We start from the raw sequence: 53,868 nt of genomic DNA, 5'->3' as shown, positions 1-53,868 counted from the left end.
GCGAAGACGCCGAGGCGCTGCGGCGCCTGCTGCAGGAGCATGACGATGCCGAATGAGGCCGTCATCGACGCCCTGTGGCGGGCCCACCTGGGCCTGAGCCTGGGCCTCGCGGCCGTGCTGCTGCTGCGCCGGCCCTGGCGCCGGTTTGCGGGCGCGCAATCGGCCTATGCGCTGTGGCTGCTGCCCTTGTGGCTGGCCGCGGTGGCGCTGCTGCCCCGCGCCAGCCTGCCGGGCTGGGCGCTGCCGCCCGTTCTCGTCCATGCAGGACAGGCACCGGCGCTGGCCACCGCCACGACGGGCTACACCCTCTCGATCGCCGGCCTCTGGGCGGCGGGCGTGCTGGGCGTCACCGTGCTGCATGTCGTGTCGCACCAGCGCTACCGGCGGCGGCTGACGTGGTCGACCGGCAACCGCCTGCTGGCCCCGGCTGGCGACTCGCCAGGCCTGCTCGGGCTGTGGCACGCCCGCCTGGTCCTGCCCGCCGATTTCCGCCAGCGTTTCGATGCGTCGGAGCGGCGCTGGATCCTGGCCCACGAATCCGCCCATGCCCGCCGGCTCGACAACCCGGTCCGAATGCTGGCCACGGTGCTGGCCGGCCTGGCCTGGTTCAACCCGCTGGCGTGGTGGGCCCTGGATGCGCTGCGCCACGACCAGGAACTCGCCTGCGATGCCGCCGTGATGCGGCGTTATCCCGGCAGCTGGCGCCGCTATGGCCTCGCAATGCTGAAGCTCGATGGCGCCTTGCCCGTCCCGCCCACTGCCTCGGCCTGGCAGTCCCACCACCACCCTTTGAAGGAGAGGATCATGTTGCTCAAGCAAATCGCCCCAAGCGCCGGCAGGCGCGCGACGGCCCGCAGTTCCCTGGTTGTTGCGGCTCTGCTGGGCCTGGGCGCCATGCAGACCCTCAGCAGCGCTGCCGCCGGCCCCGCCGATGCCGGCAAGACGCCCGGCGCGGCCATGAAGGTGCGTGAAGCCTGCCCGCAGATGCCCAAGCCGGAGGTGGCGCCCGAGGCCAAGGTTCCGAAGGGTGCGTACAAGATGGATGTCAGGTTCAGGATCGGCCCGGATGGCCGCCCGGACTGGATCAAGATCGAGGGCACCGATCGGACGCTGGCAGCGTCCATAGAGAAGACCGTGCGCGCCTACGGCTGCAAGAAGGAGCTGGCCGGCACCGAGTTGCAACAGGAGTTCGAGTTCCTGTTTGATTGAAGCCAACCGGGCCGTGCGGACGCAGAATGTCCGCATGGCCCAGCTCTTCGAAGTCCACCCCGACAACCCCCAGCCGCGCTTCCTGCGCCAATGCGCCCAGATGCTGCAGGCCGGCGGCATCGGCGCCGTGCCGACGGACTCCAGCTATGCCTTCGTCTGCCACCTGAACGACAAGGGCGCCGCCGAGGCCCTGCGCCGCGTGCGCGGCGTCGACGACAAGCACCATCTGACCCTGCTCTGCCGCGACCTGTCCGAGCTGGCCACCTACGCCATGGTGGACAACCGCCAGTACCGCCTGCTCAAGCTGGCCACGCCCGGCGCCTACACCTTCATCCTGCCGGCCACCAAGGAGGTGCCGCGCCGCCTCTCCCACCCGAGCCGGCGCACCATCGGCCTGCGCGTGCCGGAGCACAAGGTCATCCAGGAACTGCTGGCCCTGTTCGGCGAGCCCCTGCTGTCGACGACGCTGATCCCGCCCGGCGACACCGAGCCCATGAACGACGCCTCAGCCGTCTGCGACCGGCTGGACCGCCAGCTGCAGTTCGTGCTGGACGCCGGCGCCTGCCCGGCCCAGCCGACCACCGTGCTGGACCTCAGCCAGGGCGACGAGCCCATCCTGGTGCGCCAGGGGCGGGGCGAGTTGGCCCGGCTGGGCCTGCAGCTCGACTGAGCCCGCAATTCATCCGCTGCGCCTGCAGTTCATCCGGCCCGGCTCGCGCTTGATCGCAGGCGCCTGGAAGCGCCCCGGCTCATTGCCGAAACTGACTCCATCGAACAAGCAATCACGCGGTTCGAAACCAAGCAAACGGAGTCCATCATGAGCCTGCAAACCACCCTCTTCGCCGCCGCCGCCCTGGCTTTCTCTGTCGCCGCCCAGGCCGCCCCGCAAGCCACCGTCAAGCTGGAACGTGTCGTCGTCACCGGCAAGGCCGTGCGCGAAGTTGCTCAACTGCCGCGCGTCGTCATTACCGGCTACGCCCAGCGTGAAGTGGCCCAGCTGCCCCGCGTCGTCGTCACCGGCTACAGCGAAGCCACGCTGCTGCGCCAGACCACGCTGGCCGCCGCCAAGACCACGGCCAAGCGCGGCTGAACCGGGCGTCGACCAACTATGCAGATGACGCCCATTTCCACCACCGCCGAGCCGAATCGCCAGCGCTGCTGAGTCAGCGTTGCCGATTCGGCTCGGCCCGTTTCAGGATTTGACGATGTCGATGATGCGCTGGCGATCGAAGCCCAGCACCTGCTGGCCGCGCACGATCAGCGTCGGCGTGCCCATGCCGCCCTGGGCCCGGTAGTCGGCCAGGCATTGATCGTCGCGCTCGATGAAGCACTCGCTGAAGGCCACGCCTTCGGCCTGCATCCACTGCCGCGCCGCGGTGCACCAGCCGCAGGTCTCCGAAGAAATCATGCGGATGTCGCCGGGCTTGACCCGCTCGGCCAGCAGTTCGCCGTCCTCGGCGGCCACATGGCTGCGCCAGGCCCAGGAGGCCGCGGCGGAAATCGCGATGACGACGAGCAGGGAGCGGGGCGGCAGGTTCATGCCCCGATTCTCGGTGCGTCTCAGTACACCTCGGGCACGATGAGGCTCTGCGGCACCGGATTGCGGATGTAGTCCTCGCGGCGCTCGCGCTGCGGCAGCTCGATGTCGGCATGCGGCACCTCCCGGTAGGGCATCTGGCCCAGCAGGTGCTGGATGCAGTTCAGCCGCGCGCGCTTCTTGTCGTCGGCCAGCACCACCCACCACGGCGACTCGGGGATGTGGGTGCGCTCCAGCATCACCTCCTTGGCCTTGGTGTACTCCTCCCAGCGGCGCCGCGACTCCAGGTCCATGGGGCTGAGCTTCCACTGCTTCAGCGGATCGTGGATGCGCCCCAGGAAGCGCACGCGCTGCTCGTCGTCGCTGATCGAGAACCAGTACTTGATGAGCTGGATGCCCGAGCGCTGCAGCATGCGCTCGAACTCGGGGGCGGAGCGGAAGAACTCCTCGTACTGCTCGTCCGTGCAGAAGCCCATCACCCGCTCGACGCCGGCGCGGTTGTACCAGCTGCGGTCGAACAGCACGATCTCGCCGGCCGCCGGCAGATGCGACACATAGCGCTGGAAATACCACTGCGTGCGCTCGCGGTCGTTGGGCGCCGGCAGCGCGGCCACGCGGCAGACGCGCGGGTTGAGCCGCTGCGTGATGCGCTTGATGACGCCGCCCTTGCCCGCCGCGTCGCGGCCCTCGAACAGGATGACGACCTTGTGGCCGGTGTGCTGCACCCAGTCCTGCAGCTTGACGAGCTCGCTCTGCAGCCGGAACAGCTCGCGGAAATAGCGCTTGCGCTCGCCGGCGGCGTCGGCCGTGGCGTCGCTGGGCATGGCGCCGTGGTCGCGGTCCTCGAGTTCGAGCTCCAGCTCCTCGTCGAAATCGTCCTGCAGGTCGCGGTGAATGCGCTTCACCAGTTCGTCTTCGATATGGCTCACGGGGGCTCCTGGGCCGCGACGCGGCAAAGCCGCCACCCTAGGTCGCCGACATGGCCGGGTGATGACAAACCCGTACTTGACGACATCGTTTACAGGCGTAATCATTCGCCATCGTTTACAAACGTAATCATGAACAAGACGCCCCCACCCATCAGCGACGCCGAAGCCCAGGTGATGCGCCAGCTCTGGCAACGCGCGCCCCAGGCCGCTGACGAGATCGCCGCGGCCATCGGTGCGCAGCAGGGCTGGGCCCTGGCCACCGTCAAGACCTTGCTGAACCGCCTGCTGAAGAAAGGGGCCGTGACCGCGGAGCGCGACGGCCGCCGGTTCCTGTACGCACCGGCCATTCCGGAAGACGCTTGGGTCGCCGACACCGGCATGTCCCTGATCGACCGCCTGTTCGGCGGGCGCCTCGCGCCGCTGGTGGCCCAGTTCGCGTCGGAGCGCAAGCTCAGCGCCGATGATCTCGCCGCCCTGAAGGCGCTGCTGAAGGAGCAGGAACGTGGCTGAGGGCGCCTGGCTTGACCTGCTGTGCCAGCAAGCCCTGTGGCTGAGCCTGGGCTGCAGCTTGCTGTGGGCGCTGCGCCGGCCGCTGCTGCGCCTGGGCGCGGGGGCCGTCTATGCCTCCTGGCTGCTGCTGCCCCTGCTGCTGCTGACGCCGCTGCTGCCGCGGCCGGCGCAGGAGCCGCTGCAGCTGGTGCTGGAGGCCACGGCCGCACCGAACCTGCCCGGCCTGCCGGCCATGCCGGTGCCGGCATCCAGCCAGGCGGCCCTGTGGCTGGCGCTGTGGCTGGCCGGCAGCGTCGCGGTCGCCGCCGTGCAGGTGGGCCGGCAATGGCGGCTGGCACGTTTCGGCGCGCAACTGCCGGCCGGCAGCAGCCCGGCCCTGGTGGGCCTGCTGCGCCCGCGCGTCGCACTGCCGGCGGACTTCGAGCAGCGCTTCTCGCCCGCCGAGCGCGAGCTCATCCTGGCCCATGAGCAGGTGCACCTCGAGCGCCTGGACAACTTCTGGAACCTGCTGGCCAGCGCTCTGCTGGCCCTGCATTGGTGGAACCCGCTGGCCTGGTGGGCAGCGCGGCGCATGCAGGCCGACCAGGAGCTGGCCTGTGACGCCGCCGTGCTGCGCGCGCACCCTGCCTGCCAACCGACCTACACCCAGGCGCTGCTTGCGGCGCATGACCTGACCCCCCCGCGCGCGCCGCTGGCCAGCCGCTGGGGCAGCACCCACCCCCTTGTCGAAAGGATCGCCATGCTGAATTCCTCCTCCCGCCTCCCGCGACACCGGGCAGCGGTCCTGGCCCTCTCCCTGCTGGGCGTCGCTGGCCTGGCCTACGCGGTGCAATCAGCCCCCAAGGCCGCAAGCGCCGCCGAGGCCGCGCAGCGTGAGAAGGTCGAGATCCGCCTGAACGTGAGCTCAGGCGAGTTCAAGGCCAGCCCGCGGCTGATCACGACGCTGGGCGACCGCAGCAGCCTGCAGTGGGGCGGCACGGGCACGCAGAGCTGGCGCCTGGACTTCACCGTGACGCGCGCCGAGGACGGCAAGCTCAAGGTGCTGACCGAGCCCAGTTACGGCGGCAAGGCCGTGGGCCAGCACACGGGCTATCTCGCCTCCGGCGAGTCCTTCAACCTCCAGTTCGGCGGCAAGGGCGTTCCGGTGCTGAAGATGACGCGCGTCGTCACGCTGCTGCCCGCCGACTTCAAGATGCCCAACCAAGAATCCAAGCCGCGCAGCTGACGCGGAACGCTCGGGGAGAACCGTCATGAACCGAATGCTGGAAGTCCTGATCTACCAGACCCTGCTGTTCAGCGCCGGGGTGGCGTTGCTGGCCCTGCTGCGCCCCCTGCTGTTGCGCACACTCGGCGCCAGTGCCACCTATCTGGCCTGGCTGCTGGTGCCGCTGCTGATGCTCAGCCCCCTGCTGCCCGTCCCCACGACGGCGCTACCGGCGCCCAGCGCCGCGCCGGTCAGGCTGATCGCTCTCATCGACCAGGCCCTGCCCGCCGCACAGGCCGCACAGGCCGCGCCCGGCTCGGCCACGCTGGCCTGGCTGCTGGCCTGGGGCGTCGGGGCTGTCGCGCTTGCCCTCAGTCTGATCGCCCTGCAACGCCGCTATGTGGCCGGCCTGCGCCGCGATGCCGACGGCCGCTGGCTGGCGCCCGCCGGTGCCAGCCCTGCCGTGGTGGGCCTCTGGCCACAGCGCCTGGTGTTGCCGCGAGATTTCGAGCAGCGCTTCGATGCGGCAGCGCAGCGCCTGGTGCTGGCCCACGAAGCCGTGCATGCCCGCCGGCATGACAACGCCTGGAACCTGTTCGGCGCCGGGCTGCTGTGCCTGCAGTGGTTCAACCCGCTGGCCTGGTGGGCCTGGGGCCGTCTGCGCGGCGACCAGGAACTGGCTTGCGACGCTGCCGTGCTGGCGGCCGAGGCCGGCCCGGCACCGCTGGCGGCCTATGCCGAAGCCATGCTGGCCGCCCATCCGGCCGGGCGCCATCCCGCCCTGGCCAGCGGCTGGGCCGCCCGCCATCCGCTGGTGGAGCGCGTGCGCATGCTGGCCCGCCACCGCCGTGCGCCGCGCGGGCAGCACGCGGGCGCCCTGCTGCTGGTGCTGAGCCTGGGCGGCGGCGCCGCATTGCTGGCTCGTGCCGCCCAGCAACCCGCGCCGACGCCGACGGCCAAGGGCCCGCTCGGCCAGGGGCTGATCTTCGACGTGTCTTCTCAGCTGGGCCGCAACGACTGGACGCGCCGCACCGTGACCCTGCCCGGCAAGGGCTCGTCGATGGCCGGTGGTCCCTGGGGCGTTTTCATGGACGTGCCCCAGCCCGCCTCCTGCATGCGGCTGACCCTGCATGGCTTCGAAGACGGCAGCTTCCGCCTCACCGGCCAGGTGTTGGATGAAACCTGCAAGCAGGTCCTCGGCGACTGGCAGGAGCTGAAGGTCGACGGCAGCGTGGTGCAGTTCGTCGCGACCACGCCGCAAGGCCCGCTGCAGGCCCAGCTGTCGGCACGCCTGTTCGACCCCCAGGATCCGCGCCTGCCGGCCCAGATGAAGGCCGAGCTCGAGGCCTCGTCGCAGCTGTCGGCGGCGCAGAAGCAGCGGCAGGCCCAGCAACGCGAGCGCATGGCCGAGCTGCACCGCGAGCAGGAGGCCCAGGACCGCGCCTGGCGGCTGGCGCGCGAGGCCCAGTAAAGTCCCGCCCTCCCGAGACCGCCTCTGCCTTTTCCGATGAGCCTTGCCGACGTGCGTTCGGCGCTGAGCGCCGAGCTGTCGGCCACGCCCGAGTATTACGACTTCAAGGTGCTGAGGAGCGAGCGCGAGGGCTCGTTGTGGCGCGTGACGCTGGAGCCCGGCTATGTCTTCGCCGAGGGCCAGCGCCCCGGCGCGGCCTCGGCCCAGGCCTTGCTGGACGACAGCCTGGACGGTGCCAGCGCCTGGTGGGGGGCGCCGGCCAAGGGCGGCGCCAGCGTGCTGGCCGTCGTTGCCGAGGACGACCAGCTCGTGCTGCAGAACGCCAGCAGCCCGCCGCCGCCCTCGGGCGCGCTGATCCGCCTCTACCCGACGCGCTTCCTGAACGCCGTCGCCGATGCCTGGTGGGACACGCCCTGGGCCGAACGCGCCCTGGCCTGCCTGCCCGACCTGGGCCACCCGCAAGCCGTCGACGCCGGTCCGGCACTGACCGGCTCGCCCTTTCGCTGGCTGCGCCCGGCCCAGCGCCAGGCTCTGGCCCTGGTCGGCCACAGCAGCGCCTTTCTGTGGGGACCGCCCGGCACCGGCAAGACGACGACGCTGGGCGTGCTGCTGGCTGAGTACCTGGACAGCCGGCCTGGCGCGCGGGTGCTGCTGCTGTCGACGACCAACCACGCCGTCGACCTCGCCACGCTGGCCGTCGACAAGGCCCTGCAGAAAGGCCGCCGCGAGCACTGCCGACCTCTCGTGCAGCGCCTGGGCACGCGCTTCAGCGCCGCGGCCTATGCGGGCCGCGAGCACCTGATCCCGACCGAGGATGCCGAGCTGATCGCGCGCCTGGCGCGGGCCGAAGCCGCCCGCCCGTCGGCCCGCGATGCGGTCGCGCTCAAGACCTGGGCCGATCGCGTCGCGGCGCTGCGCGACGAGCTGCGCGCCGCCTCGCTGAAGGTGCTGCGGCGCTGCCGCCTGGCGGCCATGACGACGACCAGGGCGGCCTTCACGCTGAAGTCCTTGCGCGAGCTGCGGCCCGACGACGAGCCGCCCTTCGACCTCATCGTCTTCGACGAGGCGAGCCAGGTCAGCCTGGCCCATGCGCTGGCCCTGATGCCGCTGGGCCGTGCGCGGCTGTTCGCGGGCGACCCGCAGCAGCTGTCGCCCGTGCTGCGCAGCGAGGACCGCCTGGCGCGCCGCTGGTTGGGCCGCTCGGCCTTTGCGGAGATGCCTCGCTCGGGCGCGTCGGTCGCGCTGCTGGACGAGCAGTCGCGCATGGCGGCGCCGATTGGCGACCTCGTCAGCCAGCTCTTCTACGACGGTGCCCTGCGCGTGGCAGCCGATGCTTCGGCTGAATGGCGGGTGGCCAGGCGACGCACACTGGGGGACCTCGGCCCCGACGACCATGTGCATCTGCACCGCATCCAGCGTGATGGCGGCTGGTCCGCGGCCCAGCGCGGGCCGGTGCGGCGGGAGTCGGCCGAGGCCATCGCCGGGCTGGTCGAGCAGGCCCTGGAGAGCGGCGAGTGGCGGTCCGACGAGCTCATCGTGCTGACGCCCTTCCGGGCCCAGCGGGCATTGATCCGCCAAGCCTTGAACGCCCGCGGCCTGCCCGAGTCGCTGCGCGTGAGCACGGTGCACCGCGCCCAGGGCAGCGAGGCGCCCGTCGTGCTGTTCGATCCGGCCGATGGCGCCCAGCCCTTCCTGCAGGGCGAGGAGGCGCAGCGCCTGCTCAACGTCGCGTTGAGCCGGGCCCAGGCCAAGCTGGTGGTCTTCGTGTCAGCCGCCGACGCGGCCGGCGCCTTCCTGGCACCGCTGGTTCAGAAGCTGCGGCTGGCGGCCGACGATCGCGTGGCCCTGCCCTTGATCGAACTGGCGCGTCAGCCGGGCTTCCCGGCCAATGCCGTCGGCTGCCGCGTCAAGGCGGGCCGGCATGTCGGCGAAGTGACGCGGATCAGCGCCGACGGGCGCCAGTTCTGGCTCATCAACGCCGGCACCGGCCTGCAGCAGGTGTTCGACGTCGAGTTCTGGCAGAAGAAGGCGCTTACACAGCCGCTGTGACGACGATCTCCACCTTCCACTCCGGCCTGGCCAGGCCGGCGATGACGGTGGCGCGCGGCGGCGTGTGGCCGGCGGCGACCCAGGCGTCCCAGGCGGCGTTCATGCCGGGGAAGTCGGCGCGGTCGGCCAGGAAGATCTGGGCCATCAGGATGCGCGACTTGTCGGTGCCGGCGCGCGCCAGCAGCTTGTCGATGGCGGCCAGCACCTGGGCCGTCTGGCCGGTGATGTCGGCGCTGGCGTCCTCGGGCACCTGGCCGGCCAGGTGGGCGACGCCGTTGTAGACGGCCATCTCGGACAGGCGGGCGCCGATGTCGAAGCGTTCAACGGGGGTGGAGGCGGTCATGCTTTCTTCCGGTTCTTCTGGGGTTTGACGGGTGCCGCTGCGGCGGCGGCCTTCTGGCCGAGCTTGCTCTCGGTGCCGGCCAGCAGCTTCTGGATGTTGGCCGAATGGCGCCACACCAGCAGCAGGCCCATGATGATCAGGGCCAGCGCGGTCGGCCCGGCTTCCCAAATGAGCAACTGATACATCGGCGCGAAGGCAGCCGACACGATGGCGGCCAGGGACGAATAGCGGCTGAACCAGGCAATGATGAGCCAGGTCGCCAGCGTCGCAAGCCCCAGCAGGGGATTGAGGCCGAAGATGACGCCGGCCGCCGTGGCCACGCCCTTGCCGCCCTGGAAGCGGAAGAACACCGGCCACAGATGGCCGAGGAAGGCGCCCAGGCCGACCAGCGCGGCCGTGCCCTCGCCGAGGCCGAACTTCGGGCCCCAGATGAACACGGCCAGCACCGGCAGATAGCCCTTCAGCGCATCGAAGACCAGGGTCAGGATGGCCGCGGCCTTGTTGCCCGAGCGCAGCACATTGGTGGCGCCGGGATTGCCCGAGCCATAGGAGCGCGGGTCCGACAGGCCCATGGCGCGGCTGACGATGACGGCAAACGACAGCGAGCCGATCAGATAGCCGACAAGCGCGGCAAGCAGAGGGAGGACGGTTTGCATGGGGCGGCATTGTCATCCAGCCGAGCCGAGCAAGTTTTTGCGGGCCGAGCGCCGGGCCGCTCCCTAGCCGGCCCGTCGGGCGATGTGTTCGCGGCTCGACGCCGCGAGCATCGACGTCCCCTCGGGGGACCGGCCAAGGTACTCCTTGGACGAGGGGCTAACTCCTCTTCCACCAGACCTGCAGGCGCCGCCCCTGCTCCAGCAGGAAAAGGATGGCCAGGCCCACCGGCTTGCGCAGCCAAGGCAGGTCCTCGGCCAGCAGCAGCAGGCCGATGGGCAGGAATTCGATGCCGACGATGGGCATGAACCAGAAGAACGAGGCCACGATGCAGAGCACGCCGGCCGGCACGCGCAGCCAGACGGCGCGCGGGCTGCGCAGCCAGGCCAGCGCCCGCGCCGCCCGGGCGGGCAGCAAGGCTTGCAACTGCGAGAACGCCAGGTCCAGCGTCTCGCGGCCGTTCATGCCCTGGCTGGAGGTCGACATGCCCGGCAGTGTCGCGAGGGCCTGCCGCGCCGCCCGTAGGACGACGCCGCGCGCGCTCAGCGCTTGTCGCGGCCCACCAACCGCGGCAGCACCGCCAGCACCGTCAGGGCCAGCAGCGTGCTCAGCAAGGCCGTCGTCTCGCGGCCCAGGCCGCAGGCCACGCCGATGGCCGCCGTCATCCAGATGCCGGCCGCCGTCGTCAGGCCCTGGGTGTCTTCCTCGGTGCGGTGCTTGATGATGGCGCCGGCACCGAGAAAGCCGACGCCGGTGACGATGCCCTGGATGACGCGGCTCATGTCGGCCACGGCCATGCCGTCCAGCTCAGGCACCAGCACGAACAGGGCCGCGCCCATGGCCACCAGCATGTGGGTGCGGATGCCGGCCGCCTTGCCCTGGCTTTCACGCTCATAGCCCAGCATGCCCCCCAGGATGGCGGCCAGCAGCAGCCGCACCAGGATGCGCGTGGCCTGCTCCGCATCGGGGGCGTCGGAGAACTCGGCCTTCAGCGTGTCGAGGATGGTGGTCCACATCGGCCACCCCTGGCAATCGGCGCGCCCGGCCCGGCCTCAAGCCGCGTTGGCGCAATGCACGGGGCGGGCCTGCAGCAGCTCGGTCAGCACCTGGGGCGCGATGCCGACGAGATAGCCGCGCCGGCCGCCGTTGATGCAGATCTTCGGCAGTTCGAGGATGGAGGCCTCGACGAACACGGGCATGGCCTTGCGCACGCCGAAGGGCGAGGTGCCGCCGACCTGGTAGCCGCTGTGGCGCTGAGCCACCTCGGGCTTGCAGGGCTCGACCTTCTTGCAGGGGATCTGCCGCGCCAGTTCCTTCAGGCTGACCGTGCGGTCGCCATGCATCAGCACGATCAGCGGATCGGCCTTCTCGTCCTGCATGACCAGGGTCTTCACGACGGCGTGCTCCTCGACGCCCAGCTGCTTGGACGACTCGGCCGTGCCGCCGTGCTCCACATAGTCGTAGACGTGTTCCGTGAAGGTGATGCCAGCTCTCTTCAGGGCCTGGGTGGCGGGGGTCTCGCTGACGTGATTGCCTTTCTTGCTCATCCCCTCATTCTCAGGGAGGTGAGGAATTCCGCCTCACAACAATGATTTATTGTTTTACAGTAAGTTTTTCTTGTTTTACGAAGACCACCATGCCCGACTCCTTCTCCGCCGACGGCCTGCGACGCATCCGCCGCCTGGCCTGGGTCGTGCGGCTGCTGTGTCTGTTCGGCGTCGTGGTCATCGGCACCCTGCCCTTCATCTTCTGGGCCGACCCGATGTGGGTGGCCGAGGTGGCCGCCAAGACCTGGAACCTCTCGACGCTGCAGCTGGACCTCGGCTCGCGGCTGTGGGGCCTGGCCGCCATGCTGGTGCCCACCTCGGTCAGCCTGTTCGCGCTGTGGCAGATGTGGTCGCTGTTCGGCTGCTTTGCCGAAGGCGAGCTGCTCGCCCGGCGCCCGGCCCAGCACCTGCGCCGCCTGGGCCTTGGTGTCAGCGGCCTGGCCGCCGCCCAGCCCCTGGGCCACACGCTGGCCATCCTCGCGCTGACCTGGGGCAATCCCAAGGGTCAGCGCCAGTTCTGGTTCGGGCTGTCGTCCGACCACTATCTCGCCCTGCTTTTCGGCCTGCTGCTGCTGGCCCTCGCGCAAGTGCTGCACGAGGCCGCCCGCGTCGCCGACGAGAACGCCGAGTTCATCTGATGCCCATCGTTGTCACCCTCGACGTCATGCTCGCGCGCCGCAAGATGCGTTCGCGCGAGCTGGCGGAGCGCGTGGGCATCACCGAGGCCAACCTCTCGCTGCTCAAGAGCGGCAAGGTGCGCGGCGTGCGCTTCGACACGCTGGCCCGCATCTGCGAAGTCCTGCAATGCCAGCCCGGCGACCTGCTCGCCTGGGAGCCTGGCCCCGAACCCTCCGACGACTCCCTCTGATCCCATGCGAATCCTGCTTGCCAGCCTGCTGGCCGCGGCCACGGCCGCCCACGCCCAGACCGAAGTGCTGCCGACCGTGAAGACCGAACTGAAGCGCGACGGCAGCGTCATGGCCTATGGCCAGATCAACAGCCTGCTGAGCAAGCTGCGCCAGCATGGCGAGGGCCTGTTCCGCATGGACTTCAGGGTCGACACCGCCAAGACCAAGACGCCGCTGGCCGACATCCGCATGGCCGTGCGCAGCGACGACGCCGACTACCCGCTCAAGCTCGACGCCGCCGGCGGCTTCGACCTGCCCATCCTGCCCGAGGCTGAAGCCAAGACGGCCGACCTCGCCACCAACACGGGCAAGGGCCAGATGGGTGTGCGTGGCAGTCTCGAACTGACCTATGGGCCCGAGCAGCTCACCATGGCCAAGGTGCGCCAGACCCTGCGCGTGGCCCGCACGCTGCGCGAGGAGCTGCTGCCCTTCTATCTGCGCTGGCTGTTCCCGCGTATCGAGGCCGTGCGAGTCTGCTCCGCCACGCCGACCTGGGAGCTGGAATGGCGCGAGAACGGCCAGCTGCTCGGCCTGCCGCTGCCGCAGGCGACCGGCGAGCGCGACCCCGACGCCAAGAAGGGCGAGAAGGGCCGCCCCTGCATGCTGCTGAACGGCCAGGAGAACTGGCCCGACAGCGCCCGCCTGCTCCCGCCGCCCGACAGCAAGCTCAGCGTCAAGCTCTAGGCCCATGGACCATCGCTGGATCGCGCGCATCGCCGTCGCGGCCCTGCACATCGGGCTGCTGGCGGCGCTGTGGCTGCACAGGTCGCCCCCACTCGACCAACACCGTGAGCGGCGGCTGACCACCGTGCGCCTCATCGCCCCGCCAGCGCCGCGCCTGCCGCCCGCCACCGTGCCCAGGGTGCAGGCGCCCCGGGACGTCGCGCGGCGCCCCATCTCGCCGCCCGTCGCCGCCGCCGAGCGCCAGGCGCCCGCCGAGACGGCTCCGACCCCCATCGCTGCGCCACCCGCCACGCCTGCGCCCGAGCCGCCCCGCACGGCGCTGCGCCTGACGCTGCCGCCGGGCTATGCCGCCTCCAGCGCCGCGGCACGCAACCCGGCGCTGAGCGACCCGCGCAGCAACACGCCGCGGCCGACGTTTGAAGAACGCATCGCCGACGCGACCGGAGGCGCCGGCGCCTGGGTCGAGGAGAGCACCAGCGAGAACCGCTCCCAGGCCGTCGGCGCCATGGGCGACCGCCGCACCGTCATGCGGCGCGGCAATACCTGCGTCGAGATCTTCCGCTCGCGCATCGCCGACATGGATCAGTTCAACGGCAATGTCGCCCCCCGCGCCGTCAGCATGGTGGGCAAGCCCTACAAGTGCAAGTGAGCGGCGGCCGCCGCTCGCATAGACTGCGCGCACAACAGATCAGGGGGAGATGGCCAGCATGCTGCTGACCACGGAGGCCGTACTCGCGCTCGCACCGGATGCCGCCTCGGCCAAGGCCGCGCATGGCCTCGTCAGGCCCGCGCAATGGCCGCTGCTCGGCGCCGACGATGCGGCCGTCTGGGGCGAATGCCAGGGCAGCGGTTCCAAGCCCTACCAGACCCAGGTCGACCTCAGCGGCCCGGCCTTCCGCTGCTCCTGCCCGAGCCGCAAGTTCCCCTGCAAGCACGGCCTGGCGCTGCTGCTGATGCGCGCCCAGCAGGCCAGCGCCTTCACGGCCACCGAGGCGCCGGCCTGGGTCAGCGAATGGCTGGGCAACCGCGCCGAGAAAGCCGAGAAACAGGCGGAAAAGCAGGCAGCCAAGTCCACGGCGGCGCCCGCCGATCCCGAAGCCGCCGACAAGCGCGAGGCCCAGCGCTGGCAGCGCATCACCGCCGCGGCGCAAGACCTGCAGCGCTGGATGGCCGACCAGCTCGCCCGCGGCCTCGGCGCCCTCGACGACGAGGCCCTTGCCAATTGGCAAACCCAGGCCCGCCGCCTCGTCGATGCCCAGGCACCCGGCCTCGGCCAGCGCGTGCTGGCGGCGGCCCAAGGCGTGCGGCGCGGCGCCGACTGGCCTGAGCAGACGCTGCGGCGCCTGGGCCTACTGCAACTCGCCTGTGAGGGCCTGTCCCGCCGCGAGCAACTGCCCGTCGCGCTGCACGCCGACCTCCGCACCGTCGCTGGCTGGCCGCTGGAGCGCGCCGAGGTGCTGGAGCAGGGCGAACGCGTGCTGGACCGCTGGACCGTGCTGGGCAGCATCAGCGAAGAGCGCGACGACAAGCTGACCGAGAGGCGCGTGTGGCTGCAGGGCGAGCGCAGCGGCCGGCGTGCCTGGCTGCTGGACCATGCCTTTGGCGGACGCGGCTTCGAGCAGTCCTGGCTGGTCGGCACGTCCACCGAGACCGCCCTCGCCTTCTTCCCGGGCGCGGCGGCGCTGCGTGCCCTGCCCGCCGAGCCTCTGTCGGACGCTGGCCCCGCGCGTTGGCCCGAGGCCGTCGCCGCCACTGAATGGCAGGCCATCGCCGAGCGCTTGGCCGCCAACCCCTGGGTCAGCCTGCATCCCCTGGTGCTGGCCGACGCGGTACCGCTGCGCCAGGGCGATGCCATGGCCGTGGCGGGCGCCGGCCGCCTGCTGCCCATGGCCTTGCCGGATACCGAGGCCTGGACGCTGCTGGCCATTGCCGGCGGCCGGCCTTTGCGGCTGATGGGGGAATGGGACGGCCGCAGCTTTGCGCCGCTGTCGGCCTGGGCCCCTGACGGCACCATCAGCTGGCTGCGGAGGTCGACATGAGCGCCGCGCCGGGCCGCCCCAAGCAAGCTCGCTCCCGCCTGGCGGGAGTGAGCCCGGACATGGGATGCCCAGTGGGCATCCTGTGCCTGGCGAACGCCTGGCCGCGCCGTCGGCCAGGCAAGGCCGCAGGCCGAAGGGTGCACCAATGACTTCGGCCTGGACCGCGCTGCTGCCTGCCGCCACCGTCGGCACGGATCGCCATGCGGCGGCGCTGCCGACCTGGCCCGCAGACATCGGCGACACCATCCGACAGGCGGTTGACGCCGCCCCCGATCCCGCCACCGCGCTGCTGCGCACCGCGGCCATCCTCGCCGCCTGCAACCTGGCCGGCGCGCAGGGCATGGCGGCTCCCGCCGAACTGCCCACGCCGGCCGCTGACGAGACCCTGGCCGCCCCCGGCCCCGGCCCGGTCTCCGATGCATTGCGCCAGGTCCTCTTCGACAGCCCCGCCCGCCTGCCGCACGAGGCTTTCCTGATCCTGGCCCAGGCCGGGCTGCGCCTGCCCGAGCTGCTGCTGCCGCAGGCGCTGGAGCTGGGCCGCCGCTCGATCGCGCTGCGCGCGGCCCTGCTGCCGGCCTTGGGCCAGCGTGGCCTGTGGCTGGCGGCGCAGCGCGAGGACTGGGCCTTTGCGGCTGGCGTCATCGAAGACGAAGGTGGCGACGCGCCCTGGCTGGAGGGCACGCTGGAGCAACGCCGCGCCTGGCTGGCCCGACTGCGTGCCGCCGACCCCGCCGCCGGCCGCGAGCGCCTGCAGTCCGCCCTCGCCGAGCTGCCGGCCCGCGAACGCGCCGACCTGGCCGGCGCCCTCGCCACTGGCCTGAGCCTGGCCGACGAGCCGCTGCTCGAGACCCTGCGTGGCGACCGCAGCAAGGAAGTGCGCCAGACCGCCCTGCAACTGCTGCTGCGCCTGCCCGATGCCGCCCACCCGCGCCGCGCCGCCGAACGGATCACGCCCTTGCTGACGCAGGATCGCGACCTGCTGCTGCGCAAACGCTGGCTGATCGAGGCGCCCGCCGCCGCCGGCAGCGACTGGAAGGCCGACCAGATCGACGCGACGCGGCCGACCCACGAGTCCCTGGGCGAACGCGCCTGGTGGCTCTACCAGCTGGTGCGCCAGACACCGCTGGCCTGGTGGAGCCGCCACACTGGCATGACGCCGGCCGAGCTGCTGGCCTGGGCTGCCGGTACCGACTGGAGCGAGGCCCTGGTGCGCGGCTGGGCCGACGTGCTGTTTGCCGCCCCCGACGCCGCCTGGTGCGACGCACTGCAGGACCGCTGGCCACCCGCGCTGCGCATGGACCCGGCCACCGTGCTGGGCCTGCTGCCGCCGGCCGCACGCGACCGCCACCTGATGGCCGCGGCACGCAACGGCTCGCAGCCCCTGGCCGGCGTGCTCATGCAGGCGCTGAATGCCTGCCCACCGGGGCAATCGCTGTCGGCCGAGCTGTCCGGCCTGCTGGTGCGCACCCTGCACGAGCAGGCACGCAACGGCGCCCTGAACACCGACTACGGCCTGCGCGGCCTGCTGGCCGACTTCGCCTGCGTCGCCCATCAGTCCAGCTTCAACGCGCTGGCCGACCTGCCGCGCCGCGCCGATGAAACCCCGGGCTGCGTCGAGACGCTGGCCGGGGTCGACCGGACCATCGCCGCGCGACGCACCCTGCACACCCTGATCCCGACGAGGACGCCATGAGCTCTGTACTTCGCCAACACGCCGAGACCCAGTTCGCCGAGGAGCTGGCCGAGTTGAAGCGCGCCGACAACCGCCAGCGCCCGACCAACTGGGAGCTCTCGCCCTGGGCCGTGGTGCGCTATCTGATGGGCGGGCGGCTGGACAACGGCTTCGAGCTCAGCGCCAAATACATCGGCGACGCGCGCCTGATGGAGATCGCCGTCGCCACGCTGGCCACCGACCGCGCCCTGCTGCTGTACGGCGTGCCGGGCACGGCCAAGTCCTGGGTGTCGGAGCACCTGGCCGCGGCCATCAGCGGCGACTCGACGCGCCTCATCCAGGGCACCGCCGGCACCAGCGAGGAGCAGCTGCGCTATGGCTGGAACTACGCCCAGCTGCTGGCCCACGGCCCCTCGGAAGCGGCCCTTGTGCCCAGCCCGCTGATGCAGGCCATGCGCCACGGCAAGATCGCCCGCGTCGAGGAGCTGACGCGCATCCCCGCCGACGTGCAGGACAGCCTCATCACCGTGCTGTCCGAGAAGACCCTGCCCATCCCCGAGCTGTCCAGCGAGGTGCAGGCCGTGCGCGGCTTCAGCGTCATCGCCACGGCCAACAACCGCGACAAGGGCGTCAACGAGCTGTCGGCCGCGCTGAAGCGCCGCTTCAACACCGTCGTGCTGCCGGTGCCGGCCAGCGCCGAGGATGAGATCGCCATCGTCACCAAGCGCGTCGGCGAGATGGGCCGCGCGCTGGAGCTGCCGGCCGAGCCGCCAGCGCTGAAGGAGGTGCAGCGCGTCGTGCAGATCTTCCGCGAGCTGCGCAGCGGCCAGACCGAGGACGGCAAGACGCGCATCAAGTCGCCCACGTCCACCTTGTCCACGGCCGAAGCCATCTCCGTCATCAACAGCGGCATGGCCCTGGCCGGCCACTTCGGCGACGGCGTGCTGCGCCCGGCCGACATGGCCGCCGGGCTGATCGGCGCCGTGGTCAAGGATCCGGTGCAGGACAAGGCGGTGTGGACGGAATACCTGGAAACCGTCGTCAAGGAACGCGCCGACTGGAAAGACCTCTACCGCGCCTTCAGGGAACTGAGCTGACATGGCTCATCTCTTCGGCATCCGCCACCACGGCCCGGGCTGCGCGCGCAGCCTGGTGCGTGCGCTGGAAGCGCTGAAGCCCGATTGCCTGCTGGTCGAAGGGCCGCCTGAGGCAGATGGACTGGTGAGCGCCGTGCTGCAGGCCGGCATGCAGCCGCCCGTGGCCCTGCTGAGCTACTGCCCCGACGAGCCGGGCCTGGCCGTCTACCACCCCTTCGCCGAGTTCTCGCCCGAATGGCAGGCCCTGCGCTGGGCGGCAGCCAACAACGTGCCGGTGCGCTTCATCGATCTGGCGGTCGCGCATTCGCTGGCGATGACGAAAGCGCAGCGCGAATCTGAGGACGAAGCCAAGGACAGCCCGCGCGAGGACCCGCTGGGCGAACTCGCCAAGGCCGCCGGCTATGCCGACGGCGAGGCCTGGTGGAACCATCAAGTGGAGGAGCGCGGCGACGGCGAGGAGCTGTTCTCGGCCATCGCCGAAGCAATGGCGGCCCTGCGCGCCGAGGTCGGCGAGACCGACACCCGCGACCTGCTGCGCGAGGCCCAGATGCGCCAGGGCCTGCGGGCCGCGCAGAAGGAAGGCTTCGAGCGCATTGCCGTCGTCTGCGGCGCCTGGCATCTGCCGGCGCTGCAGGCCAACGTGACCGCCAAGGCCGACACCACGCTGCTGAAGGAGGGCCTGGCCGGCCTGCCCAAACTCAAGGTCGCCGCCACCTGGGTGCCGTGGACCCACCGGCTGCTGACGCGCGCCAGCGGCTATGGCGCGGGCATCGCGTCGCCGGGCTGGTATGAGCATCTGTGGACCCAATCCGCTAGCAGCGGCTCCCGCCGCAGCATCGGCTGGCTGGCCCGCGTCGCCGCGCTGATGCGGGCGCGTGACCTGGACTGCTCGTCCGCCCACCTCATCGAGGCGGCCCGCCTGGCCGACACCCTGGCGGCCCTGCGCGGCCGGCCCGCGCCCGGCCTGGAGGAACTGCACGAGGCCACGCGCACCGTGCTGACCCTGGGCGACGAGGCCATGCTGGCCTTCGTGGCCGACGCCCTCGTCATTGGCGACCGCCTCGGCGCGGTGCCGCCCGACCTGCCCACCGTGCCACTGCAGCGCGACCTGGAGCAGACCCAGAAGAGCCTGCGCCTCAAGGCCGAGGCCTTGCAGAAGACGCTGGACCTGGACCTGCGCCAGCCCAATGACCTGGCGCGCAGCCATCTGCTGCATCGCCTGAAGCTGCTGGACCTGCCCTGGGGCGAGATCGCCCAGGTCGGCCGCTCATCGCGCGGCAGCTTCCACGAGGTTTGGGCCCTGCAATGGCAGCCCGAGTTCGCGCTGCGCCTCATCGAGGCCAGCCGCTTCGGCCAGACCGTGGCCCAGGCCGCCGCCAACCGTGCCATCGAGCGCAGTGCCCGGACCGAAGCCTTGAGCGAGCTGGCTGCGCTGATCGACGCCGTGCTGCTGGCCGACCTGCCCGCCGCCGTGCCCGCCGCGACCCAGGCGCTGCAGGACCGCGCGGCATTGACCGGCGATGCCGGCCAGCTGCTGGCCGCCCTGCCGCCGCTGGCCCAGGTGTTCCGCTACGGCAATGTGCGCCAGACCGACGTGGCCCTGGTGTCGCAGCTGCTGGACAGCCTCATCGTGCGCGGCGCCATCGCCCTGCCGCTGGCCGCGACGGCACTGGACGACGAGGCCGCGGCGGCACTGCGCACCCAGCTGCTGGCCGCCCACTCGGCCGTGGGCTTGCGTGATGCCGAAGCGCAGACCGCCGCCTGGCGCAAGGCCCTGGAGCAACTGGCCGGCCTGCCCACCGCCCACGAGCTGCTGCAGGGCCTGGCCACGCGGCTGCTGCTGGACGGCGGCGACTGGAGCAGCGAGCGTGCCGCCCAGCAGCTGTCGCTGCATCTGTCGGCCGGCGCGGATGCGCCCAAGGCCGCCGCCTGGCTGGACGGCTTCCTGAACCGCAATGCCGTCGTGCTGCTGCATGACGCAACGGTCTGGGGCCTGGTGGACGCCTGGCTGGCCGGCCTGGGCGAAGCCCATTTCATCCAGGTGCTGCCGCTGGTGAGGCGCAGCTTCTCGCAGTTCACGGCTGGCGAGCGCCGCGACCTCGGCCAGCGCGCCGTGCAGGGCGCCGTCGCGGCCAACCCGCAGGCCGGCGCCGACTGGGACGAAGCCCGTGCCGTGTTGCCGCTGCCGACGCTGCGGCTGTTGATGGGGTTGAGCGCATGAGCGACGCGCCGGGCCGTCCCAAGCAAGCTCGCTCCCGCCTGGCGGGACAGGCCGAAGGCCGAAGGGTGCATCCATGAGCGACAGCGAAAGACTGCGCCGCTGGCGCCTGGTGCTGGGTGGTGAAGCCGAGGCGGCTCTCGGCGGCTTGTCCGGCCCGGCCCAGGAGATGGACCAGGCCCTGGCAGCCCTGTACGAAGCCCCCGGCCCCGGTGGCGGCAAACCACGCGACCGCGTCGGTGGCCGCGGAGGCTCGTCGCCCAGCGTGGCACGCTGGCTGGGCGACATCCGCAAATACTTCCCCAGCTCCGTCGTGCAGGTCATGCAGCGGGACGCGTTGGAGCGGCTGAACCTGCGCGACATGCTGCTGCAGCCCGAGATGCTGAACGCCGTGCAGCCCGATGTGCATCTCGTCGCCCAGCTGATCTCGCTGTCGCGCGTGATCCCGGCCAACACCAAGGAGACGGCCCGCCTGGTCGTGCGCCGCGTCGTCGACGAGCTGCTGCGCAAGCTCGAGGAGCCCATGCGCTCGGCCATCACCGGCGCCCTGGACCGCAGCCAGCGCAACCGCCGGCCGCGCCATGCCGAGATCGACTGGCACCGCACCATCCGCGCCAATCTGCGCCACTGGCAGCCCGAGCACCGCACCATCGTGCCCCAGCAGCTCATCGGCTACGGCCGCAAGGCGCGCCGCCCGCAGCGCGAGGTGGTGCTGTGCATAGACCAGAGCGGCTCCATGGCCAACTCCGTCGTCTACTCCAGCATCTTTGGCGCCGTGATGGCTTCGCTGCCGGCGGTGTCGACCAAGCTGGTCGTCTTCGACACGGCCGTGGTCGACATGACCGAGCAGCTCGACGACCCGGTGGAGCTGCTGTTCGGCGTGCAACTGGGCGGCGGCACCGACATCAACGGCGCCGTGGGCTATTGCCAGTCCATCATCCGCGAGCCGCGCAACACCATCCTCGTGCTGATCTCCGATCTCTACGAAGGCGGCGTCGAGGCCGGCCTGCTGAGCCGCGCCGCCGCGCTGGTGGAAAGCGGCGTGCAGTTCGTGACGCTGCTGGCCCTGAGCGACGAAGGCGCCCCGGCCTATGACCGGGGCCTGGCGACCAAGCTCGCGGCCCTGGGCGTGCCGTCCTTCGCCTGCACGCCCGAGGCCTTTCCCGGCCTGATGGCCGCGGCCATCCGTCGCGAGGACATTGCCGCCTGGGCCGCTGGCCAGGGGCTCACGACGTCGCGCTGAGCCTTTCGCGCAGGGCCTGGCCGCCCGCGCCGCCACGCCGCTTGAGCTGGCGGAACAGGGTCTGGCGCGACCCCAGGCCGCTGCGCGCGGCGACCTCGTCCAGCGACAGGCTGGCGTCGGCCAGCAGCCGCAAGGCATGCTCGGCACGGCGCTGCGCCAGCCAGGCCATGGGCGTGCAGCCCCGCAGCGCGCGAAAGCAGCGCACGAAGTGGTATTTGGACAGGCGCGCCACCGCGGCAATGTCGTCCAGCGTCAGCGCATCGGACTGGCTGCTCAGCATGAAGTCGGTGGCCCGGTCGAGGCGGGCCAGCAGCTCGGCATGCTGGCCGCGGCTGAGCGCCGCCAGCGGGCCGCTGCGCCCACGCCAGCCGGGCTCGGCCTCCAGCATGCGCCACAGCAGGGATTGCAGCCTCTCCTCCAGCCAGGCTTCGTCGTCGGCATCGCCGAGACGCTCGCCGCGGCCGGCCAGGATGGCATCACGCAGCCCGGTCAGTTCGGCGCCGAGCCGCCCTTCGGCGGGGCGCAGATGCTCCGCGAAACCCAGGCCCAGCGCGCCCGTCTCGCCGTCGGCCGCCAGGACCCGGGGCAGGCTCTGGCGCGCCGCATGGGCGATCTCCTCGCCCATGCCGGGCCGGAAGAAGACCCCGAAGCTGAGCACCGGCTCGCGGCTCCTGATGCGGGCGCCGTAATGGCCGCCCTGGTTGAGGATCAGGCAATGCGCCTCATCGACACGCAGCCGCCGCCCGGGCAGCAGATAGTCCTCGCCCTCGCCGCCCCAGGCGCGCTTGATGGACAGGGTCTGGGTGTGCGAGGGGAATTCCACATCCTGCGACCAGCCCATGACGATGGCGTTCTCGCGGCCCCAATGCTCGGCGAACCATTGCCGGAAGCCGGCATTCGCGGCCGTCAGCGGCCGCGGCGCCAGGTCGGGCAGCTCGCGCAGGATCATGGACCCAGTCTAGACAGGGCCGGCCCGGCAGCGTGAAGTCACGCCGCGCAATTTCTGCAACACCACGTCGCGGGCGGCGGGCCTAGGCTGACGCCATCCCATTGCCTGCCACACCCATGCGCAAATTCCTCGCCGCGGCCCTGTTCGCCACCCTGCTGCAACCCGTGCAGGCCGCCGCCCCGGCCGACCTCTTCGACTTCTGGGTCGGCGACTGGGTCGTCACCTGGAAGAACGCCAACGGCAGCCCGGGCCAGGCCCGCAACCGGGTCAGCAAGATCCTGGGCGGCCAGGTCATCGAGGAGGACTTCACGGGCGATCCGGCCGTCAAGCCGCAGCTGCTGGGCCGCTCGCTGTCGGTGCGCGACAAGGCCGGGCTGTGGCACCAGGCCTGGGCCGACAACCAGGGCGGCTTCTTCGCGCTGACGGGCAGTGCCGAGGGCGAGAGCCGCTACTTCAGCACCGCCTTCCAGCAGGTCGGCGAGCAGCTGCAGGGCAAGCGCATGCGCTTCTACGACATCCAGGCCGACAGCTTCATCTGGGACTGGGAAGGCAGCAACGACGGCGGCAAGACCTGGTCGTTGATCTGGCGATTGCACTACCAGCGCACACGGTCTTGAAGTCGTCCCTAGACTGGGCGGGTTCCCATCTCCCGGCCCGACCATGCCCTTCTCGACCTGGCTGCTGTTCTGCGGCGTCGCCCTGCTGACCTGCTTCTCGCCCGGCCCCGGCGTGCTGCTGGCCATCTCCAACTCGGTGGCGGTCGGGCCGCGCCACACCATGTTCAGTTCGCTGGGCAATGCGGCCGGCCTCTTCATCGTGTCGGGCGCGGCGACGGCCGGCATGGGCGCCCTGCTGGCCGTGTCGGCCTCGGCCTTCCTCGTCGTCAAGATCGTCGGCGCCGGCTATCTGATCTATCTGGGCATCAAGCAGTGGCGCAGCGCACCGCTGCGACTGGATGCGACGGCCTCGGCCCACCAGCCGACGACGCCAGGCAAGCTCTTCCTGCAGGGCCTGGGCGTGGCCGTCACCAATCCCAAGGCCATCCTGTTCTTCACGGCCCTGTTCCCGCAATTCCTGGTGCCGGGCGGGTCGCTGCTGCTGCAGACGGTGCTGCTGACGGTCACCTTCACCGTGCTGGCCCTGGTGTCCCATGCCTTCTATGTCGGCCTGTTCCGCACGCTGCGCCGCTTCCTGACCGAGGCCCGGCATCTGCGGCTGTTCAACCGCATCTCGGGCGGGCTGTTCGTGCTGCTGGGCCTGAGCCTGCTGCGCCTACGCAACCGCGCGGCTTGAAGCCAGCTCCTCTTCGCGCAGCCGCAGCACGCGGCGCTGCACCTTGCCCGTCGTCGTCATGGGCAGGGCCTCGATGAACTCGATTTCCTTGGGGTACTCGTAGGGCGCCAGGCGGGCCTTCACATGGGCCTGCAGGGCCTCGACCAGCGCGGCCGTGCCCGCATGGCCGTCGGCCAGCACGACATAGGCCTTCACCAGCGCGCCGCGCTCGGCGTCGGGCTTGGGCACGACGGCCGCATTGGCCACCGCCGGGTGCTTGAGCAGGCAGTTCTCGATCTCGCCGGGCCCGATGCGGTAGCCGGCCGCCTTGAAGACATCGTCGGCCCGGCCTTCGTACCATAGGGTGCCGTCGCGGTCGCTGCGGGCCAGATCGCCGGTGCGGCACCAGTCGCCCGTGAACTTGGCCTGGGTTGCGGCGTCGTTGTTCCAGTAGCCGAGGAAGAAGACCGGGTCGGGTACGCCGTGGCGGTCGAAGGCGTTGACGGCCACCTCGCCGGTCTCGCCGGGCGCGCAGACATGGCCCTCGTCATCGATGACGGCCACGCGATGGCCGGGGTAGGCCCGGCCCATGCTGCCCGGCTTGGCCGGCCACAGGGCCTGGCAGTTGCCGACGACGTAGTTCATCTCGGTCTGCCCGAACATCTCGTTGACCGGCACGCCCAAGGCGTCGCGGCACCAGCTGAACACGGCGTCGCCGACGGCCTCGCCGGCGCTCATCAGCGCGCGCAGCTTGAGCGCGTGCCGCTTCGGACGCGGCTCGGCCTTCATCATGGCTTTCAGCGCGGTCGGAAACAGGAAGGCATGCGTGACGCCATGGGCCGCCATCAGCTCAAAGGCCTTGGCCGCCGAGAAGCGCCCCTGGTAGGCGACGATGGGCCGGCCGAAGTAGAGCGTGGGCAGCAGGGCGTCCATCAGCCCGCCGGTCCAGGCCCAGTCGGCCGGGCTCCAGAAGACGGCGTCGGAAGGCTTGCCCGCATCGAAGGGATCGAAGCCGAACCAGTTCTGGCTGGCGACAAAGCCGCTCAGATTGCCGATCAGCGCGCGCTGCGGAATCAGGGCGCCCTTGGGGTTGCCGGTGGTGCCGCTGGTGTAGATCAGGATGGCCGGGTCGTCGGCCTGGGTGGCGACGGGCTTGAAGCGGGCTTCTTCCGCCTGCAGGGCCTGCATCCAGGGCAGCTCGTCGCAGTCCACCGGGCATTCGCCGACGACGAGGATGCGGCGCAGCGCCGGGCAGCGGGACTTGACCTCGCGCAGCCCAGCCAAGGCCTCGCAGGCGGCGATGGCCAGCACGGCGCCGCTGTCCTGCAGCCGGTATTCCAGGGCCTCGGCGCCGAACAGCAAGGACAGCGGCATGGCGACCGCGCCGATCTGCTGGATGGCGATATGGGCGACGGCCGTCTCGAAGCGCTGCGGCAGCACCATGGCGACGCGGTGGCCGCGGCGCACGCCCTGGTTCAGCAGGGCATTGGACAGGCGGTTGGCGGCCCGCTGCAGCTGGCCGTAGCTGTAATGGGCGCGGCAGCCGCTCTCGCTGTCGAAATGGATGGCAGTGGCGTTGGGCGTCTCGCGCGCCCAGCGGCCGCAGCAGGCCTCGGCGATGTTGAAGTCCGCCGGCACCTGCCAGCGGAAGGCGCCGTGCAGCTGCTCGTATCGGTCTTCCGCCATGGGCCACCCCCGGTTGGGACAAGGGGGCGAATGCTAGCCAGCCCTCAGGGCGTTGATCTCATGGATTGCCCGGATTCGGGCCGAGCGCTGGGCCGCTCCCGAGCCGGCCCGCTCTGGCGAGTGCTTGCCGGTCGAACCGGCATGCATCGCCGTCCCCTCGGGGGACCGACCAGCCTGGCCCGCGTTCAGCGCGGCCAGCTGGGCGAGGGGCTCACAACCCCAGCCAGGCGGAGGGCGACCACATGCTCGGGCGATCCCCGTCAGCGTAGCGCTCCAGCGCCTCGCCGGTCAGGCGGCAGATGCGCCAGTCGGGCATGACGTCGGCTCCCAGACCTTGGTAGAAGCGGATGGCGTCCTCGTTCCAGTCCAGCACCGTCCAGTCGAAGCGGCCATAGCCCCGCTCGCAGGCCAGTTGGGCCAGCTGGATGATCAGGGCCTTGCCCAGGCCGCTGCGGCGGTGGGCGGGGCGCACATAGAGGTCTTCCAGGTAGAGGCCGGGCTTGGCCAGGAAGGTCGAGAAGTTGGTATAGAACAGCGCGAAGGCGACGACCTCGCCATTCACCATGCCGACCAGGCATTCCGCCGCGGGTTCGTCACCGAACAGATGGGGTTCCAGCTTGTCTGGCGTGACCTCGAGCAGATGGGTCAGGTTCTCGAACTCGGCCAGCTCGCTGATCAGCTGGACGATGGCTTTCAAGTCGCGCGGCTCGGCGGCGCGGATGTCGTGGCGGGGTGCGGGCATGATGGCCCCATTGTCGGCGGACTGCCGTGTCCTACAGTGCGGATATGCCCGATGTCTACACCCCGCGCCGCGCCCATCGCAGCGAATTTCTGAGCCTGCGCGGCCTGCGCCACCACATCCTGCGCTGGGGTCAGCCCTTGCCGGGGCGGCTGCCCCTGGTCATGGTGCACGGCTGGATGGACGTCGGCGCCTCCTTCCAGTTCGTCGTCGACGCCCTGGGGCAGGAGCGCGAGGTCATCGCCCTGGACTGGCGCGGCTTCGGCCTCAGCGAGACGACGGGCGCCGACTGCTACTGGTTCCCCGACTACCTCGGCGACCTGGATGCCCTGCTCGACGCCGTCAGCCCCGGCGCCCCCGTCGACCTGCTGGGCCACAGCATGGGCGGCAATGTGGCCATGAGCTATGCCGGGGTTCGCCCCCAGCGCATACGTCGCCTCGTCAATCTCGAAGGCTTCGGCATGCCCGACATCTCGCCCGCCGCCGCGCCCGAGCGCCTGGCCAAGTGGCTGGACGAGCTGAAGGACCCGCCTTCGCTGCGGCCTTACGCCACCCTGTCCGACGTGGCCGAGCGCCTGCGCAAGAACAATCCCCGCCTGGCTGCCGACAAGGCCGCATGGCTGGCCAGTCATTGGTCGCGGGAGACGCCCGAGGGCTTCCAGCTCAATGCCGACCCGGCCCACAAGCTGGCCAATCCCATGCTTTACCGCAAGGCCGAGGTGCTGGCCTGCTGGCAGCGCATCAGCGCGCCGACGCTGTGGGTCGAGGGCAGCGACGACCAGCTGACCCGCTTCTGGGGCACGCGCTACCCGCGCGCCGACTTCGAGGCCCGCCTGGCCCTGGTGCCCGACCTGAAGCAGACCGTGCTGCAGGACGCCGGCCACATGCTGCACCACGACCAGCCCGAGGCGCTGGCCGCCGCGATCGAAGCCTTCCTGGCCGCATGAGGCGCACGACGGTCGCGCTGCTGATGGCGCTGGCAGCCGCTGGCGCCCAGGCCAGTTGCACGCGCGAACTCAGCGTCGGCATTTCCGAGCTGGGCTTTGGCGCCTTCGTGCAGGACGGCCAATGGCAGGGCATGGCGCCCGACCTCATCGCCGAACTGGCGCGGCGCAGCGGCTGCAAGCTGAAGCTGGCGCCGCGGCCGCGCGCCCGCGTGCTGCTGGAGTTCGAGCAGGGCCAGCTGGACATCATCACCTCGGCCATGCAGGCCCCCGATCGCGACCGCATCGGCCAATTCCTGCCCTATGCCTATGCCGAGCTGGACCTCGTCTTCATCGGCGACGCGCCGCCGCGCACGCTGGAGGAGTTCCGCCAGCGGCCCGAGCTCAAGCTGGGCACGGTGCGCGGCGTGCGCGTCGGCCAGATGAAGGAGGCGGTGGATGCCATGCTGGCCTCGCGCCAGGCCGAGTACTCGCCGGATTTCGACAACCTCGCCGCCAAGCTGGCCGCGGGCCGGCTGCAGGCGGCCATCATTCCCAACGTCATCCACGCCAAGATGCGCCGCGACGGCCAGCTGCCGGCCCGGTCCGTCACCATCGACCTGCCCGAGGGCCCGCCCGAGGTCATCGGCCTGTATCTGAACCGCGCCAGCATCCCGGCGGAAGACGTGCAGTTGCTGCAGCGCCATCTGGAGGGCATGCGCCGCGAGGCCTGGGTGCAGCAGATGTACACCCGCTATGTCGGCGAGGCCGAGACGCGGCGGCTGTTCAGGGGCGAGGGGGCTCGCTGATTTCCACGGGCAGCTCGGCCTCCAGCCTGTCCATCGCGCGGGCGTAGCCGATGACGATGGCGCAGAAGCCCAGCAGCGCGCCCTGCGAGGCCAGCCAGAAGGCCAGCGGCCAGCCGAACACCTCGACGCTGAGCTCGCGGGCGAAGAAAACCGGCGCGAAACCAACGACGCCCCAGGCCAGCAGCAGACCCACCGTGAGGCGGCGGGTGCGACGCCAATAGTCGTCTCGGGGCGGGGCATTCATCGGCGCGATTCTCACCCATGAGAAAATCCGCTTTTTCGCCAAGACAAGACGTGCCCTGACATGGACATCGAACACATCAACCAAATCGGCAACAACCTCGCCGACCTCGCAGCGCGCACCGACGCGCTAAGGGGGTATCTTTGACTTCGATCGCAAGGCCCTGCGCCTGAACGAAGTCAACGCGTCGCTCGAGAACCCCAACGTCTGGAACGACCCCAAGCGCGCCCAGGAGCTGGGCAAGGAAAAGCGCACGCTGGAGACCGTGGTCGAGACGATCACGCATCTGACGACCTCGCTGGCCGACAACGCCGAGCTCTTCGAGATGAGCAAGGAGGAAGGCGACGAGGCCGGCATGCTGGCCATCGAGGCCGACGCGGCCACGCTGCAGGCCAAGGTCGAGGAACTCGAGTTCCGCCGCATGTTCAACAACCCGGCCGACCCGAGCAACTGCTTCATCGACATCCAGGCCGGCGCCGGCGGCACCGAGGCCAACGACTGGGCCGGCATGCTGCTGCGCCAGTACCTGAAGTATTGCGAGCGCAAGGGCTTCAAGACGACGATGGAAGACGAGTCGCCGGGCGACGTGGCCGGCATCAAGAGCGCCACCATCAAGGTGGAGGGCGAGTACGCCTTCGGCCTGCTGCGCACCGAGACCGGCGTGCACCGCCTGGTGCGCAAGAGCCCCTTCGACTCGTCCGGCGGCCGCCACACGTCCTTCGCGTCGCTGTTCGTCTACCCCGAGGTGGACGACTCGATCGAGATCGACATCAACCCGGCCGATGTGCGCACAGACACCTTCCGCGCCTCGGGCGCCGGTGGCCAGCACATCAACAAGACGGACTCGGCCGTGCGCCTGACGCACATCCCGACCGGCATCGTCGTGCAATGCCAGGACGGCCGCAGCCAGCACAGCAACCGCGACGTCGCCTGGCGCCGACTGCGCTCGCGCCTGTACGACCATGAGATGAAGAAGCGCATGGAAGAACAGCAGAAGCTGGAAGACACCAAGACCGACGTCGGCTGGGGCCACCAGATCCGCAGCTATGTGCTGGACCAGAGCCGCATCAAGGACCTGCGCACCAACTACGAGACCTCGGCGACGCAGAAGGTGCTGGACGGCGATCTCGACCCGTTCATCACCGAATCCCTGAAGCAGGGCGTCTGATGAAAATGGGTTTTGCCCTGGCCATGGCAGTCGCCATCACCGGCCAGGTGCTCTACCACTTCATGCAGAAGCAGGTCGCGCCCGGCGCCCATCCGGTGCTGGCGCTGATCGCCTTCTACCTGGGTGCAGCCGCCCTGAGCCTGCCGCTGTTCCTGCTCTTCCCGCTGCAGGCGCCGCTGGCGCAGGCCGCGGGCGACCTGGGCGGGGCGGTGTGGGGCGTGGCCCTGTCCATCGTGCTGATCGAGCTGGGCTTTCTGCTCGCCTACCGGGCGGGCGGTACGCTGTCCAGTGCCTTCGTGCTGTCGGCCTCGGTCGTCACCGGCGCGCTGCTGCTCATCGGCATGCTCGTCTTCAAGGAGGCCGTGAGCCTCAAGCAATTCGCCGGCCTGGTGCTCTGCCTGGCCGGCATCTGGCTGCTGTCGGGCAACCGAGCAGCCCACTAAAAGGAAACTTCATGCGTGAAGGTAGTGCCCCCCTGATCCAACGCCTGGACTACCAGCAACCGGCGTTCTGGATCCGCAAGGTCGACCTGAGCTTCGATCTCGATCCGGCCAAGACCATCGTCACGAGCAAGATGCAGGTCGAGCGCAATACGGCCGTGGCCCACGGCCCGCTGCGCCTGCATGGCGAGGAGCTCAACCTGCTGCGTGTGCTGATCGACGGCAGCAGCGTGTCCTTCCGCCAGGAAGGACACGAGCTCATCATCGAAGGCGCGCCCGACGCCGACTTCGCGCTCGAGATCCGCAACACCACCTGCCCCGAGAAGAACACCGCCCTGTCCGGCCTCTACACCTCGGGCGGCAGCTTCTTCACGCAGTGCGAGGCCGAGGGGTTCCGCCGCATCACCTATTTCCTGGACCGCCCGGATGTGATGGCCGTCTACACGGTCACGCTGCGCGCCGACAAGGCCCGCTTCCCCATCCTGCTGGCCAACGGCAACCTGACGGACAGCGGCGACCTGGACAACGGCCGCCACTTCGCCGTCTGGAGCGACCCCTTCCCCAAGCCCAGCTATCTGTTCGCCGTCGTCGCCGGCGACCTGGTCGCGCGCGAGCAGCGCATCCGCACCCGCGCCGGCAAGGACCATCTGCTGCAGGTCTATGTGCGCCGCGGCGACCTGGAGAAGACCGAGCACGCGATGAACTCGCTGATCGCCTCCATCGTCTGGGACGAGGCCCGCTTCGGCCTGCCCCTGGACCTGGAGCGCTTCATGGTCGTCGGCGTGTCCGACTTCAACATGGGCGCCATGGAGAACAAGGGCCTGAACATCTTCAACACCAGCGCCCTGCTGGCCTCGCCGGCCACGGCGACGGACGCCGACTTCGGCCGCATCGAGTCCATCGTCGCCCACGAGTACTTCCACAACTGGACCGGCAACCGCGTCACCTGCCGCGACTGGTTCCAGCTGTCGCTGAAGGAAGGCCTGACCGTCTTCCGCGACCAGGAGTTCTCCATGGACATGGCCGGCACGCCGTCGGCACGCGCGGTCTGCCGCATCCAGGACGTGCGCCAGCTGCGCGCCCTGCAGTTCCCCGAGGACAGTGGCGCCATGGCCCACCCGGTGCGCCCGGACAGCTACAGCGAGATCAACAACTTCTACACGGCCACGGTCTACGAGAAGGGCTCCGAGGTCGTGCGCATGTACCAGACCCTGGTCGGCCGCAAGGGCTTCGAGGCCGGCATGAAGCTCTACTTCGAGCGCCATGACGGCCAGGCCGTGACCTGCGACGACTTCGCCGCGGCCATCGCCGACGCCAACCCCGGCTCGGCCCTCGCCACGCGCCTGGACACCTTCAAGCGCTGGTACGCCCAGGCCGGCACGCCGCGCGTGACCGCCCGCGGCGAGCATGACGCCGCCGCCCGTACCTTCACGCTGCGCTTCACGCAGCAGACCCCGGCCACGCCGGGCCAGGGCGACAAGCAGCCCCAGGTCATCCCCGTCGTCATGGGCCTGCTGGACCGCCACGGCACCGCCCTGGCCGTCAACGCCAACGGCGACACCGAGCAGGTGCTGGTGCTGGACCAGGCCGAACAGACCTTCGTCTTCGAGAACATCGACGCCGAGCCCGTGCCTTCGCTGATGCGCGGCTTCTCGGCGCCCGTGGTGCTGGAAGACGGCCTGTCCGACGCCGGACTGATGGTGCTGATGCGCCATGACAGCGACCCCTTCAACCGCTGGGAAGCCGGCCAGCGCCTGGCGCTGAACCGCATCCTGCACTCGCTGCGTGCAGGCCAGCCCCTGGTGCTGAGCCCCGTCTTCATCGAGGCCATGCGCGCCATCCTCAACCACGCCGAGCTGGACCCCGCCTTCAAGGAACTGGCCCTGACCCTGCCCGGCGAGGCCTATATCGCCGAGCAGCTCGACGTCGTCGACCCGCAGGCCATCCATGCCGCCGTCATGGCCGCGCAAGCCCAGCTTGCCAGCGCCCTGCGCGACGACTGGGCCGCGGCCTTCGAAGCCAACCAGATCGCCGGCGGCTACACGCCCGACCCGGTCTCGTCCGGCAAGCGCGCCCTGGCCAACCTGGCCCTGTCGATGCTGGTGCTGGATGCCCAGGCCACGGGCGACACGGTCTGGCCGGGCAAGGCCTACCAGCGCTTCAAGGACGCGTCCAACATGACGGACCGCCTCGGTGCCCTGGCCGCCCTGGTCAACGCCAACGCGGAGCTGGCCAAGCCGGCCCTGGAGCGCTTCCATGCGCTGTTCAAGGACGACGCGCTGGTGGTGGACAAGTGGTTCGCCCTGCAGGCCCGCGCACCCGAGGCCGATGGCCGCGTGTTCGCCCGCGCCAAGGCCCTGACCAAGCACGCCGACTTCACGCTGAAGAACCCGAACCGGGCCCGCAGCCTGCTGGCCAGCCTGTGCATGTTCAACCCGGCCGCCTTCCACCGCGCCGACGCTGCCGGCTATGTGTTCTGGGCCGACCAGGTGCTGGCCGTCGATGCCATCAACCCGCAGCTCGCCAGCCGCATCGCCCGCGCGATGGATCGCTGGGCCGTGCTGGCCGAGCCCTATCGCGCGGCCGCCCGCGAGGCCGTGGCGCGTGTCGCCGCCAAGCCCGACCTGTCGAGCGACGTGCGCGAGATCGTTGAGCGCGCCCTGGCTTCCGGAGAGAAAGCATGACCCCCACGCAAATTTCATTTGCTGCCCCCCGAGGGGGCGCTTCATTCCTTTGGGGCGGCCCGGCAGGAGTGAAGGCATGAGCCGCGTCTCCCTGACCCAGTACCTGGTCGAGCAGCAGCGCGAGCACGGCCACATTCCGCAGGAACTGCGCCTCTTGATCGAGGTCGTCGCGCGCGCCTGCAAGCACATCGCCATCGCCGTCAACAAGGGCGCCCTGGGCGGCGTGCTCGGCAGCGCCGGCAGCGAGAACGTGCAGGGCGAGGTGCAGAAGAAGCTGGACATCATCGCCAACGAGGTGCTGATCGAGGCCAATGAATGGGGCGGTCATCTCGCGGCCATGGCCAGCGAGGAGATGGACAGCATCTACGTCGTGCCCAACCGCTACCCGCAAGGCGAATACCTGCTGCTGTTCGATCCGCTCGATGGCTCGAGCAACATCGACGTCAACGTGTCCATCGGCACCATCTTCAGCGTGCTGCGCAAAGTGGGCCATTCGCGCGGCGTCAGCGACGAGGACTTCCTGCAGCCCGGCAAGCAGCAGGCCGCGGCCGGCTATTGCGTCTACGGCCCGCAGAGCATGCTGGTGCTGACGGTGGGCGACGGCGTCGCGATGTTCACGCTGGATCGCGAGACCGGTTCCTGGGTGCTGACCCAGGACGAGGTGCGCATTCCCGAGGACACCAAGGAATTCGCCATCAACATGTCGAACCTGCGCCACTGGGCGCCGCCGATGCGCCGCTACATCGACGAATGCCTGGCCGGCTCCACCGGCCCCCGTGGCAAGGACTTCAACATGCGCTGGGTGGCCAGCATGGTGGCCGACGTGCACCGCATCCTCACGCGCGGCGGCGTCTTCATCTACCCCTGGGACCAGCGCGAGCCCGACAAGCCCGGCAAGCTGCGCCTGATGTACGAAGCCAACCCCATGGCCTTCATCGTCGAGCAGGCCGGCGGCGCGGCCACCAATGGCAGCGAACGCATCATGAGCCTGCAGCCCACCAAGCTGCACGAGCGCGTGGCTGTCGCCCTTGGTTCGAAGAACGAAGTCGAACGCATCACGGCCTATCACCGCCAGGAATGAAGCCCCTCGTCCAGCCACGTCCAGCTGAACGCTGACGTGCCTGGCCGGTCCCCCGAGGGGACGGCGATGCTTGCGGCATCAAGCCGCAAGCACATCGCCAAGCGGGCCGGCTCGGTGAACTGGAGTCGGACACAAGCAGTCCCTGCGGACTGCTTGTGCCTACGGAAGGCCATGGGCCTCTGGCCCATGGCAGGCCCAGCGCTCGGCCCGAAAAACTGATGTGCTTAGGGCGCCGGCTGGTCCATCCAGCCGGTGATGATCTTCACGGCCTCGGTCTCCATGCCGATGAAGCCGTGCCAATGGAAGGCCTCGCAGGCGTCGCCCGTCGGGTCGGCGCCGCCTTCCACCATTGCCAGCTTCTTCACCGGCGCGGCCGCCAGGCCCTTCAGGATGTAGCCCACGTCGCGCGGCAGGGTCTGGCGGCACTGGTCCCTGGCATGGTGCAGCACCAGCACCGGCACGCGGATGGCCGCTAACTCCTGCCGCGGCACGGCGCCCGGCTTGTCCCAGGCGACGATGCTGGACGTCAGCACCAGGCCGGCAATGTCTTCCTGCAGCCGGATGGCCGCCGCCGTGGCCGACACCGTGCCACGGCTGGTGCCCACCAGCCAGACCGGCAGCGTGGACTTCCGCTTCACCGCCTTCAGCACCTCGCGGATGTCGGTCATGTGGGCGTCTGAAATGCGCTCGGCATAGCCCAGGTCGGGCGTGTCGCTGGGCTTGCCGAAGATGGCGACGTTGTAGCCCTGGGCCAGGAAGTCGCCCATGGAGCGCACCAGGAAATTGCGGCTGCCCGGCCGCCCGGCCTCGACACGGCCAAAGCCGCCGATACCGCCGGGGAACAGCAGCACCGTCGCCTTGGCGCCTGCGGCCGCCTCCCAGAACACCGGCGTCACGACGCCCTCGCGGGTCGCCACCTCGAAGCGCTCGCCCGCGGCCTGGGCGTGGCCCAGGAGCAGCCATGCGCAAGCCATCAGCAACAGTCTGGCGACCTTTTTCATGCCGCGGAGTTTCAATGCTGCCGCCCGAAAAGCAAGCCAATCTTGGCGGCTCGCTGCAGTTGCGCTATGATCTAGGGCTTCGCGAAACCCGCAAGGGGGAAGCGGACATGACTACCCCGCAAGGGGCAGAGGCCGGCATAGCTCAGTTGGTAGAGCAGCGCATTCGTAATGCGAAGGTCGGGGGTTCGACTCCTCTTGCCGGCACCAAGAACAAGAAAAGCAGCAAGGGCCTGATCGAAAGATCAGGCCCTTTTTGTTTTTGGGGCAGGGGCGGCGCCAGCAGCCGCAGGGTGAAGCTGGGCGCAGGGCTTCGTCACGCCGCCAGACCTGCACCCTGGCCTCCAGGCTCTGGGTCACGTCGCGCATCGACCCACGAAAGCCGAGCAGGCGGCCATCGGGGAGGCGCTGGGGCACGGCGCTGCGCGACACATGGCGCAATCGTCCCTGCGAATACTCCGCGGTCGTGTGGCGTGGGCGTCGGTTCGGCGCTGGCTCCCCCTGGGACCAGCGTTTTTTGCCCGGCGATGGGTAGATACTGCATGCGGGGACAAGAAGGCAAAGAGAGCACATGCTCCGCCGGGGTCGCGTTCAAGAAGAGCGCGGGAAGGAATCCCAATGCCGAACAGCAACATATGGCGGGAGGGCGTCGCCATCCACGCAGCTGCGGCGTGGATCGAGCAGGGCTTGTGCGCCCCGGCGAGCGCTGATCCTGCCTTCGGTGTGGCAGCCGAGCCCGGCCAAATGGGTCTTCGTCGATGACCCCACAAAAATCGACCCGCCTGCACCGACGCGTCGCAGGCCTCGTCACCGCGGGCCTTGTGGCTGCCGGCATCGCGTTGACGCCGCTGGCAAAAGAGCCGCTTCCGGCCGTGCCCAGCTACATGCTGGCCTTCGGCTTCGCAATGATCATCACCAACTTGCTGCTGGCCGGGCTGATGTTCAGCCGCGGGGTCAGCGAGCGCAGCAGGGGTTCCATCGAGCTGGGCACGGCCTATTGCTTCGTCGCCATACTGTTCTTTCCCCTGATCGCCGCATTTCCAGATGCCGTGCTGCCGGGTGGCTCTTTGATCGGCAGCAAGATCAGCGCCGTCTGGCTGTGGTCGTTCTGGCACGTCGGCTTCGGCGTGCTGGTGTTGCGCTATGCACTGGCCGCCCAAAAGCGCGAAGGTTTGGAGTCGCATGCGGCGCGGCCGGATACCGGCGAGGACGTTTCGCGACAGCTCGGCCTGGAAATTGCGCTGTGCTGCGCCGCCGTCTGCGCGCTTGCCTGGCTGGGCACTGCGGGCCTGCCCCTGTTGCCGGCCATCTTTATGGGACCACAGGGTCTGTTCGGAGGGGCTGGCATCCTCTCGCCCGCCGCGAGCCTGGTCGTCGACGTGGCCTGCGTCGCGGTTCTGGCACGCTTGAAGCGCCCGAGCAACGAACAGATCTGGCTTTGCGTCGGCATGGTGGCCGCCTGCTTTGACGTCTGGCTTACCTACCAGGGCACGGCACGTTTCTCGGTGGGCTGGTACGTCGCCAAGCTCGGCAGCCTCTTCACGACATCGATCGTGCTGGTGTCTCTCTTCGTCGAGCTGACGGCGCTGTACCGGCGTACCGCGGACATGAACCTCGTGCTGGAACATCAGGCACACATTGACGGCTTGACGGGGTTGGCCAATCGCCGTCGTTTCGACCAGGTCCTCGAAAGCGAGTGCGCCCGGGCCGGGCGAGGCAGCCATGCGGTTTCCCTGCTGTTGATCGACGTTGATTTCTTCAAGCGCTACAACGACCGCTATGGCCATCTGGCAGGGGACGACTGCCTGCGCCTGGTCGCCCAGGCCATTGAGTCGTCGGTGCGTCGGCCAGCCGACCTGCCGGCACGCTACGGCGGCGAAGAATTCGCCGTGATCTTGGCGATGACGGCGCGAGAAGGCGCGCTGCTGATAGCCGAGCACATCCGAGCGGCCATTGCGAAGCTAGAGGTTGCCCACCCAGATTCCGCCTGTGGCCACATCACGGTCAGCATTGGCGCTGCAACGACGATGGCGACTCGCGCCGATCAAGGACCAGCGTTGATCGCTGCGGCTGATCGTGCGCTGTATCAAGCCAAGGCGCAGGGGCGCAACACGACGTGTGAGGCAGCGACCGATGCGCAACCCGGCGTCGATGTATCGCGGGCGCCAGCCGTTGCGTGCGCTCGCAGCAACGAAGCTGGAGGCGTCAAGGCTCTGGGCTAGGGCTCGCCGTGCATCGCTTCATTTCCCGGCCGGACGCTGGCATCACCACAACTTCACGCAGCTGCCCGTCAGCACGAAAGTGCCTGGAGCAGCAGCCACGGCGTCGACGGGTTCCACCGTCACGCCCAGGCGCGGCACGTTGAAGAGCAGGCGCTCCGAGGTGTCGGGCATCTCTATCGTGGCCGAGCCCTTGGCCGGCAGGGTCCCCAGCAGGAAGGGCGCCCCCGACTTGGGGATGGCCCACAGTCTGGCCACCATGCCCGGCGGGACGCTGACAGGCGCCAGCACCTTGAGCGTCAGCTGCTTGCCATGGCGGCGCGAGCTGGCCAGCAGGAAAGGCTTGTCCTGCTCGTCGTGCAGAAGCCCGACATAGCTCTGCGGCAGCGCATCGGCATGCTCTTCCAGCCCCGCCCATTCGGGCACGGCGCGCAGCGTCAGCACCGCCACGAGCACGCCTGCCGCAACGCCCCCCAGCGCCCGACCGGAGAACCAGCGGGCCAGGGGCTGCCACCAGGAAGCCTGGGGTTCGGGCGCGCCGAACAGCCGGCGTTCGATGCCGGCCCAGTTGCCCACCAGGGGCTGCAGGGGGACGTGGGACAGCTCCAGCACGGCCAACCTTTCCTGCCAGGCGAGCACCGCCTGCCTCGCCTCGCCCGAATCGCGGGCGAGGGCTTCGAAGCGCCTGCGAGCTCCGCCTGCCAGCGTGCCCAGCACGTACTCGCGAGCGAGCTTGTCCAGAAGTTCCGGCCGCAGATAGTTCATGCTGGCCTCATTCCCACGGCTTCCAGGCAGGCCCGCAATTGCTCGAGGCCGCGGCGCACCCAGCCCTTGGCCGTGCCGAGGGGCGCGTTCATCGCGGCAGCGATGTCGGTGTGCACCAGGCCCTGGTAATAGGCCAGGGCCAGCGCCTGCCGCTGCGAGGACGGCAGGCCGGCCATGCAGGCCTGCACGCGCGCCTTCGCCAGGCTGCTCTCCAACAGTTCGCCCGGCTCGCCCGCCGCGTCGGCAGGCAGCTCCTCGGTGCTGTCGTCCATTTCCACGGTCGCCGCGGCCTCGCTGCGCCGCGAGCGCATGGCGTCGATGGCCTTGTTGCGCACGACATTGATCATCCAGGTCATGGGCGTTCCTGCCCGGGCATCGAAGCTCGAGGCCTGGCGCCAGATGTTCACATAGGCCTCCTGCAGGATCTCGTCGGCCTTCTGCTCGTTTCTCAGCGTGCGAAAGGCGATGGAGTAGAGATGGGAGCAGGTGGCACGGTAGATGCGCTCGAAGGCGGCGCGATCGCCCAGGGCCACGCGCGCCATCAGGGCGGCGAGGTCCTCAGCGGCTGGCATATCGAGGGTTCGCAGCGAGGTGGCTGGGCTTGGATGTCGTCATGTCGCTCCCTTGGCGGAGGCCGCGATTCTGGTCAGCACGATCCGCCGCGGGAAGGCATTTGTGTCGATGGTGCCCATTGACAACTTCAATGCATCCGAAGCCTCGCGCGCGCCGTAGCCGGCCCGAGCATCTTGCCTCTACTTCGGTGCCCAGAACACATCGTCGGCCGCGTAGGCGACACGCGAGACCTGGCCCGCTGCCGACGCCACGCAGCCGTCCCTGGCCGGCGCGACACCGCCTTGCGCGTCCTTGCCGCATTCATGGTGCTGGTGGCCCACCGCATGGACCTTCAGCACGGCTTCCAGCCCGGCGTCGGCCCGCAGCGCGGCGGGCAGCGCCCCGCCCTGGCTCACCACCACGGCGCAGGCCAGGCGGGCGCCGCCCCCGCCCAGCATGGCGGGGTGGTCGGCATGGTTGTCGCCGCCCACATGCAGCATCAGCGCGCGGCCGCTGATGTCCGACAGCTTCGTGAGGCGAGGGGCCAGCACGGGCTGGGTCGCCTGGCCATCGGCCGCCACATACAGCGGCGGCAGATCGCCCAGATGTCCATCACCCCAGGGCTCGCCATGGCGCTTGGCCCCCTTGGGGTCGAAGTGGCCGCCCGCCGCGCCGGCCGGCACCACCTGGCCGCTGGCCGCCGTGGACGGGGCGCAGGAGCCGTTCTCGTGGAAATGAAAGCCATGCACGCCCGCCGGCAGGCCGGACAGCTGCGGATGCAGGGCCAGGCCATGGGCCGTCTCCTCGATGCGAACCGTGCCCACGCTGGGGCCAGTGCCGGCCGCGCGGGCCTCGTACAGGGTGACCGTCTGATCGGCGGCCTGGGCCGCGCCGTGCAGGGCCAGCAGGCCCAGCATCTGAATCGTCTTCATGGGAATTCCAGTCCTGTCGGTAAGGGTTGCGATGGGGACCGAGAGCCCCCGCCGGAACCCACTTACGAGAGCGGGCTCAGGACGGACGTGCCCCACCGGATCTTTTTGCGATTGCGGCACCCCCCACGTTTCAGGGGTAGTCCGTCAAGGATCCGGATTCGTAGGTGGGAAAGGTGCGCGCCAAGGCGCACGCCCTTTTGCCCACAACCCAAGGAATCCCCATGCACTTCGCTGCTTCCCTCCCCCGCCTGTCGGCATCGCGCGCCCTGGCCTGTGCTTCGCTGGCCCTGATGGCCGCCACGGCGCAGGCCGCACCTGTGCTGATCAACACCGCCCCCTTCACCGGCAGCACGGCCCTCGCCACCCCGGGGCGCCAGGTTTTTGCCGGCCAGGAGCGCACCCTGCCCTCGTTCAACATCGGCCAGGACAGCTTTGTCTTCGACCTCGGCGCCTTCAGCGCCTATGGCGTCAGCGCCCTCTCCTTCCTGAGCGCCCCCGCCAGCGGCATCCCCGGTTCGGGCTTCAACGTCATCGTGCTGCAGGACATCGACAACGACGCCAACGCCGCGACGCCCTTCGGCGCCGGCAACGCCGCCAGCCTCATCGCCGGCCGCATCAGCACGGACGGTGCCGGCTTCTTCATCTACAAGAACAGCGTGCTGGACATCAACCGCCTGGTCTTCTCCACCAACCTGAACGACGCCACGGCTGACCTCAGCGTGCTGGCCCGCCTCACCTCGCCGACCGGCCAGGCCGCCATCGCCAACCTGCCGCTCTTCACGGCGGACAACTTCGTCGCCACCGTCCCCGAGCCGTCCTCCATGGCCCTGCTCGGCGTCGGACTCCTCGGCATCGCGGGCCTGCGCAAGCGCCAGATCCAGGCCTGAACCCCACCTCAACCGCCAAGGAGCTCCCCATGAAATCCCTGCACGCCCTGATCTTCTGCAGCACCGCCCTTTTCGCCCAGCTCGCACCGGCCGCCGACACGATGGCGCCGGCCGCCGCGCCCACCGCCGCCGCCAACCCGCTGGCCGCCGCCCGGACCCTGATCGACTCGCGCCAATGGGCAGCCGCCCTGGCCGAGCTCAGGCGCGTCGACGACAGCGGCAGCGCCGACTGGAACAACCTGATGGGCTATGTGCTGCGCAAGTCCGGCAGTCCTGACCTGGCGGCGTCCGAGCGTCACTACGAAGCGGCGCTGCGCATCGACCCGCGCCACCGCAACGCCCTCGAATACTCCGGCGAGCTCTATCTGATGAAGGGCGACCTGGCCAAGGCCCAGGCCCGCCTGGCCACGCTGGCCGCCGAATGCAGGACCGGCTGCTCCCAGCACACCGAGCTGAAGGAGGCGATTGCGCGCTACCAGGCCAACGGCAACAAATACCTGGCCCAGGGCTGGTAACAGCCGGCAGTTTTCCGCGCTTGAAACGGCTGTTGCAATCGACTTCAGCCTATGCGCGATAACGCACGCGCGGCACCGGCAAGGGGCCGTTAGTCTGGCCGGATTGCAGTATCCGAAGTGCCCGAACACCATGGACAGCGCCAGCAAGACCCCGTCGCCCGGGTTGCGCCAGAAACTCATCATCGCGGCCAGCGCCGCCGCCCTGCTGCTGGCCGTGGTCGGCCTCTCCACGCTGCAGCAGCGCACCGCCAGCGAGGTGCAGGCGCGCAAGAACGCCACCGCCCTGGCCTTCGAGAAGGCCCCCGAGCAATGGCTGGCGCATCCGCGCGAGGCATCTGAATTCGAGCGCGCGCTGCAGGCCAAGGACGTTGCCGCCGTCGGCGTCAGCGGCGGCCTGGTGCTCTACACCGACCGTGCCGGCAAGTTCTTCAGCACCCGGCTGATCGACTGCGGTCTGGGCTGCAAGAACGAGATCGGCGCGCGCCTGGGCGAACTCAGCGTCGCCCAGGGCTTTGCGCTGACCGACATCGACGTCGATCCCCGCACCGGCGGCCAGCGCCTGTTCCAGGCCCTGGAACGGACCGCGAGCGTGCTGGGGCCCATCCTGCTGATGCTGCTGGTGGCCGTGCCGCTGGTGTACTTCCAGATGCGCGGCTCGCTCGGCCAGCGCACCCGTCTGGCCGAGAAGCCCAGGACCCGCTTCGACGACGTCATCGGCGCCGAGGAAGCCAAGAAGGCCCTGCGCCGGGTGTCCGCCTTCATGAAGGACCCCAGGCAATACGCTGCCGTTGGCGCCAAGGCGCCGCGCGGCGTGCTGCTCGACGGCCCGCCCGGCACCGGCAAGACCCTGCTGGCCAAGGCCCTGGCCGGCGAATGCGGCGCCAGCTTCATCAGCGTGGACGGCTCCTACTTCAGCTCGATGTTCTACGGCGCCGGCATCGCCAAGGTGAAGGAGCTGTTCAAGAAGGCCCGCGAGGCCGCACCCTGCATCGTCTTCATCGACGAGATCGACGGCATCGGCCGGCGCAGCAACGGCAAGGAAGGCGCGGGCGGTGGCGGCGAGCAGGAGCAGAACCGCATCATCAACCGCCTGCTGGTGGAGATGGACGGCTTCTCCTCGCTGGAGAACGTCGTCATCGTCGGCGCCACCAACCACGTCGACAACATCGACGAGGCCATGCGCCGCCCCGGCCGTTTCGACCTCATCGTGCGCACCGCCATGCCCACCGTGCCCGAGCGCGAGCAGCTGTTCGGCCTCTACCTCGGCCAGATCCAGGCATCGCCCGGCATGGACTTCACGTCCTTCGCGCGCACCGCGGCCGGCATGTCGCCGGCCGACATCGCCAACTGCGTCAACCGCGCCGCGGCCTATGCCGCCGAGGCCGGCGAGGCCTGCGTCAGCCAGGAGCGCGTCTACCAGTCGCTGGAGACCCACCAGCTCGGCGGCGAGGTCAGCAACACCAAGGACGTCATCACGCCCGAGACGCTGCGCCGCATCGCCTTCCACGAATCCGGCCATGCGCTGGTGGCCCATGTGCTGGAGGCCGGCAGCGTCGAGCGCGTCAGCATCGAGCCGCGCGGCCCGGCCCTGGGCGTGACCTATGTGACCCGCACCCACGAGGAGCCGCTGTACGGCGAGCGGGAACTGCGCGGCCGCCTGGCCATGATGCTGGCCGGCCGCGAGGCCGAGCTGATCGCCTTCGGCAACGCCTCCTCGGGCGCCGCCGACGACCTCAAGCGCGCCTCCGAGCTGGCCACCAACATGGTCGGCTCGCTGGGCTTCGGCAAGACCTTCGGCCTGCTCAGCATGGCCGGCGTGCCCAAGGAGCTGATCGGCCCCGACGTGCAGAAGTCGGTGCTGGACGAAGCCCGCGCGCTGCTGGAAAGCGCCCAGGCGGAATGCCGCCGCGTGCTGGAGGAAAAGCGCGATCGCCTGGACACGCTGACCGAGTTGCTGCTCGGCCAGGAAACCGTCAGCGGTGCGCCGCTGAAGCGGGTGCTGGCGGGCGATCCGGCCTGAGCTAGGCGGCCGCCAGCGCCACGGCTTGCGGCGCGACCGCGTCGCGCCGGGCCGGCACCAGGCGGCGCTCCCTCGCCTGCCGCCGGTCGGGCGTGAATCGCCAGTCGGCCAGCAGCGCGGCGACGTCGGGCACGCTGTCGACGTCGATATCCATCAGCACGGCCTTGGGCAGCAACTCCAGCACCCGGGCACCGCAGGCCGTGGCCACGGTACCGGCTCGTCGCACGCTCTCGCGGTCGGCGCTGGCGTTGAAGAAGACATAGCGCTCCATCGGTGCAGGCATGGGCCACCCAGTTCAAAAGTGAACAGCCCCGGTGGCAAGCCGCGTGCCTGCGCGGGGTTCAGCGCAGCGGCGGCCGGCGCTTGATCGTCTGGCGGCTCTTCCAGAAATCCACCCAGGGATCGGCCTTCTGCAGCGACAGGTGGTCTCGCGCCGTCTTCACCGTCCATTGCGCGCCGCTCTTGAGTTCGGCCAGTTCCTCCCAGGCCACCGGCATGGAGACGCCCAGGCCCGGCCGGGCTCGCGCCGAGAAGGCGGCCACCGTCGTCTGGCCCTCGCCGTTGCGCAGATAGTCGATGAAGATCTTGCCGACGCGGTTGGCCGGGCCGCTCTTGGCGACAAAGCGCTGCGGAATGGCGCGGGCCATATGCGCCACGACGGCCTTGGCGAAGGCCTTGGCCTCGGCGTCGTCGAGCTTGGGCTTCAGCGGCACCACCACATGCAGGCCCTTGCCGCCGCTGGTCTTGAGCCAGCTGCGCAGGCCCAGCTCCTCCAGCATCGTGCGGGTCAGCAGGGCCGCTTCCCGCACATGGGGCCAGCTCACGCCCTCGCCCGGGTCGAGGTCGAAGACGATGCGGTCCGGCCGGTCGAGATGGGCGGCGGTGGAGTTCCAGGTGTGGAACTCGATGACATTCATCTGCGCCGCCGACAGCAGGCCTTCCACGCTGTCCACGACCAGCAGGGCTTCGTGCCCCGGCCACAGCTTGGCGTCCAGCTGGCGCAGGCCGGCCAGGGCGGTGTCGGCATGCTTCTGGAAGAACAGCTGGCCGGCGATGCCGCGCGGTGCCCGCACCAGCGACACCGGCCGCTCGCGCAGATGCGGCAGCAGCCAGTCGGCCACGCTCTCGTAATAGCGCGCCAGGTCGAGCTTGGTGAGGCCCGAGGCGGCATCGATGACGCGCTCGGGGTGGCTCACCTTCGCGGTGGCAGCCTGGGCCGCCTGCTCGCGCACGATGGCCTTGGCCGGCTTGTCTTCGCGCAGGCCGCGAAAGCTCGCATGCCGGATATGGCCATCCGGCGTCCATTCGCCAAAGGCGATCTCGACCACCAGCTGGGGCTTGACCCAGCGCTCGCGTCCGCGCGAGCGCCCGCCACGCCGGCTGGGCGGCGGCGCCTCGGGCGCCACCGCCGGCCGCTTCACCTCCAGCGCCGCCAGCTGGCGGTGCAACTCCCGCCCCTGCGCGGACGACCAGCCCGTGCCGACGGCGCCGGCATGCCTGAGCCTGCCTTGCTCGTCGTGATAGCCCAGCAGCAGCGCACCGACCTCCTGGGCCGCGTTGCTGCGGTCCGTGAAGCCGAGCACGACGAACTCCTGGCGGCGCTGGCATTTCAGCTTCAGCCAGCTGTCGCTGCGCCGGCTCACATAGGGCGAGTCGGCCCGCTTCAGCATCACGCCTTCCAGGCCCAGCCGGCATGCGGCTTCCAGCACCTCGGCCGCCGGTGCCGGGAAGGCTTCGCTGAAGCGCACGCGCGGCCCCTCGTGGCCTTGCAGCAATTCCTGCAGCACGACGCGCCGGCTTTGCAGCGGCACGGCGCGCAGGTCGCGGTCGCCGAAGAAAGGCAGGTCGAAAAGGTAGAGGACGATGTCCTCGTTGCCTGCGCCGTCGATGGCGTCCTGCAGCCGGTTGAAGTCGGGCACGCCGGCCTCGCCCAACACGACAATCTCGCCGTCCAGCCAGGCCCTGGCAATGCCGAGCTGCTCGACCTCGGCGGCCAGGGGCTTCAGCTTGGCCGTCCAGTCATGGCCATTGCGCGTGAACAGGCGGGCCTTGCCGCGCGACAGCCGCACCAGCAGGCGGTAGCCGTCGAACTTGTTCTCGACCACCCAGTCGACACCGGGCGGCGCGGCGGCGGCCAGGGTGGCCAGCTGGGGCGAGAGCGTCATGGGCAGGGCCGCCTTGACGGCCTTGGCGAGGTCGGGGGCCGACGCTGCCTGACCGCGCGCCTCGCGCTCCTCCACCCGACCCAGCGGCGTCTCGACGACGCTGTCTGGCAGGGCTGTCAGCACGTCGTAGTCGCGGGACGGGCGGGCCCAGGCGTCGCCCTTCTTCTTCAGCAGCAGCCAGGCCTGTTGCTTGTCACCCGGCTTGGCGATGCGCACCAGCTCCCACAGGCCGGCGAGCTTCTCGCCATGCAGCTGGAAGATCAGCTTGCCCTGGGCCAGACCTTCGTGCGGGTCGCCGACGGGCGTCCATTCGCCGCGGTCCCAGATGATGACGCGGCCGGCGCCGTAGTGGCCCTTGGGGATCTCGCCTTCGAACTTGTTGTAGCTGAGCGGGTGGTCCTCCACACGCACGGCCATGTGCTTGACCGCCGGGTCATAGGACGGCCCCTTGGGCACGGCCCAGCTCAGCATGACGCCGTCCAGCTCCAGGCGGAAGTCGTAGTGCAGATGCGAGGCCCAGTGCTTCTGCACGACGAAGGCCAGGGCCTTGGCCTTCTTGCGCCCGACGCGGCCCTTGGGCTCGGCGGTGGCGCCGAAGTCGCGCTTGGCGTTGTAGCGCTCCAGCGGCCGTTCAGCGGTGGGCACGCTTGGGGGCGGCTTCGCTGCCGGCTCGCTTGGACGTGGCCGCCTTGCGCGCCGGCAGCGGCGTGACCTTGGCCGAGGTCTTGGCACCCGCCTTGGGCTTGACGGCCTTGGCCGCCGGCTGCTTGGCCAGGCTGGCACGCAGGGCGTCCATCAGATCGATGACCTGGCCGCCGCCCGCCGGGCTGGCCTCCTCGCGGGAGGAGGTGACGATCTTGCGGCCCTTGACCTTCTGCTCGATGGCCGCCAGCACCCTCTCCTTCTCCTCGTCATGGAACTGCTCGGGATCGAAGCTGTCGGCGGCGATCTGGTCGACCAGCTGCAGGGCCAGCTGCAGCTCGGGCTTGGTCACCGCGGCCTTGGGAATCTCGAGGGCCGCCAGCGACCTCACCTCGGCCGAGTAGCGCAGCTGCTGCAGGATGAGGCCGTCCGCGTTGGCCCGCACCTGGGCCACATACTGCTTGGCCTTCCAGGGCCATTTGGCCAGCGCGCAGCGGCCCGACTGGCGCAGCGCCTCGGCCAGCAGCGCATAGGGTTTGTCGCCACGCTTGTCCGGCGCCAGCAGATAGCTCTTGTCGTAATAGAGCGGGTCGATGGAGTCCAGCGGCACGAAGCTGACGATCTGGATGACGTGGCTGCTGCCCTCTTCCAGCTCCTTCAGCTCCTCGGGCGTGAACAGCACGAACTGGTTGTCCTCGATCTCATAGCCCTTGACCATGTCCTTGCGCTCGACGACCTTGCGGGTGCGCTCGTTGATGTACTGCTGCTTGAGCCGCGAGCCGTCCTTGTCCAGCAGGTTGAAACGGATGTCGGCGCCGCTCTCGGTCGCCGAGAACAGCCGCACGGGCACATTGACCAGGCCGAAGCTCAGGGTCAGGGAGGCGATGGAGCGGGCAGAGGTGGCCATGGGGATCTCCTGTCTTCGCCTGCAAACCTACGCCGCGGCCGCCGGCCGCACAGGGGGACGGTGCCGCATCGCGGTGTAGGACGCTGGGGGACGCTGCAGGACGCCGGGGCGGGCACGCCGATTGCCTGAAAGCCTCCCGATCGCCAACTCCGCGCCAGCCTGCCCATGATCCTGTCCACGCCTGATCCCCTCAGCACGCTGACCCTGCTCGATCTGCAGCGGCCGCAGGCCATCCTGCCGCCGCAGCGTCCTTGTCTCTTCATCGACATGGACGGCACCCTGGTCGAGAACGTCGCCAGCAGCGCCGACCCCTTGCCGCTGCGCTTCATGCCCGGCGCCGGCGAGGCCCTGGCGCGGCTGCAGCGCGCGGGACTGGCCCTGGTCATCGTCACCAACCAGAGCGGTCTGGCGCGCGGCCGCTTCACGCGGGCCGAGTTCGCGCGGCTGCAGCAGGTGCTGCTGCAGCGCCTGCAGGAGGAGTTTGACGTGCGCATTGACAGCGTCGAGGTCTGCCCCCACGCGCCCGATGCCGAGGGCCGGCCGGCCTGCCTGTGCCGCATGCCGGCGCCCGGCATGCTGATCCGCGCCGCCCACAGGCACCGCCTGGACCTCTCGCGCTCCTGGATGGTGGGCGACACGCTGGACGACGTCGAGGCCGGCCACCGCGCGGGCTGCCGCGGCCTGCTGTTCGACAGCGGCGCAGAGACCGTCTGGCGCCGCTCGCCGCTGCGCGAGCCCGACGCCCGCTTCTTCGACTGGCCGGCCCTGGCCGGCTATGTCGAGAAGCTCGCCGATATGGAGCCGGTGGGGGCCGCCACACCCCCCGGCCTCACGAAGTACGGCGCGGCGCCGGTCCAGGCCTGGCACCGGCCGGGCTGATCCTCAGCCCTGTTCGCTGAGGAAGATCTCGACGCGCCGGTTCGCCGCGCGTCCCGCCTCGGTGGCGTTGCTGGCCACCGGCTCGTGCGAGCCGCGCCCCGCGATGCTGACACGCGCCGTCGAGATGCCGCGCACGGCCAGATAGTCGCGCACGGCCACGGCGCGTTCGCGCGACAGCGGGTCGTTGACGGCATCGCCGCCGGTGCTGTCGGTATGGCCGACGACGGCCACCCGCACGCCAGGATCCAGGTTGCGGCCGATCTCGTCGAGCACCGGGCGCATCTGCGGCTTGATGTCGGCGCTGCCGGTGTCGAAGGACACGTCGCTGGGCACGTTCAGGCGCAGCCGGTTGTCCTCGGTGCGCACGACCTCGACGCCCGTGCCCTGACTGGCCTCGGCCAGCGCGGCACGCTTGTCTTCCATGCGCTTGGACCACAGATTGCCAGCCACCGCGCCGACGGCACCGCCGATGACGGCGCCACGCCCGGCGTTGCCGCCGGTCACCGAGCCGATGATGGCCCCGGCCACCGCGCCGGCACCGGCACCCTTGGCCGTGCCCTGCTCACGTTCGCTCATCGACGAGCAGCCGGCGGCCAGCATGGCCGTGGCGACGAGGGCCGCTGTCGCGCCCAGGCGCAGCGGAGTCTTGGGGGAAGAACGCATGGTGTACCTCTTCTTGCATAGAGAAAGCGCCGCCGGACCCTGAGGCCCGGCGGCGCGGCATTGGCGAGATGCCAATCAGATCTTGCGCTTGTCGGCGGCGTCCTTGACGGCCTCACGCAGGTCGCCGGCGGCCTTCTGGGCCTTGCCTTCGACCTGGGTCGCGGCGCCCTTGACCTGCTGCTCGGTGCTGCCGATGGCCTCACCCAGCTTGCGCTGTGCCTTGCCGGCGACGTCCTTGACGCTGCCCTTGATCTGGTCGCTGTTCATGCGGTGCTCCTTTGCAATGACCCCGCGGCGGATGCCCTGGGGAATGACCGTCAGGCTAAGGCCCGGGCCGCCGGCGCAGGGCCGGCCTTGGCCCTGTCCGCGGGTGGTCCCCGTCCTACGCCCGGGGCGTCGTCCGCTCTTCCTACGCTTGTGACGGGCCTCGTCTGCTGTCCCGCGGCGCGCGCTCGGGCCAAGCTCTCCCTACCCCCACTCACTGGAGACCATCATGGGCAAATACCTTCTCGCCTGGCTGCTCGGCGTTCCGGGCATCGTCTTGCTGCTGGTCTATCTCTTCTTCCACTGACCGCCAGCCCTCAACCCGCAGACGACAACGGCACCCGCATTGCCGGGTGCCGTTTCCATTCCAGGAGAAAACCATGTCCACCATCGCCGAGATCATGTCCACCCAGGTGCGCACCATCCAGCCCCAGGAAAGCCTGAGGCGGGCCGCGCAGTGCATGCAGGAGCTGGATGTGGGCGCCCTGCCCGTCTGCGACGGCGACCGCCTGCTGGGCATGCTGACCGACCGCGACATCACCGTACGCGGCCTCGCCGACGGCCTCGATCCCGACCAGGCCTGCGTTTCCGACATCATGAGCCCCGATGTCGCGACCTGCCGCGCCGACCAGGACACCGAGGAGGCCAAGCGCCTGATGGGCGCCCGCCAGCTGCGCCGCCTGCCCGTCGTCGACAAGGACAGCCGCCTGGTCGGCATCGTGTCGCTGGGCGACCTGGCGACGCGGGAGTCCGGCCATATCGACCGGGCCCTGCGCGAGATCTCCGAGCCGGGCAGCCCGGCTCACTGAATCACGCTACGCGCCGGCGCCGCTCCACCGCCTCGATCTTCAGCATCTGGCGGTATTTGGTGACGGTGCGCCGCGCGACGACCAAGCCCTGCTGGCCCAGCTGGCGCGTGATCTCGGCATCCGACAAGGGCGTGTCCGGGCTCTCGGCCTCGATGATGTCCTTGATGAGGCCGCGGATGGCGGTGCCCGAGCAGGCGCTGCCGTTGGCGCTGATCATGGCGCGGCTGAAGAAGTATTTCAGCTCCAGCACGCCGACCGGCGTCGCCATGTATTTGTTGTTGGTCACGCGCGAGACCGTGCTCTCGTGGATGCCCACTTCCTCGGCGATCTCCTTCAGGCCCAGCGGCTTCATGGCCATGGCGCCGTAGTCCAGGAAGTTGTGCTGGCGCCTGACGATGGCCTCGGCCACGTCCAGGATGGTGGAGAAGCGCTGCTCGACATTGCGCAGCGTCCAGCGCGCCTCCTGCAGATGGGCGCCGAGCTCGGAGTTGGCCGCCGTGCGGTGGCGCTGGAACAGGTTGGCATAGACCTGGTTGAGCCTGACCTTGGGCACGATGGCCGGGTTGAGCTGCACCGTCCACTGGCCACGCACCTTCTTGACGATGACGTCGGGCACCACATAGGCCACCTGGGAGGAGCCGAAGCGCCAGCCCGGCCGCGGGTCCAGGCGGCGGATGCGATCACAGACCGCCTCGACGCGCGCCGGCGATTCGCCCAGCTGGCGGGCCAGCGTGGCGACATCGCGCGCCGCCAGCGCGGCCAGATGCTCGCTGACGATGGCCTGGGCGAGGGCCCGCGTGTCGGGGCAATCGATGCCAGGCAGCTGCAGCAGCAGGCATTCGCCCACGTCGCGCGCGGCGACGCCGGCGGGGTCCAGGGACTGCACGAGCTTCAAGGCGAACTGCATCTCCTGCAGGTCGGGCACCGGGTCCTGGCCCGCCACACCCACCAGCTCCTGCAGCGGCGTGCGCAGATAGCCGTCGTCGTCCAGCGATTCGACGATGGTGCGCGCCAGCGCCAGGTCGCGCTCGGACAGCGGCAGCACATTCAGCTGTCCGTGCAGATGCGTCGTCAGCGAGGTCTCGACGGCCATCATGTCGAGGGCGCTGAGCTCGCCGTCCTCGGCGCGGCGCACGCCGCTGCCGTCGGCGGTCCAGAGGTCGCGGTCGCCGCCGTCCTCGGGCGTGCCGGCGCTGTCGGCGTCGTTGGCCGCGGCGGGCGACTCGGCCATGGCGTCGGCCGCAGCCCTGTCCTCCATCAGGCTGGACAGGCTCGACAGCTCGGGCGCGCCCGCCTCGGCCGTCGCGTCGGCCAGCGGCTGGGCGGCGCCGTCAGCATCGCCGGCTTCGCCTTCTTCGGACTCCAGGAAGGGGTTGCGGCCCAGGGTGTCCCTGAGCATGGCGGCGAAGTCGAGGCTAGACATCTGCAGCAGGCGCACCGCATGCTGGAGGCGGGGAGACAAGGTCTGGTTCTGCCGGTGGTCGGCACGCAGGTCCATGGAGGGCACGAGGGCTCCTGATTGCAAGCATTCCAGGTTGCCCGCGCCCTGGAAGCGCGCGGGAGAACTGGGAAGAACGCAACCTTTGTGCCGGGTCGCGCGGCTTGTCGCATCCCGAAACAAGCCCGCTGTCCTACTGGAGGAAACCGCCCTGACAGGCCCGCTCGCACCGGATTTCTCCATGGAGGAAATGCAAGATTTACCGAGCCCCCTTGCCGGGACTGCCGATTGCGGCAAAGCCTGCCGGTTGTCACACCCTGATGCGAGCTTTGCATGCTGCAGGCACATGCCTTGCCCATTGCCCGGTGCGAGATCCCTCGCGCAAGGAGAACGCATGAAGAAGATCCTCATCGCCTCGATGGTCGCGCTGGCCGCCCTCGCCACCGGTGGCTGCGCCGTCACCAGCGGCCAGAGCACCGTGGGCCAGTACGTCGACGACACCACCATCGCCACCCGCGTCAAGGCACGCTTCGCCGAAGACACCCAGGTCAGCGCCATGCGCATCCAGGTCGAATCGCTGAAGGGCACGGTGCAGCTCGCCGGCTTCGCGACGTCGCAGACCGAGAAGGACCGCGCCGGCCAGTTGGCCCGCAGCACGCCGGACGTCAAGGAAGTGCGCAACAACATCATCGTGCGCGCGCCGGAAAAGTGAGCTTCTGAGCCGGCTGCCCGCGTCGGCTCGCGGCAGCCGGGCTGAGCCGGGCACGCCATTTGCCCTCGCCACGAACTATCGTGGCCGGGGCCGGGCCACGGCGCGCTATGGTTGCGTCCGTGCGATCAGCTCTGCCCTGCCCGCACCTGGACCTTCATGCCGGTCACCATCCGCTCCCGTCTGCTGCTGCTCATGCTGTCCGCCCTGGTGCCGGCCATGCTGGGCGTCGCCTGGCTGATTGCCAGCACCTACGAGGCCGAGAGGGTCGCCCACGGGCGCAATCTGCGCGATACGGCGCGGGCCCTGTCCATGCTCGTCGACGGCGAGCTGTCGCGCCGCGCGGCCATCGCCCATGTGCTGGCCCAGTCGCCCGCCCTGGACGGCCCCGCGCCGCTCAGCGAGGAGCGCCGCCTCGCTTTCGAGCGCCTGGCCCGGCGTGCCACGCAGGGGTTGGAGGGCTGGGTGGAGTTGCGCGCCCCCGGCAAAGTGCTGCTGAGCACCCGCCTGCCCGAGGGCAACACCGGCGAGGCCGCCGGCCCGGCCACCTTGAGCGAAGCCGCCGTCATGCTGCCGCTGGCTCCTGTCACCGGCGCGCCATCCGGCGGGCCGCAGGAACTGCATGCGGCCTGGGTGGAACCGGTGATGCGCGAGGGCCGCCTCGTCTACAACCTTGTCGTCACGGTGCGCCCCTCCGAACTGCAGCGCATCGTCCAGGCCCAGGCCCCCCACCCGGGCTGGATAGGTTCGGTGCTGGACAACACGGGTCACCTGGTTGCCCGCCTGCCGGGCGGCGCAGCCTATGTGGGGCGCCGCGCCAGCGCGGATGTGATGGCCCATATGGCGGTCGCGCGCGAGGGTGGCTTCCAGTCCGTGTCGCTGGACGGCATCAAGACGGCGGCCTACTTCAGCACCTCACAGCTGGGCTGGACCTATGTCAGCGCCATGCCGCGCGAGATCTTCGCCGGCCGCATCCCCGGCGCTGTGCAACGCGTCGTCGTCGGTGCGCTGGTGCTGCTGGCCCTGACCATGGCCGGCGCGCTCTGGGTGTCGCGCCGCATCGAGCGGCCGCTGCGGGCGCTGAAGCGCCAGGCCCAGGACCTGCAGGCCGGCCGGCCCGTCGAGGCGCGGGCCACGGGCATGGTGGAGTCCGACGAGGTGGCCGAGGCCCTGGTGAGCGCCGCCCGCGAGATCAGCAGCAACCGCGCCGAGCTGGAGCGCAGCGTCGCCCAGGCCGTCGAGCGCACCCGCCAGGTGGAGCAGCGCGGCGCGCAGAGCCAGCGCGTCGTCGCGCTCGGCCGGCTCACCGGAGGCGTGGCCCACGAGTTCAACAACCTGCTGGGCGTGATCAGCAACAGCATGCACCTGATGCAGCGCCACGCCGCCGCCGCCGAACTGCAGGGGCCGCTGGCGGCCACGCAGCGCTCGGTCGACAAGGGCAGCGCGCTGACCCAGCATCTGCTGCGCTTCGCTGGCCGTCGGCCCGTGCGCATGCAGACCCTGAGCCTGGCCCGCTACCTGCCCGAGGTGCAGGAGCTGATGCGCAGCGTCCTCGGGCGGCGCATCGAGATCCAGGTGCAGGTGGCGGCCGATGTCTGGCCGGTGCGCGTGGACGTCAACGAGCTGGACCTGGCCCTGGTCAACCTGGCCCTGAACGCCCATGACGCCATGCCGGCCGGCGGCGAGCTCAAGCTCAGGGCCTGCAACGCCGCGGACGAGGACAAGGAAGGCCTGGCGCCGGGCGACTATGTGCTGCTCACCGTCGGCGACGACGGCATGGGCCTGGACCCGGCCCTCGTCGAGCACGCCTTCGAGCCCTTCTTCACGACCAAGCCCGTGGGCCAGGGCACCGGCCTCGGTCTCAGCCAGGTCTATGGCTTCGCGACCCAGGCTGGCGGCACGGCGCGCCTGGCCAGCACGCCCGGCCTGGGCACGACGGTGTCGCTGCTGCTGCCGGTGGCGGGCAGCAGCGACGATCAGCCGGCCCAGCCATCGGCCGAAGCGGCACAACAGAGCATCGCCGGCGCCAGCGTGCTGCTGGTCGAGGACGACGAGGCCCTGGGCGACGTGACGGCGGCCCTGCTGATGGCCCATGGGGCCCGCGTGCTGCGCGCGGCGCGGGCGGACACGGCCCTGCGCCTGCTGGACGAAGGCGCCACGGCCGACGTGGTGCTGACCGACGTCGTCATGCCCGGCGGCATGGACGGCGTCGCGCTGGCGCGGCGCCTGCGCGAGCAGCGTCCGCGCCTGCCGGTGGTGCTGATCACGGGCTTCAACAACACGGCCGTCGCGGGCGAGTTCGTCACCCTGCACAAGCCCTGTGCGCCGGCGACGCTGCTGGGCACGCTGCAGGCCGCCATCGCGGCGTCGCGCGTGGCCCATGCGCCTCCGCTGGCCGGCCAGCAGCCCTGATCGCGGCGGGCACGCCACATGCCCCTCTCCGGGCTGGACGCCCCGGCGGCAGCGGCCTGCCGGCGCGCCTTCATTGACCCGCGAAAGGAATGCCATGAGCAACGACGACATCATCGACACGCTGAACGACCTCATCGAAACCTCCAAGGACGGTGAATACGGTTTTCACGCCTCGGCGGAATACCTGAAGGACCCGTCCATCAAGCAGTCCTTCGAGCGCCGCGCCGAGGAGTGCCGCCAGTCCGCCGCCGAGCTGCAATCCCTGGTCGTGCGCCTGGGCGGCAAGGCCGAGGACAGCGGCACGGCAGCCGGTGCCATGCACCGTGGCTGGGTGGCCGTGAAGGGCACGCTGGCCGGCTACACCGACAAGGCCATCCTCGAGGAGACCGAGCGCGGTGAAGACAGCGCGCTGAAGGCCTATCGCGAAGCCCTGGAAGAGGCGCTGCCGCCGGACATCCGCATGGTCGTCGAGCGCCAGTACGAAGGCGTGAAGCGCAACCATCTGCAGGTGCGCACGCTGCGCGACCAGGCCCGCGCGGCTGTTTGAGGCCGGCTAGGGCCTCGAGTCGGACACAAGCAGTCCCTGCGGACTGCTTGTGCCTACGGAAGGCCATGGGCCTCTGACCCATGGCAAGCCCGGCGCTCGGCCCGCCAAACGCCCCTAGCTTCGGCCGGGGCGGTGCGAGGACTCGGCACCGGCGTCGCCGGGCCGTTCCTCGCTGTCGGTTTCCAGGGGCGCGGCACGGCCCGCGCGCCTGCGCGGCTTGGGCTCCGCGCCTTCTTCCT

The 53,868-nt window shown here is 70.2% G+C and carries 56 protein-coding genes and 1 tRNA gene (2 of these 57 cut by a window edge); 35 read left to right on the top strand and 22 right to left on the bottom strand.

Going from position 1 to position 53,868, the window contains the following annotated elements:
• From AC07OY_RS04115 to AC07OY_RS04100, 4 genes are all read left to right on the top strand, one after another.
• Window positions 1-56 carry the 3' portion of a BlaI/MecI/CopY family transcriptional regulator gene (locus tag AC07OY_RS04115; RefSeq protein ID WP_495041254.1) on the top strand. The gene continues 316 nt to the left of window position 1, outside the view, so 56 of the gene's 372 nt are visible here — the last part of the coding sequence; its start codon lies off the left edge, out of view; the stop codon is at window positions 54-56.
• Window positions 40-1,209: a M56 family metallopeptidase gene (locus AC07OY_RS04110; protein WP_495041253.1), complete on the top strand. Its 1,170-nt coding sequence runs from the start codon at window positions 40-42 to the stop codon at window positions 1,207-1,209. Before AC07OY_RS04115 ends, AC07OY_RS04110 begins: the two co-directional genes overlap by 17 nt.
• Before the next feature lie 34 nt (window positions 1,210-1,243).
• The gene (locus AC07OY_RS04105) at window positions 1,244-1,879 is read left to right on the top strand and encodes an L-threonylcarbamoyladenylate synthase (protein ID WP_495041252.1); all 636 of its coding nucleotides are present in this window, start codon (window positions 1,244-1,246) and stop codon (window positions 1,877-1,879) included.
• Between the two features lie 147 nt (window positions 1,880-2,026).
• Window positions 2,027-2,299: a hypothetical protein gene (locus AC07OY_RS04100; RefSeq protein ID WP_495041251.1), complete on the top strand. Its 273-nt coding sequence runs from the start codon at window positions 2,027-2,029 to the stop codon at window positions 2,297-2,299.
• A 102-nt stretch (window positions 2,300-2,401) separates the two neighbouring features.
• Here the strand turns inward: AC07OY_RS04100 and AC07OY_RS04095 are convergent, their stop codons facing one another.
• Both AC07OY_RS04095 and ppk2 read right to left on the bottom strand, forming a co-directional pair.
• Window positions 2,402-2,749 (bottom strand): glutaredoxin family protein, encoded by a 348-nt coding sequence (locus AC07OY_RS04095; protein ID WP_495041250.1) that lies wholly within the window; start codon window positions 2,747-2,749, stop codon window positions 2,402-2,404.
• Window positions 2,750-2,769: 20 nt separating this feature from the next.
• Window positions 2,770-3,675, bottom strand: coding sequence for a polyphosphate kinase 2 (gene ppk2 / locus AC07OY_RS04090; protein ID WP_495041249.1), 906 nt, complete (start codon window positions 3,673-3,675; stop codon window positions 2,770-2,772).
• Window positions 3,676-3,804: 129 nt separating this feature from the next.
• Between ppk2 and AC07OY_RS04085 the strand changes: the two genes are divergently transcribed.
• The 4 genes from AC07OY_RS04085 to AC07OY_RS04070 are packed head-to-tail and all read left to right on the top strand — an operon-like array spanning window position 3,805 to window position 8,909.
• Window positions 3,805-4,185: a BlaI/MecI/CopY family transcriptional regulator gene (locus AC07OY_RS04085; protein ID WP_495041248.1), complete on the top strand. Its 381-nt coding sequence runs from the start codon at window positions 3,805-3,807 to the stop codon at window positions 4,183-4,185.
• Window positions 4,178-5,410, top strand: coding sequence for a M56 family metallopeptidase (locus AC07OY_RS04080; protein WP_495041247.1), 1,233 nt, complete (start codon window positions 4,178-4,180; stop codon window positions 5,408-5,410). Before AC07OY_RS04085 ends, AC07OY_RS04080 begins: the two co-directional genes overlap by 8 nt.
• A gap of 25 nt (window positions 5,411-5,435) precedes the next feature.
• Complete coding sequence (locus AC07OY_RS04075) at window positions 5,436-6,860, top strand: M56 family metallopeptidase (protein ID WP_495041246.1); 1,425 nt, start codon at window positions 5,436-5,438, stop codon at window positions 6,858-6,860.
• A 36-nt stretch (window positions 6,861-6,896) separates the two neighbouring features.
• Window positions 6,897-8,909 carry a DEAD/DEAH box helicase gene (locus AC07OY_RS04070; protein WP_495041245.1) on the top strand — a complete coding sequence of 671 codons (2,013 nt, stop codon included), beginning with the start codon at window positions 6,897-6,899 and terminating at the stop codon, window positions 8,907-8,909.
• Here the strand turns inward: AC07OY_RS04070 and AC07OY_RS04065 are convergent.
• From AC07OY_RS04065 to ybaK, 5 genes are all read right to left on the bottom strand, one after another.
• On the bottom strand, window positions 8,893-9,252 hold the full coding sequence (locus AC07OY_RS04065) for a RidA family protein (RefSeq protein ID WP_495041244.1): 360 nt from the start codon (window positions 9,250-9,252) through the stop codon (window positions 8,893-8,895). The two genes, AC07OY_RS04070 and AC07OY_RS04065, sit on opposite strands and share 17 nt — an antisense overlap.
• Window positions 9,249-9,908, bottom strand: a complete 660-nt coding sequence (gene plsY / locus AC07OY_RS04060; RefSeq protein ID WP_495041243.1) for a glycerol-3-phosphate 1-O-acyltransferase PlsY — start codon at window positions 9,906-9,908, stop codon at window positions 9,249-9,251. Before plsY ends, AC07OY_RS04065 begins: the two co-directional genes overlap by 4 nt.
• 157 nt (window positions 9,909-10,065) lie before the next feature.
• A complete protein-coding gene (locus tag AC07OY_RS04055; protein WP_495041242.1) occupies window positions 10,066-10,392 on the bottom strand; it encodes a hypothetical protein in 327 nt (108 codons plus the stop codon).
• Between the two features lie 56 nt (window positions 10,393-10,448).
• Window positions 10,449-10,922, bottom strand: a complete 474-nt coding sequence (locus tag AC07OY_RS04050) for an MgtC/SapB family protein (protein WP_495041241.1) — start codon at window positions 10,920-10,922, stop codon at window positions 10,449-10,451.
• A gap of 36 nt (window positions 10,923-10,958) precedes the next feature.
• Entirely contained in the window at window positions 10,959-11,453 is a 495-nt protein-coding gene (ybaK, locus tag AC07OY_RS04045) for a Cys-tRNA(Pro) deacylase (RefSeq protein ID WP_495041240.1), read from the bottom strand.
• 89 nt (window positions 11,454-11,542) lie between these two features.
• On the opposite strand from ybaK, the gene AC07OY_RS04040 reads away from it, so the two are divergent.
• The 9 genes from AC07OY_RS04040 (at window position 11,543) to AC07OY_RS04000 (ending at window position 21,314) form a co-directional block, all read left to right on the top strand.
• Window positions 11,543-12,091, top strand: coding sequence for a DUF2975 domain-containing protein (locus AC07OY_RS04040; RefSeq protein WP_495041239.1), 549 nt, complete (start codon window positions 11,543-11,545; stop codon window positions 12,089-12,091).
• Window positions 12,091-12,321 carry a helix-turn-helix domain-containing protein gene (locus AC07OY_RS04035; RefSeq protein WP_495041238.1) on the top strand — a complete coding sequence of 77 codons (231 nt, stop codon included), beginning with the start codon at window positions 12,091-12,093 and terminating at the stop codon, window positions 12,319-12,321. The genes AC07OY_RS04040 and AC07OY_RS04035 overlap by 1 nt, the downstream gene beginning before the upstream one ends.
• 4 nt (window positions 12,322-12,325) lie before the next feature.
• The gene (locus tag AC07OY_RS04030; protein ID WP_495041237.1) at window positions 12,326-13,045 is read left to right on the top strand and encodes a hypothetical protein; all 720 of its coding nucleotides are present in this window, start codon (window positions 12,326-12,328) and stop codon (window positions 13,043-13,045) included.
• A 4-nt stretch (window positions 13,046-13,049) separates the two neighbouring features.
• On the top strand, window positions 13,050-13,694 hold the full coding sequence (locus AC07OY_RS04025; protein ID WP_495041236.1) for a hypothetical protein: 645 nt from the start codon (window positions 13,050-13,052) through the stop codon (window positions 13,692-13,694).
• A 58-nt stretch (window positions 13,695-13,752) separates the two neighbouring features.
• Window positions 13,753-15,084 carry an SWIM zinc finger family protein gene (locus AC07OY_RS04020; protein WP_495041235.1) on the top strand — a complete coding sequence of 444 codons (1,332 nt, stop codon included), beginning with the start codon at window positions 13,753-13,755 and terminating at the stop codon, window positions 15,082-15,084.
• 145 nt (window positions 15,085-15,229) lie between these two features.
• Window positions 15,230-16,777 (top strand): DUF5691 domain-containing protein, encoded by a 1,548-nt coding sequence (locus AC07OY_RS04015; protein ID WP_495041234.1) that lies wholly within the window; start codon window positions 15,230-15,232, stop codon window positions 16,775-16,777.
• Window positions 16,774-17,853, top strand: a complete 1,080-nt coding sequence (locus tag AC07OY_RS04010) for an ATP-binding protein (protein WP_495041233.1) — start codon at window positions 16,774-16,776, stop codon at window positions 17,851-17,853. The genes AC07OY_RS04015 and AC07OY_RS04010 overlap by 4 nt, the downstream gene beginning before the upstream one ends.
• Window position 17,854: 1 nt before the next feature.
• Complete coding sequence (locus AC07OY_RS04005) at window positions 17,855-20,074, top strand: DUF5682 family protein (protein ID WP_495041232.1); 2,220 nt, start codon at window positions 17,855-17,857, stop codon at window positions 20,072-20,074.
• Between the two features lie 73 nt (window positions 20,075-20,147).
• Window positions 20,148-21,314 carry a VWA domain-containing protein gene (locus tag AC07OY_RS04000; protein WP_495041231.1) on the top strand — a complete coding sequence of 389 codons (1,167 nt, stop codon included), beginning with the start codon at window positions 20,148-20,150 and terminating at the stop codon, window positions 21,312-21,314.
• On the opposite strand, the gene AC07OY_RS03995 is transcribed toward AC07OY_RS04000, so the two are convergent.
• Window positions 21,298-22,263 (bottom strand): helix-turn-helix transcriptional regulator, encoded by a 966-nt coding sequence (locus AC07OY_RS03995; protein ID WP_495041230.1) that lies wholly within the window; start codon window positions 22,261-22,263, stop codon window positions 21,298-21,300. The genes AC07OY_RS04000 and AC07OY_RS03995 overlap by 17 nt on opposite strands.
• A 116-nt stretch (window positions 22,264-22,379) precedes the next feature.
• On the opposite strand from AC07OY_RS03995, the gene AC07OY_RS03990 reads away from it, so the two are divergent.
• Entirely contained in the window at window positions 22,380-22,880 is a 501-nt protein-coding gene (locus AC07OY_RS03990) for a hypothetical protein (RefSeq protein ID WP_495041229.1), read from the top strand.
• Window positions 22,881-22,923: 43 nt separating this feature from the next.
• The gene (locus AC07OY_RS03985; RefSeq protein ID WP_495041228.1) at window positions 22,924-23,556 is read left to right on the top strand and encodes a LysE family translocator; all 633 of its coding nucleotides are present in this window, start codon (window positions 22,924-22,926) and stop codon (window positions 23,554-23,556) included.
• On the opposite strand, the gene AC07OY_RS03980 is transcribed toward AC07OY_RS03985, so the two are convergent.
• Together AC07OY_RS03980 and AC07OY_RS03975 are read right to left on the bottom strand one after the other, a co-directional pair.
• Window positions 23,536-25,221: an acetate--CoA ligase gene (locus AC07OY_RS03980; protein WP_495041227.1), complete on the bottom strand. Its 1,686-nt coding sequence runs from the start codon at window positions 25,219-25,221 to the stop codon at window positions 23,536-23,538. The two genes, AC07OY_RS03985 and AC07OY_RS03980, sit on opposite strands and share 21 nt — an antisense overlap.
• Before the next feature lie 211 nt (window positions 25,222-25,432).
• Window positions 25,433-25,963 carry a GNAT family N-acetyltransferase gene (locus AC07OY_RS03975; protein WP_495041226.1) on the bottom strand — a complete coding sequence of 177 codons (531 nt, stop codon included), beginning with the start codon at window positions 25,961-25,963 and terminating at the stop codon, window positions 25,433-25,435.
• A gap of 44 nt (window positions 25,964-26,007) precedes the next feature.
• On the opposite strand from AC07OY_RS03975, the gene AC07OY_RS03970 reads away from it, so the two are divergent.
• A complete protein-coding gene (locus AC07OY_RS03970) occupies window positions 26,008-26,907 on the top strand; it encodes an alpha/beta fold hydrolase (protein WP_495041225.1) in 900 nt (299 codons plus the stop codon).
• Window positions 26,904-27,692, top strand: coding sequence for a substrate-binding periplasmic protein (locus AC07OY_RS03965; protein WP_495041224.1), 789 nt, complete (start codon window positions 26,904-26,906; stop codon window positions 27,690-27,692). The genes AC07OY_RS03970 and AC07OY_RS03965 overlap by 4 nt, the downstream gene beginning before the upstream one ends.
• Here AC07OY_RS03965 and AC07OY_RS03960 read toward each other — a convergent pair.
• Complete coding sequence (locus tag AC07OY_RS03960; protein ID WP_495041223.1) at window positions 27,670-27,936, bottom strand: DUF4212 domain-containing protein; 267 nt, start codon at window positions 27,934-27,936, stop codon at window positions 27,670-27,672. The genes AC07OY_RS03965 and AC07OY_RS03960 overlap by 23 nt on opposite strands.
• 60 nt (window positions 27,937-27,996) lie before the next feature.
• On the opposite strand from AC07OY_RS03960, the gene prfB reads away from it, so the two are divergent.
• The 4 genes from prfB to AC07OY_RS03940 all read left to right on the top strand — a co-directional run bounded on the left by prfB (window position 27,997) and on the right by AC07OY_RS03940 (window position 33,306).
• A protein-coding gene (prfB, locus tag AC07OY_RS03955) for a peptide chain release factor 2 (RefSeq protein WP_495041222.1) occupies window positions 27,997-29,101 on the top strand; the annotation gives its coding sequence in 2 pieces (ribosomal slippage) (window positions 27,997-28,077 and window positions 28,079-29,101; 1,104 coding nt in all).
• Window positions 29,101-29,544, top strand: a complete 444-nt coding sequence (locus tag AC07OY_RS03950) for a hypothetical protein (protein ID WP_495041221.1) — start codon at window positions 29,101-29,103, stop codon at window positions 29,542-29,544. The genes prfB and AC07OY_RS03950 overlap by 1 nt, the downstream gene beginning before the upstream one ends.
• 11 nt (window positions 29,545-29,555) lie before the next feature.
• The gene (gene pepN / locus AC07OY_RS03945) at window positions 29,556-32,225 is read left to right on the top strand and encodes an aminopeptidase N (RefSeq protein ID WP_495041220.1); all 2,670 of its coding nucleotides are present in this window, start codon (window positions 29,556-29,558) and stop codon (window positions 32,223-32,225) included.
• A gap of 76 nt (window positions 32,226-32,301) precedes the next feature.
• Window positions 32,302-33,306: a class 1 fructose-bisphosphatase gene (locus AC07OY_RS03940; RefSeq protein WP_495041219.1), complete on the top strand. Its 1,005-nt coding sequence runs from the start codon at window positions 32,302-32,304 to the stop codon at window positions 33,304-33,306.
• Window positions 33,307-33,530: 224 nt separating this feature from the next.
• Here AC07OY_RS03940 and AC07OY_RS03935 read toward each other — a convergent pair whose 3' ends face one another.
• Window positions 33,531-34,280, bottom strand: coding sequence for an alpha/beta hydrolase (locus AC07OY_RS03935; RefSeq protein ID WP_495041218.1), 750 nt, complete (start codon window positions 34,278-34,280; stop codon window positions 33,531-33,533).
• 158 nt (window positions 34,281-34,438) lie between these two features.
• On the opposite strand from AC07OY_RS03935, the gene AC07OY_RS03930 reads away from it, so the two are divergent.
• Window positions 34,439-34,514 (top strand) — tRNA-Thr (locus tag AC07OY_RS03930).
• 548 nt (window positions 34,515-35,062) lie between these two features.
• Entirely contained in the window at window positions 35,063-36,526 is a 1,464-nt protein-coding gene (locus tag AC07OY_RS03925) for a sensor domain-containing diguanylate cyclase (RefSeq protein ID WP_495041217.1), read from the top strand.
• A gap of 42 nt (window positions 36,527-36,568) precedes the next feature.
• On the opposite strand, the gene AC07OY_RS03920 is transcribed toward AC07OY_RS03925, so the two are convergent.
• The 3 genes from AC07OY_RS03920 to sodC all read right to left on the bottom strand — a co-directional run bounded on the left by AC07OY_RS03920 (window position 36,569) and on the right by sodC (window position 38,772).
• Window positions 36,569-37,288 carry an anti-sigma factor gene (locus AC07OY_RS03920; RefSeq protein ID WP_495041216.1) on the bottom strand — a complete coding sequence of 240 codons (720 nt, stop codon included), beginning with the start codon at window positions 37,286-37,288 and terminating at the stop codon, window positions 36,569-36,571.
• Window positions 37,285-37,860, bottom strand: coding sequence for a sigma-70 family RNA polymerase sigma factor (locus AC07OY_RS03915; protein ID WP_495041215.1), 576 nt, complete (start codon window positions 37,858-37,860; stop codon window positions 37,285-37,287). Before AC07OY_RS03915 ends, AC07OY_RS03920 begins: the two co-directional genes overlap by 4 nt.
• A gap of 180 nt (window positions 37,861-38,040) precedes the next feature.
• On the bottom strand, window positions 38,041-38,772 hold the full coding sequence (sodC, locus tag AC07OY_RS03910; RefSeq protein ID WP_495041214.1) for a superoxide dismutase [Cu-Zn] SodC: 732 nt from the start codon (window positions 38,770-38,772) through the stop codon (window positions 38,041-38,043).
• Window positions 38,773-38,993: 221 nt separating this feature from the next.
• Between sodC and AC07OY_RS03905 the strand changes: the two genes are divergently transcribed.
• The 3 genes from AC07OY_RS03905 to AC07OY_RS03895 all read left to right on the top strand — a co-directional run bounded on the left by AC07OY_RS03905 (window position 38,994) and on the right by AC07OY_RS03895 (window position 42,194).
• Window positions 38,994-39,659, top strand: a complete 666-nt coding sequence (locus AC07OY_RS03905; protein ID WP_495041213.1) for a PEP-CTERM sorting domain-containing protein — start codon at window positions 38,994-38,996, stop codon at window positions 39,657-39,659.
• A 29-nt stretch (window positions 39,660-39,688) separates the two neighbouring features.
• Complete coding sequence (locus AC07OY_RS03900; RefSeq protein ID WP_495041212.1) at window positions 39,689-40,174, top strand: tetratricopeptide repeat protein; 486 nt, start codon at window positions 39,689-39,691, stop codon at window positions 40,172-40,174.
• A gap of 130 nt (window positions 40,175-40,304) precedes the next feature.
• Entirely contained in the window at window positions 40,305-42,194 is a 1,890-nt protein-coding gene (locus AC07OY_RS03895; protein WP_495041211.1) for an AAA family ATPase, read from the top strand.
• 1 nt (window position 42,195) lies between these two features.
• On the opposite strand, the gene AC07OY_RS03890 is transcribed toward AC07OY_RS03895, so the two are convergent.
• Genes AC07OY_RS03890 through ku form a run of 3 tightly spaced genes read right to left on the bottom strand, consistent with a single transcriptional unit; the run spans window position 42,196 to window position 45,908 of the window.
• Window positions 42,196-42,477, bottom strand: a complete 282-nt coding sequence (locus AC07OY_RS03890) for a hypothetical protein (RefSeq protein ID WP_495041210.1) — start codon at window positions 42,475-42,477, stop codon at window positions 42,196-42,198.
• A 58-nt stretch (window positions 42,478-42,535) separates the two neighbouring features.
• A complete protein-coding gene (gene ligD, locus AC07OY_RS03885) occupies window positions 42,536-45,004 on the bottom strand; it encodes a DNA ligase D (protein WP_495041209.1) in 2,469 nt (822 codons plus the stop codon).
• Window positions 44,991-45,908, bottom strand: a complete 918-nt coding sequence (ku, locus tag AC07OY_RS03880; RefSeq protein ID WP_495041208.1) for a non-homologous end joining protein Ku — start codon at window positions 45,906-45,908, stop codon at window positions 44,991-44,993. Before ku ends, ligD begins: the two co-directional genes overlap by 14 nt.
• Window positions 45,909-46,073: 165 nt before the next feature.
• Here ku and AC07OY_RS03875 point away from each other — a divergent pair, with 165 nt between their 5' ends.
• Window positions 46,074-46,787: a D-glycero-alpha-D-manno-heptose-1,7-bisphosphate 7-phosphatase gene (locus AC07OY_RS03875; RefSeq protein WP_495041207.1), complete on the top strand. Its 714-nt coding sequence runs from the start codon at window positions 46,074-46,076 to the stop codon at window positions 46,785-46,787.
• Between the two features lie 3 nt (window positions 46,788-46,790).
• Here the strand turns inward: AC07OY_RS03875 and AC07OY_RS03870 are convergent, their stop codons facing one another.
• Window positions 46,791-47,450: a YiaD family glycine zipper/OmpA-like lipoprotein gene (locus AC07OY_RS03870; protein ID WP_495041206.1), complete on the bottom strand. Its 660-nt coding sequence runs from the start codon at window positions 47,448-47,450 to the stop codon at window positions 46,791-46,793.
• Between the two features lie 75 nt (window positions 47,451-47,525).
• Complete coding sequence (locus AC07OY_RS03865; protein ID WP_495041205.1) at window positions 47,526-47,717, bottom strand: CsbD family protein; 192 nt, start codon at window positions 47,715-47,717, stop codon at window positions 47,526-47,528.
• A 377-nt stretch (window positions 47,718-48,094) separates the two neighbouring features.
• Here AC07OY_RS03865 and AC07OY_RS03860 point away from each other — a divergent pair, with 377 nt between their 5' ends.
• On the top strand, window positions 48,095-48,523 hold the full coding sequence (locus tag AC07OY_RS03860; protein WP_495041204.1) for a CBS domain-containing protein: 429 nt from the start codon (window positions 48,095-48,097) through the stop codon (window positions 48,521-48,523).
• A gap of 1 nt (window position 48,524) precedes the next feature.
• Here AC07OY_RS03860 and rpoN read toward each other — a convergent pair whose 3' ends face one another.
• Entirely contained in the window at window positions 48,525-50,030 is a 1,506-nt protein-coding gene (rpoN, locus tag AC07OY_RS03855; RefSeq protein WP_495041203.1) for an RNA polymerase factor sigma-54, read from the bottom strand.
• A gap of 325 nt (window positions 50,031-50,355) precedes the next feature.
• Between rpoN and AC07OY_RS03850 the strand changes: the two genes are divergently transcribed.
• The 3 genes from AC07OY_RS03850 (at window position 50,356) to AC07OY_RS03840 (ending at window position 53,629) form a co-directional block, all read left to right on the top strand.
• Window positions 50,356-50,673: a BON domain-containing protein gene (locus tag AC07OY_RS03850; protein ID WP_495041202.1), complete on the top strand. Its 318-nt coding sequence runs from the start codon at window positions 50,356-50,358 to the stop codon at window positions 50,671-50,673.
• A gap of 156 nt (window positions 50,674-50,829) precedes the next feature.
• Complete coding sequence (locus AC07OY_RS03845; RefSeq protein WP_495041201.1) at window positions 50,830-53,082, top strand: hybrid sensor histidine kinase/response regulator; 2,253 nt, start codon at window positions 50,830-50,832, stop codon at window positions 53,080-53,082.
• A 94-nt stretch (window positions 53,083-53,176) separates the two neighbouring features.
• Window positions 53,177-53,629, top strand: a complete 453-nt coding sequence (locus AC07OY_RS03840) for a PA2169 family four-helix-bundle protein (protein ID WP_495041200.1) — start codon at window positions 53,177-53,179, stop codon at window positions 53,627-53,629.
• Between the two features lie 114 nt (window positions 53,630-53,743).
• Here the strand turns inward: AC07OY_RS03840 and AC07OY_RS03835 are convergent, their stop codons facing one another.
• Window positions 53,744-53,868, bottom strand: partial view of a hypothetical protein gene (locus AC07OY_RS03835; protein WP_495041199.1) — the final stretch only. The gene runs 346 nt beyond the window's last position; only the last 125 of its 471 coding nucleotides appear in the window; its start codon lies beyond the right edge, outside the window; the stop codon is at window positions 53,744-53,746.

This window comes from Roseateles sp. GW821-FHT09H10 (assembly GCF_059415865.1).
This window is presented reverse-complemented; position numbering and strand designations above follow the sequence as displayed.

Excerpts from the sequence above, each read along its gene's own strand:
- AC07OY_RS04035 (WP_495041238.1), top strand. The coding sequence starts at position 12,091 with ATGCCCATCGTTGTCACCCTCGACGTCATGCTCGCGCGCCGCAAGATG.
- AC07OY_RS04075 (WP_495041246.1), top strand. The coding sequence starts at position 5,436 with ATGAACCGAATGCTGGAAGTCCTGATCTACCAGACCCTGCTGTTCAGC.
- ku (WP_495041208.1), bottom strand. The coding sequence starts at position 45,908 with ATGGCCACCTCTGCCCGCTCCATCGCCTCCCTGACCCTGAGCTTCGGC.
- AC07OY_RS03905 (WP_495041213.1), top strand. The coding sequence starts at position 38,994 with ATGCACTTCGCTGCTTCCCTCCCCCGCCTGTCGGCATCGCGCGCCCTG.
- AC07OY_RS04105 (WP_495041252.1), top strand. The coding sequence starts at position 1,244 with ATGGCCCAGCTCTTCGAAGTCCACCCCGACAACCCCCAGCCGCGCTTC.
- AC07OY_RS03960 (WP_495041223.1), bottom strand. The coding sequence starts at position 27,936 with ATGAATGCCCCGCCCCGAGACGACTATTGGCGTCGCACCCGCCGCCTC.
- AC07OY_RS03870 (WP_495041206.1), bottom strand. The coding sequence starts at position 47,450 with ATGCGTTCTTCCCCCAAGACTCCGCTGCGCCTGGGCGCGACAGCGGCC.
- AC07OY_RS03995 (WP_495041230.1), bottom strand. The coding sequence starts at position 22,263 with ATGATCCTGCGCGAGCTGCCCGACCTGGCGCCGCGGCCGCTGACGGCC.
- AC07OY_RS03845 (WP_495041201.1), top strand. The coding sequence starts at position 50,830 with ATGCCGGTCACCATCCGCTCCCGTCTGCTGCTGCTCATGCTGTCCGCC.
- AC07OY_RS03895 (WP_495041211.1), top strand. The coding sequence starts at position 40,305 with ATGGACAGCGCCAGCAAGACCCCGTCGCCCGGGTTGCGCCAGAAACTC.
- AC07OY_RS03965 (WP_495041224.1), top strand. The coding sequence starts at position 26,904 with ATGAGGCGCACGACGGTCGCGCTGCTGATGGCGCTGGCAGCCGCTGGC.
- AC07OY_RS04065 (WP_495041244.1), bottom strand. The coding sequence starts at position 9,252 with ATGACCGCCTCCACCCCCGTTGAACGCTTCGACATCGGCGCCCGCCTG.
- AC07OY_RS04005 (WP_495041232.1), top strand. The coding sequence starts at position 17,855 with ATGGCTCATCTCTTCGGCATCCGCCACCACGGCCCGGGCTGCGCGCGC.
- plsY (WP_495041243.1), bottom strand. The coding sequence starts at position 9,908 with ATGCAAACCGTCCTCCCTCTGCTTGCCGCGCTTGTCGGCTATCTGATC.
- AC07OY_RS04030 (WP_495041237.1), top strand. The coding sequence starts at position 12,326 with ATGCGAATCCTGCTTGCCAGCCTGCTGGCCGCGGCCACGGCCGCCCAC.
- AC07OY_RS03875 (WP_495041207.1), top strand. The coding sequence starts at position 46,074 with ATGATCCTGTCCACGCCTGATCCCCTCAGCACGCTGACCCTGCTCGAT.
- AC07OY_RS04085 (WP_495041248.1), top strand. The coding sequence starts at position 3,805 with ATGAACAAGACGCCCCCACCCATCAGCGACGCCGAAGCCCAGGTGATG.
- AC07OY_RS04070 (WP_495041245.1), top strand. The coding sequence starts at position 6,897 with ATGAGCCTTGCCGACGTGCGTTCGGCGCTGAGCGCCGAGCTGTCGGCC.
- AC07OY_RS03850 (WP_495041202.1), top strand. The coding sequence starts at position 50,356 with ATGAAGAAGATCCTCATCGCCTCGATGGTCGCGCTGGCCGCCCTCGCC.
- AC07OY_RS04040 (WP_495041239.1), top strand. The coding sequence starts at position 11,543 with ATGCCCGACTCCTTCTCCGCCGACGGCCTGCGACGCATCCGCCGCCTG.
- AC07OY_RS04025 (WP_495041236.1), top strand. The coding sequence starts at position 13,050 with ATGGACCATCGCTGGATCGCGCGCATCGCCGTCGCGGCCCTGCACATC.
- AC07OY_RS03900 (WP_495041212.1), top strand. The coding sequence starts at position 39,689 with ATGAAATCCCTGCACGCCCTGATCTTCTGCAGCACCGCCCTTTTCGCC.
- AC07OY_RS03970 (WP_495041225.1), top strand. The coding sequence starts at position 26,008 with ATGCCCGATGTCTACACCCCGCGCCGCGCCCATCGCAGCGAATTTCTG.
- pepN (WP_495041220.1), top strand. The coding sequence starts at position 29,556 with ATGCGTGAAGGTAGTGCCCCCCTGATCCAACGCCTGGACTACCAGCAA.
- sodC (WP_495041214.1), bottom strand. The coding sequence starts at position 38,772 with ATGAAGACGATTCAGATGCTGGGCCTGCTGGCCCTGCACGGCGCGGCC.
- AC07OY_RS04000 (WP_495041231.1), top strand. The coding sequence starts at position 20,148 with ATGAGCGACAGCGAAAGACTGCGCCGCTGGCGCCTGGTGCTGGGTGGT.
- AC07OY_RS03950 (WP_495041221.1), top strand. The coding sequence starts at position 29,101 with ATGAAAATGGGTTTTGCCCTGGCCATGGCAGTCGCCATCACCGGCCAG.
- AC07OY_RS03935 (WP_495041218.1), bottom strand. The coding sequence starts at position 34,280 with ATGGCTTGCGCATGGCTGCTCCTGGGCCACGCCCAGGCCGCGGGCGAG.
- AC07OY_RS04055 (WP_495041242.1), bottom strand. The coding sequence starts at position 10,392 with ATGTCGACCTCCAGCCAGGGCATGAACGGCCGCGAGACGCTGGACCTG.
- AC07OY_RS03925 (WP_495041217.1), top strand. The coding sequence starts at position 35,063 with ATGACCCCACAAAAATCGACCCGCCTGCACCGACGCGTCGCAGGCCTC.
- AC07OY_RS03990 (WP_495041229.1), top strand. The coding sequence starts at position 22,380 with ATGCGCAAATTCCTCGCCGCGGCCCTGTTCGCCACCCTGCTGCAACCC.
- AC07OY_RS04050 (WP_495041241.1), bottom strand. The coding sequence starts at position 10,922 with ATGTGGACCACCATCCTCGACACGCTGAAGGCCGAGTTCTCCGACGCC.
- AC07OY_RS03890 (WP_495041210.1), bottom strand. The coding sequence starts at position 42,477 with ATGCCTGCACCGATGGAGCGCTATGTCTTCTTCAACGCCAGCGCCGAC.
- AC07OY_RS04020 (WP_495041235.1), top strand. The coding sequence starts at position 13,753 with ATGCTGCTGACCACGGAGGCCGTACTCGCGCTCGCACCGGATGCCGCC.
- AC07OY_RS04095 (WP_495041250.1), bottom strand. The coding sequence starts at position 2,749 with ATGAACCTGCCGCCCCGCTCCCTGCTCGTCGTCATCGCGATTTCCGCC.
- AC07OY_RS03920 (WP_495041216.1), bottom strand. The coding sequence starts at position 37,288 with ATGAACTATCTGCGGCCGGAACTTCTGGACAAGCTCGCTCGCGAGTAC.
- AC07OY_RS03865 (WP_495041205.1), bottom strand. The coding sequence starts at position 47,717 with ATGAACAGCGACCAGATCAAGGGCAGCGTCAAGGACGTCGCCGGCAAG.
- AC07OY_RS03975 (WP_495041226.1), bottom strand. The coding sequence starts at position 25,963 with ATGCCCGCACCCCGCCACGACATCCGCGCCGCCGAGCCGCGCGACTTG.
- AC07OY_RS04110 (WP_495041253.1), top strand. The coding sequence starts at position 40 with ATGACGATGCCGAATGAGGCCGTCATCGACGCCCTGTGGCGGGCCCAC.
- AC07OY_RS04010 (WP_495041233.1), top strand. The coding sequence starts at position 16,774 with ATGAGCTCTGTACTTCGCCAACACGCCGAGACCCAGTTCGCCGAGGAG.
- ybaK (WP_495041240.1), bottom strand. The coding sequence starts at position 11,453 with ATGAGCAAGAAAGGCAATCACGTCAGCGAGACCCCCGCCACCCAGGCC.
- AC07OY_RS03940 (WP_495041219.1), top strand. The coding sequence starts at position 32,302 with ATGAGCCGCGTCTCCCTGACCCAGTACCTGGTCGAGCAGCAGCGCGAG.
- AC07OY_RS04015 (WP_495041234.1), top strand. The coding sequence starts at position 15,230 with ATGACTTCGGCCTGGACCGCGCTGCTGCCTGCCGCCACCGTCGGCACG.
- AC07OY_RS03840 (WP_495041200.1), top strand. The coding sequence starts at position 53,177 with ATGAGCAACGACGACATCATCGACACGCTGAACGACCTCATCGAAACC.
- AC07OY_RS03985 (WP_495041228.1), top strand. The coding sequence starts at position 22,924 with ATGCCCTTCTCGACCTGGCTGCTGTTCTGCGGCGTCGCCCTGCTGACC.
- AC07OY_RS03915 (WP_495041215.1), bottom strand. The coding sequence starts at position 37,860 with ATGCCAGCCGCTGAGGACCTCGCCGCCCTGATGGCGCGCGTGGCCCTG.
- AC07OY_RS03860 (WP_495041204.1), top strand. The coding sequence starts at position 48,095 with ATGTCCACCATCGCCGAGATCATGTCCACCCAGGTGCGCACCATCCAG.
- AC07OY_RS03980 (WP_495041227.1), bottom strand. The coding sequence starts at position 25,221 with ATGGCGGAAGACCGATACGAGCAGCTGCACGGCGCCTTCCGCTGGCAG.
- AC07OY_RS04100 (WP_495041251.1), top strand. The coding sequence starts at position 2,027 with ATGAGCCTGCAAACCACCCTCTTCGCCGCCGCCGCCCTGGCTTTCTCT.